Here is a 57671-nt window from a genome sequence, read left to right on the forward strand (position 1 = left end):
TTGCAAATCCAAAATTGCACGATATGCACACTAAAGATAAACATTAAAACTGCTCCTACAACCCACACCGCAAGGCTTAAGGATTCAGGAAGTCCAAGTATATGGAGTGCAAAGGGCAAAAGCAGTAAAGAGATAAAAAATGTGCCAAAAAATGGACGCGTCAGAGGCGAGACAAACTCAAGCTTGACACTCTCAAAGCTGCTTAGAATCTTCACAGCATAGGCACTTACTAGCCCTATAAACGCAATGAGGGCAAGGAGTGCAAAAGAGACAGAAAGAGCAAAGCTAAAATTAGCAAGGAGAGTTGAAGGCAAGAAGTTTGTGTTATGGGTTGGGGCAAGGACATTTTCTGTATTTATGGTGAGGTTTTGGATTAAGCGCATCATTTTATCCCACGCCACGCTGATTGCACTAAGCCCCATACACGCACCAAAAAAGCTTATGGGCAGATAGCTAAAATAACCTTTTGTTTTATATTCTTGTGTCATTTTGGATTCCTTATATGGCATATTATTTTGTATTATATTTTAATTGAGATTTATTTAACTTTTTCTTTATTTTATCGTGCGTATCAAAATCTTTTTCAAACTCATCTTTTGGTTTGCTTTATATTATTTATATTTTTAGAATCCTCACATATTGCTTTGCTTTTTTTGCATAAGGCAGAGTGTGCAAATCGTTAAAATGCACTTTTATAAGCTCCCGCGCATTTTTGGCAAAGAATTTCTCCATTATTTTAAGCGTTTTTCGCGCTTGTTTTAAATCCCCTAGTTTATAGCACTTATAGAGACTTTTGCACTCTTTAGGCTCTAAAAAATGGGGTAAAAACTTATATTCCTTGCCTAGAGAAAAAGCAAAATTATTTTGTCTTAATGCCACACGCCAAGAAAGCAAAATCAAAAGCCCCTCTCTCATCATCGCTAAATGTGCGTTTGCAAGGAGCAATTCGCCTCTTAAAATGTCCTTGTGTGTGCAAACATAGAGCCAATACAATTCATTGCAGCAGTCCAAAAAGCTCTGTTTGGTTAGAGGCTTGATAAAAAATGCACTATCACTTGGCTCATTGATAGGCATAAATTGATTATCCTTATCAAGCAAAACGCGCATTAGCCGCTCATTGTCCTTATACCATTCTATGTCTGCAAGGGGAATAAGGCTCAAATCTATGCGCACTCCATCATCAAAAAGCACTAAAAAGCTAAACCAACCCTCCCTTAAATCAGGCGGGTAAAGTTCCATAGATTCGGGCTTTTGGAGCATTAAAATATTGCCAAAGATTTTAAGCCATTCCTCATCGTTTTTAAAGGATTCTAAGTTTTTAGCGTTTAAGAAAAAAGAAATATCATAATCGCAAAATTTATCTTGCTTGATGTTGGGATTTGCCCTTGAACCCTCTAATGTAACCGCGCGGATAGAATCTGTGCGTTTGGCAAAATCTAAAATAAGGGCGAAAATTTCTTTTTGCGTGCGCATTGTGGATTCTCCTTTTTAAAGGCTTAAATTTTGCTTTGCATTTTACCCTAATAATTTGATGATTTAAAGGTGCAAGCTGCTTTGAAGTTTCTCGCCCTATTTCTCACTAGAAATGCTTATAATAAATCTGTTCAGTGTTTATTAAGATTTATATATTATAATATCAACATATATCAATATTATAATAAGGTAGTATTCTTTATGGAAAGTCAATTACTAGAATTTTTCAAATTTTTTGCCATTTATTTCGTTGAGTTATCACTCCTTTTTGTCATCGTATCTGTTTTGATTGCTTTTTTAAACAATAGATACAAAAGCACCTTTGAAAAGCATTTAGGCAAAGATTCTTATCTTAGTTATATAAAAGCTATTCTTTTGGGTTCTCTTACGCCCTTTTGTTCTTGTTCTACTATTCCCTTGCTTCGTGCATTGCTTAAAGCAAATGTAGTTTTTGGTGTATGTATCGCCTATTTGCTTACCTCTCCGCTTGTTAATCCTATAATTGTGGGAATGTTGTTTGTGGCTTTTGGACTGAAAATCACAATGATTTATGTAGCTTTTTTGTTTGTTGCTATTTTTGTTTTATCCACTATGATACAAAAACTTGATACTCAAAAATTTCTACAAGAAAATTTTAAAAGCACGAATAATAATGAGCACTTTAAAGCTAAGAAACCTATTAATTTTACATCTTTTTCTACTTCTGTCCTGCAAAAATCTAACTCTTGTTGTGATACTCAAATGGATAAGAATATGTCTTGTTGCACAAAATCTAAAAATAAAGATTCTATAAAAAATTTATTTTTTCAAAGTTTGAAGGACTATAAAAAACTTGTTCCATATATTGCCATAGGTATGGGTATAGGAGCTTTTATACATGGTTTTGTGCCACAGGATTTTTTACAAAATTATCTTGGTGGGTTTGGGATTTTAAATGTGATTTTTGCTGCATTTATTGGCATCTTGCTTTATGTTAGGGTGGAGGCAATTATACCTATTGGTGTCGCATTGCTTGGAGTTGGCGTCAATGAGGGTGTAATAATGAGTTTTTTAATCGCTGGCGCTGGTTGCTCTTTGCCTGAACTCATATTATTAAAGAGCATATTTAAGTTAAATTTTTTAGCATTGTTTGTTGGGTTGGTTTTATGTATTGCCATAGGATTTGGTATGATTATTTATTTTTTATAGTGAGGTATAAGATGAATAAGGTTGATAGTTTTTTAAACATTGTAGGGGCACTCAATGATGAGACGAGAATATTAATTTTGAATTTTTTATCTACAAATGGTGAGACTTGCGTATGTGATTTGCAAAATATGTTAGATATGAAGCAATCACGCTTATCAAGGCATTTGAAAATATTAAAAGATTCAGGCTTTTTATATGTAAATCGCAAGGGTGCTTGGGCGTATTATGGGATAAATAATCATTTAACCTCTTTTCATCAACAGGCTTTGCAAGCCATAGAAGAGCTTGATTTAAGAAGTTTGCCACCTTTTTAGTGTTGGGAAAATTTTAGTGCAGTGCGCTTTGAATTGCTCCTTTGAAGTGATAGGCATACCGCAGTTTTGGCAGATTGTGTTTTGCATTAAGAATCCCTCTTTTTTCTTTAGAATCTATTCTTTATACCATTTTGGCGGATTGTTTTGTAATGGAGAACTTCCAAATATATCACGCATATCCAAAACGTTCTTGACATTCCAACTATCCAAAGACTGATTGAATGATTTTGCCCCATAAAACATCTCTTTCATATATTTCACGCTACTTGTATTCCACTTATCCAAAGGCTGATTGAAAGATTCTGCATCGTAAAAAATATTATCCATATATTTTACCTTGCGTGTGTTCCATTTGTCTAATGGTTGATTAAAGCTCTTTGCTCCAAAAAACATATTATCCATATCCTCTACATTGCCTACATTCCATTTATTTAAGGACTGATTAAAAGATTCTGCCCCAAAAAACATACTGCTCATATCCCAAACATTTCCGACATTCCAAGAATCTAATGGTTGATTAAAGCTCTTTGCTCCCCAAAACATGCCACGCATATTTTTTACCTTAGAGACGTCCCAAGAATTTATATTATGATTAAAACTTTGTGCAGCAAAAAACATAAGTCTCATATTTTCAACACTGCTTGTATTCCACTTATTCAAAGGTTGATTGAAAGATTCTGCTACAGCAAACATGCCACGCATATTTTTTACCTTAGAGACGTCCCAAGCATTTATATTTTGATTAAAGCTCTTTGCCTTAGAGAACATATATTCCATATATTTTACCTTACTAGTATCCCATGATTCTATCCCGCTGAAATCTTGCCTTGTGCTTCCTTCAAAAAGTTTTGCCATATCAGTAATGGCAGAAGTATCAATTTCTCCTAGATTAATACTTTCATCTTGGACAAAAGCCTTTAATTCCTCTCTAGTCTTTGGAAAATATTTGTGTTGAGAATCTGCGTAACTACTAGATAAATTAAAGACCATTATTGCCAATAATGCAAAGCCTACTTTTTTCTTTGTCCCCATTTTATACATTTTTATTCTCCTTACTTCACACAAGATTACTCGCCACAAGTTCGGCTTGAGCTATGATTCTATCTGTTGCGAGTTTTTGCATATCCGGTGGATAGCCATATTTTTGTAACACCCTTTTAACTGCCACACGAAGCTTTGCTCGCACAGATTCTTTATGCTGCCAATCTAAGCTAACATTTTGTTTGAGAGTTTGAAAAATCGCTATGGCAAGTGCTTTTAGCTCATTTTTACTCATCACTTCTTTTGCACTTTCATTTTTGGCAATCGCTTCATAAAAGGCATATTCATAGTCTTTTAATCCCAAATCCTGCCTCTGCGTATCACTCGCAATAAGTTCTTTGCTTAGGGCAATCAGCTCCTCTATGGCTTCTGCTACACTAAGGAGGTTGTTTTGATATTTTTGCATTGTCTTTTGCAGTCGCTCTATCAAGCTTTTTGCAGAGAGTGCAGAGCTAAGACGAGCACTTAGTTCATCGTTTAAAAGCTTTTGCAAAGTCTGCAAGGCAAGGTTTTTGTGTTTATGGGAGGCAAGCTCGCTTAAAAATTCCTCTGAAAGGATAGAGAGATTTGGCTTTGCAATCCCTGTGCTATCTAAAAGTTTCACTACCCCCTCACTCACAATCGCGTCATTAATAATTTGCCTAATTGCGCATTGAATTGCTCTTTTGAAGTGATAGGCATACCGCAGCTTTGGCAGATTGTATTTTGCATTAAGAATCCTGTGTCATATACTCTGCAAGGAAGTTAAAAAACTCTTTGGAGACTTCAAAATGCCCAAAACGCAGTTTGCTTGCGTAAGCTTTCCATTCTAGGTGCGTCTTTGCCACGCTTAAAGGGCATTCTCGCTTAATTTCACTCCATAGCACATTGCGCCTAAAAGGGAAAAATCCCTTAAACATCTCCACTTGATACACATTTTCATCTGCGATTTCACCTAGTGCGGTGAATGCTTGATAAGGCTCTTTAGATTCCATAGTAAGCTTTGGGCTATAATAGATGATTTTATCATTTTGCTTCATTCTTTTAAGCGGTGCGGCTTTGCCGTGGCAGAGTTGGCAAAATCCCCCTGCTTGTCCTATTTGAATATGATTTTTTGATGCTATGCCGATGAAGTAGCGCATATTATTCCTTAATGTTAATTTATCTCTCATTTTATCCCCTTTGGCTTAAACTTCGTGGAGCTAAAAGTAACGCCCCAAACGAGAATTGTAAAAATGGCAAGCAAATGCCCTTTTGCAGGATTAGAAAGCACAGGATTACCTAACTATTTAAAATCTTTATAAGCTCTTGCACGAGCAATTTTGTTCTCTCATCATAAAATTCATCAAAATTTCTCAAAGACAAATCAATATCTGGTATAAAATGCTCTTTTAGAAATTTATTTCTATCGTTTTCACAATTTTTTTCAACCCATTTTTCCAATGGTATATCACTTTTAGACATATTTTCTCCACCCTCTAAAAGCTGAAGATTTGGCAGAGTGTCAGCCCAATATTCATATTCCTTGCGTTCCTCTTTGCTTTTATTTTTGTAAGCACTAATCGGGTGTAAGTGGTCTATATGTGTTTGAATATCCTCTTTAAAATTTTTGAACAAAAGAGATAAAAAGGCAAAAGCTTCGGGGTTATTTTTCCTAACTTTGACAATAATATTTTCTAAATATTCCTTGTCTATTTTTTGGCTGTATTTTGCTTCTTGCTCTATTGTCTTTAAGGGAAATAGCTCTAACTTTTCATCAAAGTATTTTTCATTATTTTGTTTAAAGTCTTTGATAAATGCTTTTCTCATATTTGTTAAAACTGTATCTCCACTCCCACCAAAAGGTTTCAAAATAATAGCTCTTAATAGCCAAGTTTTAATGAGTTCTCTATTTTGTTTTTGTGTTACAGAATCTACAACTTGTTCGGTTAAATTATTATGATAAATAAAGTATAAAATAGGCAATACAGCATTGTTTGAAGAAAGCGTTCTTGCTTCTAAGCCAAATTTTCTTAATAGTCTAAAAACCTCAATAAAACAATTTTTTATATCCTCCCATTTTTTCTCAATAAATTCTATAAAATCCTTATCAAAGCTATTAATTTGGAATTTGATATTATTATGATAAAGAAATAAAAAACCTTTAAGAATTAAATCTTTATCAATATCAAATCTCAATTCATTATTGATTCTATCTACTAAATCATTGATTTCTGTTCGTGCGTCTGTTTTCCAATTTGCAATAGCTATACTGAAAAGAATATCTGAATAATCCAAAGGCTCTCCTCCTGAATTAATGCGGATAAAAATATTTACTGCCTTATCTGGATTCTGCTCACTTTCAAGGTAAAAATTGATTATTGGCGTATCAAATATCTTTTGGTGAAATAAATCTAGCCTCTCTTCCTCCTCTTCACTCAAATCCCCCTCTTTTGCGAGTTTTCTTACCCTGCTTGTTTCGTATTTATAAATATCTCCGCATTTAAACCATTTTTGTTGGTGCTTGTCTGTATAAATACCTTGTTCTTTTGTTTCGTCTTTCCCTAGCCATAAAAATTCATATTTTACATTTGGATTTTCTGGTGTTTGGCTTTGAGTGAGATTAAAATATAAATGGCAAATGTCAAAAAACCTATCATCATCTTCCCATTTTCTATAAGATTTGTGAATATCATAATGACTAAACAAAGCAAGATACAGAGAAGTTAGTCTTTGTTGTCCATCTAAAATTGCTTTAAAATCTTTATGGTTTTGCGTATTGAAATATTCATTGTGTTCGTGGTAAGATTCTCTATAATAATCTAAAAATTTATAAAATTTCCAAGCACCTTTGCTTTCGTCCTTAACTTCCCAAAATAGCATAGAGCTGATAGGGTAACCTCTCATTAAAGAGTCAAATAGTTCCTCTACTTGTTCTGGATACCAAACATATTCTCTTTGAAATGCTGGAAGCAAATATTCATTATTCTTAATTCTTTGTATTGCCTCATTAATTGTAATAGGTGATTGAAATCCTGCCATTCCCTCTCCTTTTTTCTATTAATTTCCAAATCTAATATTATAACCAAAAGCCTAATTTACAGCAAGTTTCAGCCTTTCACCCCTTGCGCTTTCTCTTTGTGTTTTTTACCTCACCCCTCCCGCACAGGAATGCGTAAAATCGTTTTAAATTTATGCGTGGGAGTTTTGTGTGGATTGCTCAAATAGATTTCGTGGTGCGCCCTTGTGAGATTATCTTTGCTGATGTCGTTTTTCAAACCATTGTGTGCGATAAATTCCTCTATTTTTGCGAGACTTTGTGGCTCCTCATCATACGAGCCGATATGTAGTATCTGTACGCAAAGCCCCTCTTCAAAGCGCAATAATCGCGCTTTGGAGCAGTCTATGCCCTTTTTGCTCTGCACCTCTTCACACGCCCATTCAAAGAGTTCTTGCGTGATAAAATCAGGCTGGGCAATCATCGCTTGCCATTTGAAATTTGCCTTATTGCTCAAGTTCTCATTACCCCACCACAAGCTTTCTAGCGGAGGCACGACATATTCTACATAGTCTTTCAAAGCCTTTGTGGTTTTGCTCATTTTGAGCGTGTAGGAGAGGGTAAAGAGAGTTTTTAAAGCTGCTTGATATGCACCATTTGGCTCATTTGGATTCCCTGCTCCTTGCACACTTATAAAAGAAAGCGTTGGCACAAAAAGCTTTAAGGGTGTAGGTTTGGGCGCGTAGCAGTCTTTATAAACCTTTTTGAAGTCAAATTTTGCACTTGCAGGATTTTTGGTGGCATTATGGAATCCTTTTGTTTTCTATTTTTCATTTCTTAAACTTCACGCCATATCTACCTCCACCCATAAATATCAAGGCAATACAAGGGAGCATATAGAGCAAATGTAGCTCAATTACCCACGCGCCGTGATTATCAAGGGTAAAAATCTCAAATCCTGTTGCAACATAAATCGCCACAAGCATTGTAAAAGCCTCTAAGGCAGCAGCTATACGCACTTGATAGCCTACAATTATCATCAATGGCGCAAGCACCTCGCCGATATACGCGCCATAGGCAAAAAGTGTGGGTAATCCGTGAGATTCCATAAAACCCTCTATACCGCTTACGCCATTTGTGATTTTATTGACTCCGTGAAAGAGCATAAGCCCACCTACGCATAAGCGCACAATTAATTTGCCCAAATCATCATTATATAACATTACAAATCCTTTTTATTGATTGAAAACCCCGCATTCTATCAAAAAAAAAAAAAACAAATTGCAAGGCAATGGATAGAATATTGTAATGAAGAATAGGCACAAAATCTTTTTGCATAAAATCTGTGCCATTATATCATTTAGAACCTATAATTCAATGAGGCTTATTCTTTGGCACATTTTAATTTCTCCACTAGAAAGCAGTTTGATAAGTGCAGTCGCATAAGTGCTATAAGACACTCTACTTTCACCTTTTGTATTGACTTTAAATTCCTCGCCTATTAACTCATAATTTTGCGATTTACCTTCATAAAAAAGTGCTGCAGGGCTGATATAGAGCCAATTGAGATTGCTTTTACGCACAAACTCAAGCACCTCTGCAGTTGCTTCTGCCACTCCCATATATTCCTTAGGAAACTCTGGCGTATCCATTAGTCTAAGAGTATGCGTTGTATTCATATACAGACTTCCTGCACCTCCTACTACGATGAGCTTTGCCTCATTGCCTTGCAAAATGGAGTTTAAATACTCAATATGTTTTAAATGTAAAGACAAATCTTGCCACTCTCCAAAAGCATCAATAATCACATCAAATCCTTGCAAATCAGTGCTTGTAAGTGAAAACATATCTTTCACAACAAGATGAACCCTCTCATCAAAATGCGCTTTGCTCCTCACAAATGCACTCACTTCAAATCCTGCATTGATTGCCTCTTGCACGATTGCACTGCCCGCCCTACCTTTTGCTGCTAAAACTGCGATTTTCATTTTGTCTCCTTTGAATCTTAAATGTTGAAATATGAAATTTCAGCTTTGCAATTTTATAGAACTTAGTATATAAAATCAAGTAAGCACTTTTTTAATATATAATATCTATTTTGATACTATTGTATAAATTTGGGATTTATTTGTGCTATAATTTTTGAAAACTTTAGAATCTTGCGTATAAATTATAGAGAAAAGAGGTGCAAAATGAATGCGTATATTTCAGAATGTCCGATTGAGACGACTTTAAACCTCATTGGCAATAAATGGAAAATCATCATTATCCGCGATTTGCTAAGTGGCACAAAGCGATTTGGTGAGCTTAAAAAGTCTGTGGGTGCGACAAAAAATCAGAGCATTTCTCAAAAGGTTTTAACTCAAAACTTGCGCGAATTAGAGGAAGCAAAGTTGCTCAAAAGAAAAGTGTATGCAGAAGTGCCTCCACGAGTGGAATACAGCCTCACTCCACTTGGGCAGAGTTTGGAGTGTGTCTTAAGAGCTTTAGAATCTTGGGGGGAAGGCTATAAGAGGGAGCATTAGGGAAATGCGTCTGTATTCAAAACGCAGTTTGCTTACGCATTGTTGCCACTCATCGTGTGGTTTGCTACGCTTAATGGATACTCTCGCTCATACACTTGATGAGGATTTGCGGTTTAAGCATTCTTAAACCTTTTTCAAGCTCCTCACACGCTTTTTTATACATTTACTTGCCCAATCATAATGGCTTGAAGTCGCACTCACACAATAGCTCCCAAGACTTGTGTTGCCACACCATTTATAATGCTTTTTGACAAAAAGTTCCTTTTGTGGGAGAGTCTCTATCAGCTCCATACATTCTATGTGGCTTTTTCCTAACATTGCCTTTGCGTTCTCTAATGGCGTGCTTTGGTGCTTTTGCCAAATCTCCCTATTCATCGCGGGATAGGTTTTGAAACTATAAGGCGCAGGGAGAAAAGGCACAAAATCACTCGTCCTCTCAAGGTTTGTGCGCACAAAGCGAAGCAAAAGTATCTGCCATTCATACAAATGCACAAGCACATCGCGCAAAGCCTTATCTCGCTCGTTATATTCAAAGGGTGTGCTTTGTTGTTCAAGCGGGATTTGCTCTATCAACGCAAGCAGAGATTCATAATTTTTCTGACTTAAGGCAAGCAAATCGCTTTTGTTGGTAGGGCGTGGCATAGGTGTCCTTTGAACAAATCTCAAGGCATTATAAGATTCTAAGACTTAATTTTCAAACGTGCAATGCTCTATCACATCAAAGGTGGATTTTGGGGTATATTTGTAGTTTAATCAGTTCCTTTGACTTTGGCACTGCTAGATTTTTTATCGCTTTTGTTAAAAGGTTGTGTTTTCAAAGTGAAATCTAATCCTAACTTGTCATTGCAATTTGTGATTTTTGGATAAATCACAAAGGTTTTTTAAATCATTTAATCGTAATCTGTTGTGCTATAATTTTTGAATGATTTTAAGGATATGCAACTCATACAAAGGAGTATTTTAGAGTTTTTAAAAAAAGCTTTTAAGATAAAGTGAATGTTTTTAATTTTCTAATTACATAGATAGAAATAAATTTTTAAAAAAGGAGAATGTATGAGCAGTTACGCAACACAAGCAGATTTATTTGTAGAACTTGCCAAACCTGATAAAAATGGTGTTTCAAGGTGGGTATATGTAAGTGAGTTTGTTGGAAAATATGAGCCATTAAGCTCTAATAACGGATACGCATGGGCTAGAGATGGCTCAAGAGGTGGCACTACCAAAACAAAACTGAATGAAACATATATCATAGAGAAAAAACCCTCGACTGGAGAAGTAGTTGCAATCAGATTAAATGGCTTCAAGCCTAAGACTTAATGAACTACATTGGCTCCAAATTTAAACTCTCTCACTTTTTGCAAACGAGCATAGAATCTACACTGCAAAAAGCTAGTGCAAAGCCTTTAAAGGATTCTATCTTTTGTGATATATTTGCTGGAACTGCGGCAGTGGGGAGGCTTTTTAAAACACAAGTCAAGCAAATTATTAGCAATGATAGGGAGTATTATAGCTTTGTCTTGGCGCAAAATTATATCGGCAATCATCAGAAATTAACACGCGTTAATGAGCTGCTACACATTCTTAATGACACAACTCAAACGCCACCACAAAAGGGTAAAATCTACACTCATTATGCGCTTGGCTCTGGGAGTGGGAGGCAGTATTTTAGTGATGAAAATGCACAAAAAATTGATGCTGTGCGCTCTAAGATTGCGCAATGGAAAAAAGAAAAGTTAATTGAGGACAAAGAATATTATTTTCTCCTTGCCTCCCTTTTAGAATCCGCCGATAAGGTTGCAAACACTGCTTCAGTGTATGGAGCATTTTTAAAACATCTTAAAAAAAGTGCGCTCAAAAGCTTTATCCTAAATCCTGCAGAGTTTGAATGCAATGAAAATGAACATCTGGTATTTAATGAGGACGCAAATACACTTATTACTAAGATAAAGGGTGATATTCTTTATCTTGACCCACCTTATAATGCACGAGAGTATGGCGCGAATTATCATCTTTTAAACACGATTGCCTTATATGATGACTTTATCCCAAAGGGCAAAACAGGATTAAGAGAGTATGAAAAGTCGGCTTGGTGCAGAAAAGCAAAAGTCGCAGATGAGCTAGAAAACCTCATCAAAAATGCGCATTTTGAGTGGATTTTTCTAAGCTATAATGATGAGGGATTGCTCAGTTTAGAGCAAATTCAAGCTATTTTTGAAAAATATGGCAAATATTCTTTTGCCACACAAAAACACCAGCGCTTCAAAGCAGATTCTAAACGAATCCAAAAGCAAGATTGCACTTTAGAATATTTGCATATTTTGAGGAAGTAAAGAGTGCTTTAGATACTATTTCTTAGGAGGGTTAGGATCATCAGGGTCATAGATTTTATGTGTTTTGCTTGGAACAATCACATTTATTTCTCTAGGATCTACATCTTTGCCGTTATTGCTTAGCCTTAAAAGCAACTTTTTAAACTCATACGCACTGCTTGGCTCATAAAAACTTCCTTCTGTGGCAAGGGTAAGCTCTTTTAAAGAATCAAGGTTTTTATTTAAAGCTAAAGTGTGGATTGTAACCCAATTTTTCTTGGAGCCACCGCTATTTTTCACAATATTGCGATTAAGATTCTTCGTAAGATAGAGCATTTTTTCCGCACTTCCTCTATCATTTGGGTTGCCATCAGTGATGAGAAAAATTTCTTTCTTCAACCCATTATCTTTTGTAAAATGGCTCATCGCTTTAATGAGCGCATAATTGATGAGTTTTGTTTGCGAATTTACAACTTTTAGATTTTTTGCACTTTCCACAAATTCGCTAGAGCTAAACACATCATCAAAATCCTTAACATCATAATTACTAAAGCTCACAAGCGTGATTTTGGCATAGCTACCTCTGTTTTCTTCTTGAAGTATATGTTTGGCAATAAGGGGCGCAATTTCCTTAAACGCAAAGACATAATCTTTCATTGAATTTGCGACATTGATTACAATAGCAATTTCTTTGGCAGGTTTTGCGCGAAGTTTGAGATTATAATCCTCTTTTTCTTTGTCATAATTGTTTAAGATAAGCTGCTGTTTATCGCAAATACTCATAACCTCTAAATCAGCCCCATTTAGTGTGTAGAGAAATTCTTTATCCGCACTAGTATAAGTGCTATTTCCACTTGAGATACCACCCGATAGAATCCTTCCTGCAAAGCGGATATAGCGGATTTTCTTTGGGATTTTTTGCATATCAATTTTATCTTTATCTTTTACCCATAGCACACTTGGGTCAAAGTGCGAAATCATCGCCATTTCATCGCATTTTGCTCCATAAATAAGGCGAGAGAGCATAGTATCAATGAGCTTTTCATCTACTTCTGGAATCTTTGTTGAAGGATTTGCACCTAATACACTAGAGGTAAAAACGAAGCAGAGCAAAGCTTTAGCTAAGAGTGACTTCATCAAATATCGCATTTGAAATCCTTTTACACTTATTTGTAATTGTTTTCAAGGATTCTATCAAGCTTTTGCTTAAAGGGTCTCTATTTTATCAAAGGAATGTTATAATTGATTACCACAGCAAAAGGAAAGAATATGAAAACAAATGCTTCAAAAACCATTCGGCTTATCTATCCGCAATGGCAGGGTGGAGACATTGCGCATTGGTTTAAAGGGCTGCCTAAAGAGGAGATTTCCAAAGGCTATTTTTTAGGTGCAAAACTCCTTGAACTTCTTACACATAGCACCTCTCATCAAACCCTTGAAGTGCCTGTTTCACAAGAGTTTAAAAGAGAGGTAAAAGACGGGGTGCTAGATAAAAGCGATATTTTAAAGCAAACCAAAGCCGCAATGAAACTCATCACAGAATCTAAACCTGATAAGATTCTCACACTTGGGGGTGAATGCTCCGTGTCTGTCGCGCCCTTTAGCTATCTTGCAAGTAAGTATGGTGATGATGTCGCAATGCTATGGATTGACGCACACCCTGATATTGGGCTGCCAAATGATGAGTATAAGGCTTATCACGCAATGGCGGTTACGCATTTGCTAGGGCTTGGCGATAAAGAGATTCTTAAAGTCCTCCCCGCAAAAATACCAGCTCAAAATACCTTGCTTGTGGGATTGCATAGTGAGGAGGCAAAATTTTATGCCAAGCGTCAAAAGGAGCTAGGGCTAAAAGCCCTTAAAGCGAAGAAAGTAAGCAGCAAAAAGGTCTTGCAATGGTTACAAGGCACTAAAGCCTCTAAGGTTGTAATACACCTTGATTTAGATGTGCTAGATTTTAGCGAGATTTATGTCGCTGTGGGCAATAGTGGCAAACTCAAAATGAAAGAAGTCGCACACATCATTGAATCTGTGAGCGCACACTATGAAATCGTAGGCTTAAGTATCGCCGAGCTAATGCCAAAGGAACTCATTAAGCTACAAAATATGCTCCAAAAACTGCCTTTGATGTAATAATGTTTAACCCTACTTCATAACCCTAGAATCCGCTTTTGCTTAAAGGGAATAAAATTGTATTTTATTATTCGGTAAGGGTTTTAAGTAGTGAAGGCACTATTAAATTATCCACAAATGCACACCGCTTGTAGTGCTTTTTGACAAAAAGTTCTTTTTTTGGGGGTTCTATCAGTTCTATATATTCTATGTGGCTTTTTTCTAACATTGCTTTTGCGGCTGTAAATCTAATGATTCCTGTGCTTCTTGGCTTTGGCGTGGTGATTGTGGCTGAATTTTTAAGCTTTTTAGTTATTCTTTACTATCTAACAACACAGCGCGCCAAGTAGGGCTATGGTTAAAATTCATCATTGCTTTGTTGGTTGCTTATCCTCTTCTTTATCTCCCCTTTTACCCTTTGTAAGTCGCTGCAAGTCAGCAGCGGGATTAGATTCTGAATCTCTGCTATGCTTTTATTCCACCATTGAAACGCAAGCAAAAGCGCAATAAGCTCCTCATCAAATCGCTTCTTAATCATTCTTGCGGGATTCCCTACCACAATGCTATAAGGTGCGATATTGCTTCCGATAACAGCATTCGCGCCGATAATCGCGCCATCGCCGATATGCACACCGGGCAAAATCGTGGCATTTTGCCCAATCCACACATCATTGCCAATCATCGTATCGCCCTTAAGAGGCAGATTTTCGGGCGTTGGAGGTGGCGCATTCCAACCCTCAAAAATATTAAAGGGAAAAGTGCTGACTGCATTCATTTGATGATTTGCGCCGTTCATCACAAATTCCACACCCGCAGCAATTTGGCAAAATTTACCAATGATAAGTTTATCCCCATTAAATGCGTAATGGTGGCTGATATGCCGCTCAAAATCGCTATCGCTAATGTATGTAAAGTCGCCTACGATGACATTTGGATTCTTTATTATGGGCTTGACATAACAGACATAATCAACGCCCTTAATCGGAAAGGGATTGTTTGGATTGGGAAAGATTCTATGTTTCATATTTGTCTCCTTGTGTCAAATCTTATAAGGCAGATTTATTAGTAAAAGTCTGCTATATGAGGTGTTATTTCAATCTGTGATTTATGGATATAGCCAATTTTTGCATCTTTAATCTTTTGCACATTGGGTGGGAAATACAATACTTTTACCCATTCTTGTCCAAGCTTTTGGCTATCTTGAAAATCTAGTTTTTGTTTATAGCCAATTTGTCTTTGCCACTCGCTTATTTTATTTAGACTCCAAAGCATATTTGAGAGATTGATAAGTTTAATGTTTTCTTTATCTTTTGTAAAAATTTGCGCTAGAATTTTCCCATTTGGCTTATTGCGCAGATTCACATAGTTATCCGAAGTATTAAGGGTTACTTTATAATACTCGTTATCTTCATAATCTTTCTTTTGGCTTGGATTTTCTGAAATCTTTTTAAGAATCTTAATATTCTTAATCTGTATCGAATTTCCGGCAGCACAAGCTGGAAACTTCCACGGCATTACGCTTTCAAGTTCTAGCTCTACTTCAAAGTTCACACTCCCACCAAGTCCCTCTTTATACCACTCTGGCAAAAGTGGCGCAAAAAGATTATAATAAGTTTGGTTATATGTTAAATCAACTTCTCCAAATGCAAAAACAAGATTCTTATTATGTGGTTCAAAGGCAATATAAGGAGAAGAGCCATCATCACAAGACCCTAGTCTTGCAGGTTGCAAGTGGAAATCTTGTATAGCTTTTAGCACTCCTCGCAAGACAAGAGGCTTTTTAGGGACAAACCTACACTCTCCGCTTTCTGCAGTAACATAGTGACAAATTTTTTTTCTCTTACCATTATCATCTATTTCTGTTGCTATTTTAAAATGCTTTTTCATAAAAAGGAAGTTTTCATACGCCTCTTTTTGTGAAGGGCTATTTTTGTTTATTGGAAACCAAAATACAATCTCATCGTAAAGATAATATTCTTTTTTATATTCAAAATTTTCATATCCCATATTCGAGCCCATTCCATATTCTGCAAATAAATGTCCAAACTCTTTTGCCATAAATTTAGTGAAGAAATAAGCTGCATTAGTAACAAATCCCGGTGTTACGCAATCCTCAAAAGGTGACATTTCACACAGCATTAATGCTTCTAATTTTTGATAATCCTCAAAACTCAAATCGCGTTGCTTTGCACGAGATTCCAAGCCTTTTAATAAAGCTTTTGCTTGCGTATAATCCTTATTGTTTAATAATTCTACATTTAACCCTAGTTTGTCAAAATCAAGGCCAAAAGTAAAAGTTACCAAACAAATAAAACAAAGAATCTTTTTCATTTTTTCTCCTTTTTGCGTATGTCTAAAGCGGCATTGTATCAAAAGAATACTATTCTCTCTTTAAAAAGTTTGAAATAGCCTCTTTTGCCCAATCTTTATTCTTATTTTTGTTGATTTTATCTCTTCATATTGACATACAGAATGTATGTATGTTATAGTATTATAAAATTTAGGGGGAAAAGGTGAAACACAAAGACCATTATAATGATGCCTACATCGTGGAGTTATCCCAAAAGATTCTAAGTGTAATGCCACAATTTGAAGCGCAAAAGTTTTGTGCAATGTTGCGGGGTAATTTAGAGGATAAAGAACTCTTTGCAAGATTAGATTGTATCGTTGATGCAATGGTTAAGACAATGGGGAGCGATTATACTCAAAACATTCAAAGCTTTTTTCATCTACTTGGCGAGGAGCTAGAAAAAGCGGAGGGAATGTTTAGCTTTGGCTATTGGTTGTTTCCTATTTCACGCTATGTGGAACGCTATGGCAATACAAATTGGCAAGTTTCCCTAAGCTTTATTAAAGAGCTTACCAAGCGATTTACAGGTGAATACGCTATCCGCCCGATTCTAAGAGAGCACCCAAAGGAAGTAATGGACGAACTCATTTTATGGAGCAAGGATAGTAATGTGCATATTCGCAGGCTCGCAAGTGAGGGCGTGAGAATCCACCTGCCTTGGTCGCCAAAGCTCCTTGTTGCGCTTGATGAATTTGAAAAGTATGCGATGATTTTGACAAACTTAAAAGATGACTCGCAAAAGTTTGTGCAAAAAAGCGTGGGGAATAATCTCAATGATTTGTATAAAGAAGCACCGCTAAAAGCGCAAGCTCTCATCGCACAATGGCGACAAAGTGGGGTGAGTAAGGCGTGTGAGTGGATTATCAAACACGGAGAGAGAAATCAAAATAAAAATCAACAAAAAAGAAAGAGAGAAAAATAAATGGCACAGAGTATTTATCCCGTCCTAATGACAGACAGACTTCAAGAAAGTAGCCTATTTTACAAAACTTATTTGGGCTTTGCGCAAAACTTTTCAAGTGATTGGTATATTAACTTATCTCACCCTGATGGTGGCGAGTTAGCCTTGATTGATGTAACTCACGAAAGCATACCCGCACTCTATCGCGCAAATGCGAATGGAATCCTCGTTAATCTTGAGGTAGCAAATGCCACACAAGTGTATGATTTTATCAAAAGCAAAGATGAACGCATTATCGTAGCGCATTTGGCAGATGAGGTTTGGGGGTGGCGACATTTTATCATAAAAGACCCAAATAATGTGTTGATTGATATTATTGAAGTTTTGCCGCCAAGTGCGGAGTTTTTAAACAATGATTCTAGCGGTGTATTATGACAAATAAAGAAGCTACGCGCAAAACTACCTCCGTCTTATTAAGCGTTGCAAGAGCGCATTTTGCGGAATATGGTTACTTTGATGTCGCACTAGAAAAAATCGTAGAAGAAGCAAATGTAACGCGCGGGGCGGTATATCATCATTTCAAAAACAAGCAAGGGCTTTTTGTCGCTGTGCTAGAGAGTGTGCAAGAAGAGGTTGCCGCGCAGATAGAAAAACAGGCTTTGAAAAGTGATGAGGCGTGGGAGCAGCTGATATTAGGCTGTGTGGGGTTTATCAAAGCGGCAAATGCAAAGGAAAATAGGCAGATATTATTAGTTGATGCACCCGCTGTGCTTGGTTGGGAAGTGTGGAGAAGCGTTGATGCGAAGCATTCAATGAGTGTGTTGCAAGCGCATATTGAGGAGCTAAAGGCACAAGGCTATTTGCGTGAAGAAGTAGATACGCAGTTGATGACATTTGCGCTCTCTGGTGCGCTCAATGAGCTAGCATTGCAATTTTGTGCAAACTTCAAAAAGAAGCAAGAAAAGAAACTTCTAGCTACTCTTACACAATTTGTGAGCGGGTTTAGGAAAGCTTGATTTATGGGGTGGAAGTTGGTTGTCTTTTGCTCTTAAGCCTTATTTTTCTTTGGCTTTTTGGGCTTTGGCATAGGCAGAGTGGGAGCAAGGGTAAGCACAACTTCTCTTAAAGTCGTATAAGAATCCACATCAAGGATATAAGATTCCTTTGCCCCCGCGTAAGGAAATCCAAGCGGGGCGGATTCTAAAAGGGGCTTTAGAATTTCAAATTGCTTGACGAAAAGCATCTCATCACAAAGCAAGAAAATAGGCTTAGGCACACTCTCACCCCTATCAATCACATAAATGCAGTATTCGCCAAACATCTTTTTAGCGCTAAAGTGATAAGGTGTATCCTCTAATGCGCTTTTAAGATTCTCTAACACAAAATCCTTAAAGCTCTCACTTGTGGGCATACAAACTCCTAACTTTAATGTAACACTCTAAGATTAGAATGCAGATTATAGCTTAATTTCTTGCACTAAGAGTGGATTTTATCAACTTTAAGTTGATTTTGTATTTCCTCTTCTGTAAGGTATATGCCGATGATTCTTTGTAAGCTGCTACCATCGCCAAGTTTGATAAGCATATCTCCATTGCCTGTGAGTTTTTCTGCTCCTATTTCATCTAAAATAATTTTAGATTCTGTGCTTTTTTGCACCTTGAGGGCTATGCGACTTGGGACATTGCTACGTAAATCTCCGCTAAAGTTTTGAGCATCTGGTCTTTGAGTGCCAAGCACAAAGTGCATTTTACAGCCCCTCATTTTCTCGGCAAGTGTTCCAAGCTTATCAATTAAGCATTTATTGCCTCTTGTTAAGTTACGCAATTCATCTATAACAAGCACTTTATAAGGCATACTCTCAAAGCTCTCGCCCTTAGATTTTCTTTCATAGCGTGATTCCATTTCTTTTATAAATTGCTCCACGCACTCTTCCGCTTCATTTTGGGTGAAAAGTGTTACATTATTTGCATTGTTAAACTCCACAAATTCCGACCCAAATTTTGGGTCAATAATTGTAATTTCTACACTTGGCGTTTGCAACAAACAAAGAACAATGACCTTTAAAAGTTTTGACTTACCGCTTCCTGAAGTCCCGCCCACTAGCAAATGTGGTGCAGTCTTTAAATCAAAACAAACAGGCTTTTTATCCACACTCATTCCAGCAAAAACGCCAAGTTCAAAATTTTGCTTACGCAAGACTTCTAAGCCTTGCTTCAATTCGGACAAACCAAGTGTTTGCCACTGTTGCTTTGGAATCTGAATGCTATATGTTCTACTTATGCCTTTAACTTGTTCAATGTAAATGCTCTGCCCTAACTCATCATCAAGATATTGACTTTTTGTTTTAAAGGCTTGAATCTTAGCAGAATCCAAAAGCTCAATTTTGCAAATATGATGCCGATAGGAATCCTCTTCATTCACTAGCCTAATGCCAATTCCTTGTTTTTTGAAATAATCTTGCAGTTTAGGAAAGTAACCCACATCATTATTTTTGGGATTTTCTTTTGTCTGCTCCTCTTGCTTTGATGATAAATGCAAATTATCCAAACACCATTGATAAAAGCAATCACTTGATTTATAGGTATTATTAAGCTCATAAAGTCCCCTTTGGATATAGCGGCTTAAAATCTTTAAATATTCTTTTTCATTGCTGAAAATATCTTTTTTGTCCCTATCCAACTCCTCTTTGTGCTTGATATACAGCATTGAGCGAATAAGCAAATCAAAATCCTCTTTTTTGTCCTTGCCCTTGCCTGTAATTTGCTCCAAATGATATTCTTTATCTTTTTCACCATTTAATCTTTTTTGTGCCCAAAATGAGGAATCTAATGAAAATTTTGGAGAATTTAAAGCGAGTGCAAGTGCGATTCTAAGCACATTGTATTTAGCAAATTCATTTTCTTCAAATCCCAAGCCTTTCTTAACCTTTTCTATCACAAGGCTCTTCTCTTTTATTTGTATTAAAATCTGCCATTGTATCCCCTTATAAAATCTCTTTAATGTCCGCTTTTTTAATAAAAGCGTGGTGTCTGTCTGCTGGATTTTCTATCTTGTAAAGCCCAGCTAGATGAGGTTTTGCATATTCATATTCTTTTAAGCCTATTTCAGAATCAAGAGGTAAAAGAATCACCTGCACATTGTTTGCATAATAATTTTGTATAATGTTTTTTCTATTCTCACTATCAATTCGCCCTAAAGGCGTGTCAATGATAATGGGTAGATTAGAGTTTGATAATTTGCTTAAAGCCCAAAAAATTGCAATCGCTAGAATCTGCTTTTGTCCGCTGCTTTGGTTTTCTACAATGATTTGCTCATCATTTTCGTCTTTTAGCTCTATCTCAAAATCCTCATCAATCTTAAGTTCTCGCACATTATCATTTGATAATAAGCTCTGATAATTTTTCAAAATAAGCAAGTGAAGCTCTCCTCTTAATTTATGGGTAAGCTTTTCTTTATATTTTTCTATACTTTTTTGCAAAGATTCTAAAATTTTTAGTTTGTTATCAATGCGCTCTGTATTAATATTTTGTTCTAAAAAATAAATCTCTCTATCAATCTGCTCCTTTTTGGATTCCAAATTTCTTAGCTCATCTTTTAGGCTTTCTTTTTCTTTCTCTTTTTGTTGTTTTTCACTCTGTAAGGTTTGCCTTTCTTTTTCTAGCAACTCTTGCCTTCCTCTTATGTCCTCATCACTAATAAGCTCATCTTGTAAGGTTTTATTTTTATAAAGCTTATTTTTGATATGTTTAATTGCGTCAATATCTTTTGCCAAATCAATATGTTCAATTCTTGCAAGATTCTCTTTTAAGGGTGAAAGCATAGCAGAAGTAATAAAGGAATGTGAGAAGCTTTTTTGCTCTAACTTTTGTGGCAAATTTTCTAAAATTTCATCAAACACATCAAAATATTCAGGCATTTCCAAGTGCTTTAACTCCTCTTTGGTTAGTTCTTTTAATTCTGGCAAAAGCTTCTTATAACTTTCTATATCTTGTTTGGATTTGCTCGTTTCCAATCGTGCAATTTCCTCATTTAAATCTTTAATCAGCTTTTCATTAGCAGCAAAAATAACACCTTTAACGCTTTCTTTGAAATTTTCTTTATGATTAATAAGCTCACTATCAAGCATATCCTTTTCACTTACTAGTTCAGCTTTTTCTCTGCTGAAATCACTGCCAAGCTTATCAATTTGTCTTATTTTTTGCGAAAGCAAATCAGACTTTTCCTCTATCTCTTTTTCACAATCTTTAATTTTATCTTTTAAATGTGAGATACCTATTTCCTTACTTTCTTTGTCCTTTCTCTTTTGTGCAAGCAAAGAGGCATTGTCTTTGTTTTTATTTTCATTATCTCTTAATTCAGTTTTATATTTTTGAATTTGGTTTATTGCTATATCAAGTGGTTTGATTTGCAAAATATCCTCTATTTTTTCTCTAAATCCCTTGCGTAGATTTTCACTTATTTTTTCTAATTCCTCGCCATCAAAAAAGAAAAATTCAATCAGATTTGGAGGCATTATCTTGTTGATTCTCTCTTGAGCTTCCTCGCTCGTAAAGCTTTCATTATCAAGACTAAAGCTTAAATGTTCCTCAATGCTTTCATAAATATTTTCAAAACTACGCTTAATATGGAATCTCTTACCCTCAAAAGTGCCTTCAAAAATGATATAAAATTCTTCTTGTAAAGACTGCAATGCAGGTTTATTCAGAATGCCAAGCCATTTCTCCCCTATTCCCCTAATAAATTGTGAGGAGCTTAAGCCTTTTGGAGCAAATCTTGAAATAACAGGAGAGATTTCATTATTCATTACTCCAGCCCCTAAAAACAAAAGCTTTGCACAGCGGATAAAGCTCGTCTTACCAAAGCCATTATTGCCATAAATGCAATAAAGGTTTTTTTCCTCACACTTTTTAAATTCCACCTCTACTTTTCCATAGTAGGCAAAAAGATTGCAAATTGTGATTTTTGATATAAACATTTATGCCTCCTGCTTTTGTTTGCTCGTTTTATCCTCTACAAGCTTTTTTATCTCTTCTTTTATCTTGCTTGAAGCATTATTTTTGCCCCTTAAACCTGTGGTATTATAAATGTCTATGCAAGTGCTAATGAGATTCTCTAGCTCTTTAGAATCCACCCTGTCCGCTACTTCTGCCAAAAGCTCCTTATGTAAAACTCTGCTTTGTTTTAATTTTTCATCTTTCATTCGTCCTACCTCCTGTGCTAGTTGTATTGCTTTGTTTTCAAAATCAAATTCTTTGCTCCACTGCTCTTGTATCGCATCAATCTGCGAATCTGTGATTAGCTCACTGCCACCATTTCGCATAAATTCTTGCTCTGTTTGTAAAAGCCTTTTTAGAATCTCCACACGAATATGGCTTAAAAAGGGTCCAAGTCCTCCAACCTTATACACTGCTCTGCCATCGCGTTTGTAATCTGCCCTTGCATTGCAATCCTCCCTTAAATCTTTAATGTAATTTCTAAATTCATTGAGGGGTTTTAGATTCTCTTGCCCCGATTCTATAAAACCCTGCATTGATTTATCCTCATTTACCACCGTGCATACCCAGCAACCAAATCTTGAGCCACCACAACTGCTTTGACTTAAATCTGTGATAAACTGACACTCCTCACCACTTGCTTTGGCATAGAGTGAAAATAATTCGCTATGGTCTTTATCCCACAAAGGCTTATGTGTGCTAAGATAAGCCCATACTTCATCGGTGCTCCACTCTACAATGGGCGAAAAAGTAAGTGTATCAGGGAAGTCGTGATGTTGGGAATAACCCTCTTCATTTAAGATGCGTTTTTCTATGGATTTTTTGCGATTGCTTGATTCTGCCTTTCTTGAACCTAGTATCAAAAGAGCCGAGCCATATTTTTGTGTGATTTTGGCAATTTCTGCTTTAGCCGGAGTGATTTTAAGTCTATCAGTGCACCACCTAAAAGTTCTTGTCGGGCTAGGGTAGCCTTTGCCAATGAGATTGACCCAAAAATCATCTTTCAAGCTTGGGCTAACTTGCAAGATTTCAAAGGGGATATTGTTTTTCTTTGCGTGGGAATTGATAGAATGGATTACTTCTTTTAAAAATCTATCAATATGTGGGGCTTCTACAAGAGTATTTGAAGCAATGGCATAAGTCTGCCTCCTTTGATGTGGCTGCAAAGAGACGAGCATTTCATAGACAAGCTGCAGCGCACAAGTAGAATCCTTACCACCGCTAAAGGCAACGACCCAAGTGCGCTTTGAGGAGAGAAATTTAGTTTTTAGCTCCTCTAGGGTAGATTGAATGAGTGAAAATTTATTTTTAGGACTTTGTGGGCTTGAGATAGGCTCAAAGCCATTTTCAAAGGCTTCCATTATCCCACAATCTAAATAGTAAATTGTATTTAAGGGATAAAGTGAGATAAAATTTGGATTTTGAATGATATTTTGGGCTAGGGTTTTAGATTTTTTAGAGCTAAAGCAGGCGATGAGGAGAGGCTTTGTAAGAGTGTGTTTTGCCTTATTAAATTGTCCGCTTAAGAAGCTCATAATTTCTTCCTCATCTTTTGCGTGGAATGAACCTTGCAAATGAGCGCTCAAAAAGGCTTGAGTTGTGCGAATATCAAAGAGATTAAAATAAGATAATCCCCTTTCTTGCAACGAAGAAAGTGATAAACTTTTCACGATGATATTTCTCATTTTTTTATCCCTTCAAAAAGTGTATTATAGCATTAATTACCTAAATTGCGCGTTACTTGATAGCCTTTAGGGATCCCCTCTCAAGCCCTAATAGCCACTCTTTGCGTTTCAAACCTCCCGCATAACCTGTGAGGCTTTTATCACTCCCAATCACTCGGTGGCAAGGGATAAGTAGCGCGATAGGATTTGCTCCTACTGCACCGCCCACAGCTTGAGCGGACATTTTGGCTATGCCTCTTTGGCAAGCAAGAGTTTGCGCAATCTCCTTGTAAGTTATCGTGCGTCCATAGGGGATTGTGCGTAAGATTGTCCATACAGATTCTCTAAAGGGTGTGCTTTGCGTGTGAAGTGGAGCTAGAGGCGGAGTGAAATGTGGAATCTCTCCGCTGAAGTAAATCTCTAGCCATTGTTGCGTTTGGGCTAAAATCGGCGTTTGCTCCCGCACACAATCTTTTGGCAATGTAAAATACTTTTGCCCCTCAAACCACAAGCCAAGTAGTGCGCTTTCATCACTTGCAAGTGCGATTGTGCCAAGCGGTGAGTGGAATTGCTGCGTATAAATCATTAAAACTCCACATATAATCAAAGGTAATGATGAAACGATTTTGCTCCTAAGCTCCGTTATCCCCGTCTTCTATAATTTCTACTTTTTGTCCATTTTGTTGATATGTCTTCTTAAAATCTGATTCATCAGAGCAGTCATTATACCTTATTTCCAAAGTGTTTTGATTTGGACGCTTTATATCCATAAAACAAGTTTGACCATACTTGTTTTTTATTTCTACTCTTTTTGTAGTTTGGATATTTGGTAAATCTTGCAACAAAGCTTTTTGATAAAGTTGTGTTTGTGGTTCATTAGCCCTTTCTCTTCTTTGTGCGCTTTCTATCCAAAACCTTAAATCATTTCTAAACGCAGTGAGAATATCTGTGTCGTTTATCCAACACTTTGAAGCTTCGCAAGAATAATCATCACCACATATTTTCTCTCTATATCCTACTTCACATTGTATATCAAGCCTCTGTGCAGCATCTATCAAGCCGAAGCTAACAAAACATAATATCATTAATCTCTTCATTGCGCCTCTCCTTAAACTTAAGAAAATTTTACCAAAATATATTTAAATAGCTTGTGTTTTAAGGCTAGGATTGCACTTTGTATAAAATTAGGGAATCCACTCTACAATAGCATTTTGCGGACTAGATTTGCACTATTGCTAGTAAAATGCAGCATTTATAGACTTTTTTTTGCTATAATGCGAGGTTACTTTTGACTCGGAGATTAAGAGATGATGCCATTAGAAGAGATAAAAAGTCTTAGCCATAAAGATAAAGATGATTTGCAAAATGAGCTATGGGAGATTATCAAAGCAAATGATTTGAGCAAATTGAAACAATTTTTACAATATTATGACGCGCAGCGGTTTTTTTATGACCCAAATTTTGATGATGAGGAAGAACCGATATTCAACGCTGCTATCACACTTAGAAATGCTTGTTTGGTGTGTGATAGGACAAAAGATTTTCAAATCTTAGAGTTTTTGCTCCAATATGGGCTAAAGGCAAATGATAATGACGGCTGGGGCAATGCTCTGCAATATTATGTTGATGTGGGTGGGCAAGATTCACAAATCATCTCCTTTTTACTTGAGAGAGAAGCGGAGTTTGAAGACTATGGCAGGGACGGCTGGAATTTCTTACATCGTTGTGCTGCCAATCAAGAGATAGAAAAGATTCAAATTGCTTGCAAATATGGCGCAAACATTGATACAAGGACACAGGTTCAAATAGGTAAGCATAAAATTTCCCAAACGCCCTTAATGATTCTACTTCTCTCTAGCTCCTCCCCTAAAATACAGGCAATAAAAGCCCTCATTGCGCTTGGTGCAGATGTAAATGCGGTAGATAACCAAAAAAGCGTTTTAGATATGGCATTAAACCAAAAAGAGAAAGAGAGCTTAAAACAAGCGGGAGCAAAAAGTTATAAAGAACTTTGTGCTTTGTAAATCTGAAGCTTAAAAATATCTATTAGCATATTTATTGCAATATTCAACCATTGAGAGTAAAGCGAGAACAGAATAAATGACAGCCCAAGCACATTTAGATAGAATCCAAACAATTAATCAAGGGAGTTTTTACACGCCGGATTCTATCACGCGCCTTGTGTATCAAATGCTTTTAAATGCTAAAATTGATATAAAAGATTATGTTTTGCTTGATAGCTCTTGTGGTTATGGGAGTTTTTTAAATTTAGAGGGTTTTAAGCAAAATATTGGCGTAGATATTGATAAACAAGCCTTGCAAAAGGCTCAAAAAATTTTTAAAGATTATGCCATTGCACCTTTATTCCTTCATACAAACTCCTTGCAAAATGTCTCAAGAGAAAAGTTTAATATTTTAGAATCTTCTAAACTCATCATCGTAGGCAATCCGCCCTATAACGATAAAACCTCTATCGTGCAAAATCGCCTAAAAAGTACAGATTCTAACCCTGTGGATTCTCATCTTAAAGCACGAATATAGGTATTAGCTTTTTACGTTCATTTGATATATTAAAAGCTGATTATATCTGTGTGCTTCACCCGCTTTCTTATTTGATTAAGGAATCAAACTTTAAATCCTTAAAAAGTTTTATCAAGCATTATCGCTTGATAGATTCTACAATCATTAGCTCACAAATCTTTTGCCCTAAATCTTTGGGATTTTTTCCTATTGTTATTACCTTGTATGAAAGAGACAATCAAGGAATGGATTTTGATTTATAGCAAAATATATTGATAAATATCCAAATAAAAATCGTGTGGATTCAAGGCACAAAGTGGGGATGTTTTATACTCTGCGTGATATTAATGCCCTCCGCCGTTCTAAAACATTTATAGGCAAAAATACTGCAAATGCGGTGTATGTTACACAAGATAAATATAGCCTTTATTGTTATGTTGATGTGTTTAAGCAAATCATCAAGCATATTCCTTATTATCTAGGAAATTGTGATGTTTTGATAGATTTTAAAAAATTTCAAGCCTTAGAATCTGCATTTATCAAAGCAAGTGAAAATAATATTCTAAGTGAGGATATAATGCAATATTTTAAAGATTTGCTAGGGGAGCATTATGAGGATTGGGAAACTAGAAAAATGGCAAAATTTGTCCAAATTAAAATTAATAATGTTAGAATAATGAACGAAATTCAACTAAGAAGTGAGAATGCCACAAACGCAAATTAAAGCTTTTTTTGTAAAAATTGTAAAAGCATATTGCATTAAGGAGCATAAATGACCATAAGTACCCACAATATGCTCAATAATGTAGATAATACTATATTTCATTATAAAGACATTGCATTATTTCAAGATTCTATCTTAAATAAAAAACTCTTACAAAAAGAAACTCTTGATTTAATCATTACTTCTCCTCCCTATAATGTAGGGATAGAATACAATTCCAATGCAGATTCTAATGACTATAAAGAATATTTAGAATTTTGTAAGATTTGGTTAAAAAACTGCTATTTTTGGGCAAAAAATGGAGCAAGATTCTGTCTTAATATCCCTTTGGATAAAAATAAGGGCGGACAACAAAGTGTGGGAGCGGATTTAACACAAATTGCCAAAAAAGTGGGTTGGAAATATCACAGCACGATAATATGGAATGAGGGCAACATTTCAAGGCGCACTGCGTGGGGGAGTTGGCTCTCTGCTTCTGCTCCTTATGTGATTGCCCCTGTGGAGCTAATCCTTGTGCTATATAAGGGCGAGTGGAAAAAACGATACAAAGGACAAAGTGATATACAAAGGCAGGAATTTATGGATTGGACTAATGGGCTATGGACTTTCAATGGAGAATCTAAAAAGCGCATTGGACACCCTGCACCCTTCCCTAGAGAGTTACCACGCCGCTGTATCAAGCTCTTTTCCTTTGTGGGCGATGTTGTATGCGACCCTTTTAGTGGGAGTGGCACAACGATGATAGAATCTTATCTTAATCAACGTCAGTTTGTAGGCATTGAACTAGATTCCACTTATTGCGAACTCTCAAAAAATCGTTTTTTGGAAACAATTAAAAAAGAGGAAGGATTGTTTGAATGAATTTCCAAGCACACTTTAGATATTTAATCAGTCTCAAAACAGATGTTAAAGACATAAGATGAATCCTATTGATAATTTTACACAAACAAAAGAATGTGTTTATAAAGAGCATACTTATTCTGTGAGGGATAATGGTGCAGTGTTTCGCCACGCAAAAGGTAAGATATATAAAAACGATAATTGCTGGAGTTTTGGCACACCAAACCATAAAAATGGCTATCTTTATCTTGGCTCGGCGAGAGTGCATAGAATTGTGGCTATGGCTTTTCTGGGAAAACCACCAACAAAAGAACATATTATAGACCATATTGATACCAATCGCCAAAATAATCGCCCAGAAAATCTTCGCTATCTTACACGACTAGAAAACGCTTTGCTTAATCCGCTCACGCGTCAAAAGATTATTTATCATTGTGGGAGCATTGAGGCATTTTTAAAAAATCCTAAGATTCTAAGAGAGAAAGTTTCGGCAAATGAATCTCAAAATTTCCAATGGATGCGACAGGTTAGCGTAGAAGAGGCACAAAATTGTCTTAAAAATTTAGAGTATTTATTTTTGCAAAGAGAACAAATAAAAAAGGAATCTTTTTATCAAAATAATGGTATAGGCGAGTGGATTTATAAGCCACTTTATTTTACAGATAAAAAGCCTACCGAATCTATACAAGATGATTTTTATGATACGCAAGCCATTTTTCCAGCAAATGCGAAGCAAAGAAATTGGAGAACACCGAGTGAGTTTCCGCTTTGTCCAAAAACCAAAGAGCAGAATCCGCTTGAAGCCTATGCGAAAAATATGCAACAGGACAAAGTATTTTCAAGTAATCAATATGGCACATCTGTGATTATAAAATATGTGCTTTTACAAGACAATGCAACACAGAAAAAACTACCACAAAATGGGCAAAATGCTAAAGATTTGCACATACAAGATTTTAGAATAAATGAAAATGCTCTGCTTGTGCTTTGTAGATTTGAACCACCAAATATAAAAAGATATTCTTTAGCAAAAGTTACATATGAAAATGATTGTTTTATTCATACAGCTTTAGAGACATACTTTGACGAAAATGCCGGATATAAATATTTTACTCTTGCTCAAGGGCTAGAATGGAAAGGTGGTGAAGTCTTTGATGATTATTGTTAGAGAATTAGCAGGAAAACAAATGATGCGCGCTTGTAGCAGAAAATCGCTTTTAGAGATGATTAAAAAAGAGGTAGATAGAAAAGATAGGAGTTTGTTTGAATGAGCGGAAAACAGGGTAGCCAACTTGATTTAATAATGGAATTTTTTAAAGCAAATCCAAAAAGGGATATTCCTCACCCAGAAGTTGTAGATTGGGTTGTAAAAGAGTGGCAAAAACGCACGGGTAAAGTTTTTAGAGACCCAGATAGAGGGATTAGGAGTTTGCACCAAAGGGGCTATTTGCAAAAAATTGCAAAAGGAGTCTATCGTTATGACCCTGATTTTGTTGCTTTACGAGAGGATTTGGAGGATTTTGCCCCTGCACTTAAAAAGCAAATTTTAGAGCGAGATAATTATCAATGCGTTATCTGCGGAATAGGCAAAAAAGAGGGCGCGGAATTACATATTGACCATATTAAGCCAAAAGATTTGGGCGGTAAAGCCACATTAGAGAATGGACAAACGCTTTGTAGTAAGCATAACTTCTTAAAGAAAAATCTAAAACAAACCGAGACAGGCAAAAAGATGTTTTTAAGGATGTTGGAAACTGCCAAAAATGCCAATGAGAAAGAATTAATAGATTTCTTAGAAGATGTGCTAGAGGTTTATGAGAAACATAATATTAATGGGCATATTGTTTGGAAGAAGTGATAGATTTTATGATGGTTCCACTTGAGTCAAAGTTACAAATACTAAAGAATGTGGGATTTTGTCATTAGATGCTAGACATAAGACATTTGTGCTTGAGTGTTTTAAGATTTTTGGTATCTTAAGCAAGAATCATCATTACGATGTGTTGCAGATTCTTCATTTGATAAAAAAGACATTTTTTAAATAGGTTTTTGTGCAAAAGATAGATAATATCTCAAGGATTCTAAATATTAAGTAGGGATAATCCTTACCTGCACAATCTACCAAAACTAAGGAATCCACTCTACAATAGCATTTTGCGGGCGAGATTTGTGCCATTGCATAAACTCTGTAAAGTCCGTAATGCCTTCTTGTAGCACGGCTTGATAGTATTCTATCCCTGCGATTTTAAGGTTATCTGGCGTTTCAAACTTAAGCTTTAGAATCTGCTCTTTTTGTGCTTCGCTCATTATTTGTAAAATACGCTCCGCCACTCTCTCAAAATACCCCGCATACTTGCTGCCTTGCACAATGTGAATCATATCTATTTGCCAAAGTTGCTCGTCTTGATAGAATGCGTGCCACTCCAAACACTTATCCTCTTCCTCCAAAAGATTGCGATACTCTATGTGGATAATTTTAGGATTGTTTGCGAGTTTTGCCATTGCGTCAAAGCTTCGGGTAACTTCAAGTGTGGGCGTGTAGATATGGAAATCAATATCAAGATGTTTGCAAAGTAAGCCCATTTTGAGTGAGCCAATGAGGTTAATCTCCGCACCTATGCTTTGCCAACACTCCAAAACTTTGGTTTGCTCTATCACTTCAAAGGCTTTTTGTTGATTTTCTTTGGCAAGTTCTAAAAAATCCAAATCTCACTCCTATTATGCAATGAAATCACGCAAGATTCTATAATGCTTTTTTACACATTTTAGCAGATTAGGTAAATCACATTATAATATATTTTGCAATTTCCCCTTGACAAATACCAGGTATCAGGCTTTATAATTTCAAAGTTGGTTTTATTTTACCTCTAAGGAGTAACGATGCAAGAGCACAAAGAGCTATTAGAGCGCAGAGCATTCTTAAAAACCTCTGCAAAGTTTGGCGCAGTAGCAAGTCTAGCAAGTTTAAGTGGATTTGCCTTAAGTGCGTGTGATTCTAAAGAGGATAAAACAGATTCCGCACAGAATCTACAAAGCACAGAAAAAGCGGGAAAATCCCAAATACAAAATCATTTACAAGGAGACACAATGGAATTTATCACTTTAAACAATGGCGTAAAAATGCCAATTTTGGGCTATGGAGTGTATCAAATTGACCCCAAAGAAACGCAAAGATGCGTAGAGGACGCAATCAGCGTGGGATATAGAAGCATTGATACCGCACAGGCGTATTTCAACGAAGCGGAAGTAGGTGCAGCGATAAAGACAGCCCTACAAGGTGGGCTAAAGCGCGAGGAACTTTTCATCACGACAAAGCTTTGGATTGACAATTACCCTGAAGAAAAGGCACTCAAAGCGTGTGAGGAATCTTTACGCAAATTAGGTTTAGAATATGTGGATTTAATGCTACTTCATCAGCCTTATAATGACACTTATGGAGCGTGGAGAGCATTAAGCAGATTCTATAAAGAGGGGAGATTTAAAGCCATTGGTGTGAGTAACTTTTATCCTGATAGGATTATGGATTTTTACCTTAATAACGAGATTAAGCCGATGATTAATCAAATTGAGCTGCACCCTTTCTACCAAAAACAAGCCGAACAAAAAGTAAATACAGAGCTTGACATAGTTACACAATCGTGGGCGAGTTTCGCAGAGGGCAAGAATGGACTTTTTACCAATGAGATTCTTAGAAACATCGGGGAAAAATATAATAAAAGTGCCGCACAAGTGGTGTTGCGTTGGCTTATCCAAAGGCAAATCGTGGTGATTCCAAAAACAACGCGCAAAGAGCGAATGATTGAGAATTTTAATGTGTTTGACTTTAGTTTAAGTGATGAGGATATGCAAAGGATTGCCACACTTGATACGGGTAAAACGCTTTTTTTAGACCATCGCGACCCACAGAGCGCGAAATTCCTCTTTGATTATACCAAGATGCATAAAGCATAAATTTTAGGAGAACAAAATGACACACACAACATTCACACAAACTTTCACACGCATTTTTATAATGCTAATATTTTTTATAGGAGGTGGAGCAATGGCTCAAGAGAAATGGGATAAGGTGTTTGCAAAAAGCAATGAAGTCAAAGTCCAAAAGGTAAAATTCACCAATCGTTATGGAATCACACTCGCAGGGGATTTGTATCTACCTAAGAATCTAGGCAAGGCACAAAGGCTGCCAGCAATCGCAATCAGTGGTCCTTTTGGCGCAGTCAAAGAGCAAGCGAGTGGATTCTATGCGCAAACTTTAGCGCAAAAGGGCTTTATCACTCTTGCCTTTGACCCTTCCTATACAGGAGAGAGCGGAGGCAAACCTAGAAATGTCGCCTCACCCGATATTAATACAGAGGATTTTAGTGCAGCGGTGGATTTTCTAAGCAATTATGCAAATGTGGATTCTAACAAAATCGGCATTTTGGGCATTTGCGGATTTGGCGGATTTGCACTTAATGCTGCCGCAATGGATACGCGCATTAAGGCAGTCGTGGCTTCTACAATGTATGATATGAGCCGCGTCAATGCCAATGGCTATAATGATTCAATGGACGCAAAGGCGCGCTATAAGCTTAAAGAAAGTCTCAATGCACAGCGCACAAAGGATTTCAAAAGCGGCACTTACGCCAAAGCCGATGGATTGCCCCAAAAGCTTAGAGGCGATGAGCCACAATTTATCAAAGATTATTTTGATTATTACAAAACGCCTCGTGGATTCCACGCACGCTCAATTAACTCCAATGGGTATTGGAATCTCACTTCGTCTTTAGGCTTTATCAATGCGCCTATTTTGGCATATAGCGATGAGATACAAAGTGCGGTTTTAATCATTCACGGGGATAAGGCACATAGCAAATACTTTAGTCAAGATGCCTACAAAAAGCTTAAGGGTAAAAATAAAGAATTATTGCTTATCAAAGACGCCAATCACACGGATTTGTATGACAATGCGCAAAAGATTCCCTTTGATAAAATCGCTACATTTTTTAATGCGAACTTGAAGTAGGACGCAAAGGAACAATATGCGCAAATATACATTTCTTTGTTTATTGTTTGCGCTGCTAACGCAATGCGCTTTAGGCAAAGACTTAAGGGGGGAATTGGAGGGGCAAATGCAAATACAAATGCAATTTAGCGGGAAAAGCTTTGTTTTGACTTTAGAAAATAATGCGGCTGCAAGGGATTTCTACGCACTCTTGCCTTTACGCCTAAGCTTTAGTGATTATGTAGGCAAGGAAAAGATTGCTAAGCTTGATAAAAGCCTAAGCACTCAAGAGAGCGGAGAATATGACCCACAAAGCGGCGATTTTTTCTATTTCGCCCCTTGGGGTAATGTCGGAATCTTTTATGCCAAGCAGCCCCCATACAAGGGCTTGGTTAAGCTAGGCGCACCAAAGGCAGAAAAAGAATCTTTTATCACGCACCTCAAAGCCCAAAAGCAAGATTTTATCCTCACGATAGAAAAATATCCTAGCAGGGAGTAAAGATAGCTTAGTGGCTTTTTTAGGCTTAAGAATAGAATTTTGTGAGAGCTAAAATTACAAAAGGGAAAAAATGAAAAAGAATATCGTTGTTGTAGGCGCAGGGAAAGGCTTAGGCAATGCTGTTGCAAAACATTTTGGCAAGAGTGGTTTTAGGGTCATTCTCATTGCAAGGAATGTTGGGAATCTAAACGCATATAAAGAAGAGTTTGAAAAAGAGGGCATTGAGACTTTTATCTATTCTGCAGATTGTGAAAAACCGCAAATTTTGGAATCCGCTTTTAAAGAGATTCAAGACGCCTTTGGTGTTGTAGATGTCCTTGTGTATAATGCGAGAGTGCGTAAGGACGGGTTTGCAACGGCATTTAGCAATGATGACTTCATCAAGCATTATCAAACCGATGTCGCAAGTGCCTTATGTTGTGTTAAGCTTGTAATACAAAAACAAGCGCAGCAAAGAAGCGGCGCGATTTTATTATCCGGCGGTATTTTTGGGGATAATCCTAGCAAAGAGCACGCGGGAATCTCAATAGGTAAAGCCGCACTCAAGGCACTTGGCAAGACATTGCACGATGAATTAAAGGAAAAAGGCATTTTTGTGGGGCTTATCACCATAGCGGGACACATTCAGCCAAACACACAACACGCCCCTGAATTGATTGCAGAGAAATATTGGGAAGCTTACCAAAAGCAAGATAAATACGAAGTCGTGTATTAAACTGCAAATTTTAAGGGGGGATAATACAGGAAATAAACAGCAGAAAAATATCCTAGCAGAGAGTAAAAATAAATTGCGCGATTTTAAAGCCGCGCAAGTGGCACGAAAATATCCCAAATATTGTATAATGCATTAAAATTTAGTTCAAGGTTTTTTATGTTCTCTCTTGCAAACCGCCGCTATACAGGAGCAAAAACAAAGCTTTTAGATTCTATTGATACAAGTATTTTAAAGGCTTTTGATTATAGGGATAAGCACAATCTTAGCTTTTTTGATGTGTTTAGTGGCACAGGCGTGGTGAGTGAATATTTTGTTAAAAACCGCTGTGTAATCAATGACTTTTTGTGTGTTCAAATTTATCAAGAGTTTGTAAAGGCTAGAATAGTAGAATTTCAATAAAATTCAGGGGAAAATATGACAATTACGCAAAGTTTTTTTGCTACACCAACCATAGAATATATTAAGAAGCTAGGGTTAGATAAATCAGACTCTAATTTTGCTATTCTTTTGGATATGTTTATGCAAGAAAATTTAAGTGTTGATATAAGGAGAGAGATAGTATCTTCTATTGGCAGACAAAAAGATAATGATAAAATCTATAAGTTTTTATCTAAAGAAGCCTTTAATAATCATTATATGGAAGTAATTTATCAAATGTTTCGCACTTGCCTTTATAAAGCAAAACAAGATGTAAAATTTGCTATTTTAAGAGATAAAATGTTAGCACATTATCAAAATGAGGTAATGCAGAAAATGTTTGAATATTACGAATTTAGACAAAATAAAAAGCAAGTTAAAACTAGGCAGAGACAGATTCTAAAACCCTCTTTGCTTATAGGCGATAATAGTATCTCGCTCAACAAAATACAAGAACAGCAAATCCAGCTCGTTTTTACTTCTCCTCCATATTATAACGCAAGGCTTTATAACGATTATAAAAGTTATCAAAACTACCTAGATTCTATGAATAATACCCTAAAACAATGTTATAGAATCTTAGAAAATGGCAGATTTATCCTTATTAATGTTTCGCCTGTAATTACTAAAAGAGCGGGGAGAGAATTTGAATCTATTCGCTATCCAATTCATTTTGATTTTCATAAAATCTTATGCGAAAGTGGATTCTATTTTGTAGATGAGATTATTTGGATAAAGCCAGAATATTCTGTGCCAAATCGTATAGCAGGATATTTGCAGACAAAAAAACCTTTAAGTTATAAACCAAACTGCATTACTGAAAGCATTATGGTTTATCGTAAAAATTCCCCCTTTTTGCTTGATAAAAATATTAAAGCTTATGATAAAAATTTAAAAAATAATGAAGAGGTGGATTCTACAAATTGTTGGTATATCGCACCAAAATCTGATAGAAATCACCCTGCAGTTTTCCCAGAAGAGCTTTGCGCAAAAGTTTTAAAATATTATTCTTTTGAAGGTGATGTTGTATGCGACCCTTTTGCGGGAAGTGGGACTTTTGGTAAGGTGGCAAAAGAAATGGGTAGAATCCCACTTTTGTGTGAGCAGAATTTAGAATATGCACAAAAATTAAAACAAAGAGGATTTGATGAGATTTGATAGCATAATCATCAGTAAAACCATAGAAAAACTTTTGAAAGGGGAGGATTATAGAGAGGAAATTGTTAATGCTATCAATTTAGAATTTTTAGATTTTGCTTTAGAGTTTTTTAAACAAATTTTAGAAGCAAAGATGAGTGATACAAGTATCAATTTAGAATGGTATAAGCAATATTTCATCAATAATGCAAATATTGAACCAAGTGAAGCAGCAATATTTGCGGGTATGAATAAAAAAACTATCAGCAATATTTATGGTAGTGCTACTAAGGAAATTGTATTAAATGTAGCAAACGCTAATATTGATTATTTAGAAGATTTATTAAGCTCATTAGGTGATAGCAGTGAAAATATAGGTATTAATCTTAAAATTTCTTACAAAGGGATTTCAGTAGAATTAAATTTAAATGAAAGTTTGTTGGTTATTAATGCTTTAGCCACCAAGAAAATTGCTTTGCGTGGTGGAGCTTGGAGTAGCATAGGTAAGAGAGTAGAAAAACCTTTAGTGTTGGCTTTGTGTGAAAAATGCAGAGTTAGAAAGGATTGTATCAATAGTGAAATTTTTAAGAAAAATGGCGAACTTGATTTTGATAGGGAAGTGGATTTTAAACTTTATAATTTTAACAAGAGCAAAGAATACAGAGTTGAAGTAAAATTGATGGGTAAAGGCAATCCAGAATCTGCAGATGCTGTAATTGCAAGAGATACTAATATATTCATAGCAGATACTCTAAGTTTGCAGAATAAAAATCAATTGAAGTCTTTGGGAATTGAATATTTAGAGCTTAAGAATAATAAAAACTGCTTAAATGATTTTAGAAAAATTTTATATAAGCTAGAGATACCTTATTGCTCTAGATAATTTATTTTTATTGTGGGCTGAAATGGAAAATGTTTCAAGGCATTTGGGGAATCTTTTACTTAGTTTAGATTCTAACCTGCAAACGCAAAGTTATGGAATCTTTGTCGCGCCTTATTTGGATAAAAATGTGTTAAATGATTTTAGAAGTCGCCTCAACTGCTATTTTGAAAACGAAACCACACACATTAAAGGAATGAAAATCTTGCCCTTAAGCACGCAAGATTTAGTTAAGATTTTAGAATCCAATGCAAACTACAACGAGCTTTTGCCCAAATTCCAACAGCTCCTTGATAATGGCGAAACTTGGGGTAGCAAATGGTATCAAACCCATATCCAAGCTTTGATAAAAAAACACGAAATCAATATGAATTTATTTGTCAAGAGTTTTGTAAGGGCTGGAATGGTAGAATTTGGCATTATCAAAAAATGAGGCACGATGACGATACAAATAAATCTTTCAAAGTTTCAAAATACAGAATCTAAGCCTTTTATCAAATGGGCTGGAGGTAAAAGAGCATTAGTAGATTCTATCATTGCTTCTATGCCAAGAAATTTTAATGCGTATTTTGAGCCTTTTGTAGGCGGTGGTGTATTATTTTTTGCTCTTAAATCAAGGGTTTTAGAATTTAAAACCATTTATTTAAGCGATAAAAATACTGAGTTAATTAACACTTATCAAGTCATTCAAAAGAATCCCAAAGCCCTTTTAAAAGAACTAGAATCTTTGCAAAAAATCACAATAAAGAGCTTTTTTATAGTATTCGTAACCTTGATAGAAATAAGGATTTTATGCATTTAGATTCTATTTTCAAAGCTGCAAGATTTATTTACCTGAATAAAACTTGTTTCAATGGACTATGTCGCTACAATGCAAAGGGTGAGTTTAACACTCCAATGGGAAGCTACAAGAATCCCAAAATTTATGATAAAAATTTGATTTTCAATGCTTCAAATGCTTTGCAAAGAGCGCAGATTCTATGCTTGGATTTTGCAGATATGATAAAACTAGCAAAAAGCGGAGATTTTGTTTATTTTGACCCACCCTATTATCCGCTTAGTAAAACTTCAAGCTTTGTGAGCTATACAGATGTATTTTTAGAAAAAGAACAAGAGCGTTTGAGAGAGATTTTTAAGGAACTAGATTCTAAAAATGTAAAAGTTTTACAAAGCAATTCAAACACTACCTTTATTAAAGAGCAATACAAGGGCTTTAAAATACTAGAGATTCAAGCAAAACGAGCGATAAATTGTAAGGGCAAGAAAAGAGGTGAGATTACAGAATTACTAATTAGGGGAAATTATGAGTAAAAATAGTGCAAGTTGGGAAAAGATTTTTACAGATTTAGATATTTTAAAGCACGATTTTAACAATGCTCCTTTTGTTATTAGTGCCGAGCAGATTAAACAATGTGTAAAAGATTTCAGCAAGACTTCGCAAAAAGAAGTTCGCATTCTATGCAAACAAGATTCTAAGGAAGAAAGACCACAGATTTTTATTGATAATGAGCTTTTTATTTTACCTATAAAAAATGGTGGATATATCCTTTGTAAGGGCGATGGATACATTGACATTCCAAACATAAATACAGAATCCATTATCTATAAAAGTAAGCTTAATTTTGAATTAAAGAGTGCTAATGTGGGAGATTCTGAAATGCAACATTTGGATTTTGCTTATGCCTCATCACTCATTCGCACATTCTTAAATGATGAAAGCCTTGTTTTAAGCATACGAGGTAGAAAATACACGCCAGAGTTTTGCTTTGATACCAATCTTTATAAAAACATCGCACAAAAGGAAGTTATCGCGCTCGTTTTTGAAATAGGATTTTAGAATCCTAGAAAAACTCCCTAACAAGTAATTGAGTGGAGAGGGCAAAGCAAACGCATATTACAATCGGGCGGATAATCCTTGCTCCGTGCTTTATTGCAAGGCGTGCCCCAAAGCTTGCACCGATGATTTGTCCCACACACATAATAATGCCTAGAATCCAAAGCACATTACCTCCGAGTATGAAAAACAAAGTAGAGGCGATGTTGATACTAAAAACAATCCAACGCGAATGCGCTAAGGCTTTGCTAAGTCCATAACCACCAATGCTTACAAGCAAAGCTAAGATAAAAGAGCCAATCCCAATGCCTAAGAATCCTCCATATAATCCTGCTATTGCGATGCTTATAAACAAAAAGATTTTATGAGGATTTTTGGCTCTGTCCTCCTCGCTAATGTTTGGAGAGAGTAAGAAATATGCACCCACTGCTATCATCACAAAAGGCAAGATTTTTGAGAGTAAAGCAATCTCTATAAACTGCACTAAAATCGCGCCCACTGCTCCGAAGAGCAGTGCAATTATCATCACCGCACGACTTTCTTTCATATCCACCAAACCTTGATGATAATAATGTGCTGCGCTGACGAATGAGCCTACACAGGCTTGAAGCTTATTTGTCGCTAAGGCTTGGAGAGGATTTAGTCCGCTTACAAGCAATAAAGGCATTGTTATCATTCCTGCTCCGCCAGAGAGTGAGCCTACAACCCCGCCTACAATAGAAGCAATAAAGAAGAGAGGATAAAAATACAGAGCTATGCCTTCAAATGTAGGGGTTGTAAATGTAGCCATTGTGAATAAATCCAAGCTCATATTTCTCCTTATTAAAGATCGCTTTCTTATGTTGGCAAAAATCAAAATCTTTGCATTATATACTAAATTTTATTTGAAAAAAGGCATTTGCAAATCTTGAATATTTTCTTTCACCCCTTGACAAATACTTAATATCAGGCTGTATAATTACACAATCTATTTTACAAACAAGGAGGATTCTATGAAATCGTATAATGCAAATCGTAGAGACTTTTTAAAGAATCTAGCACAATTCACAGGAGTAGCGACACTCGGGGCTTATATACCTTATCCACTTTTCGCACAAGATTTGAAGCAAATTTCCAAAAAAGGAGCAAAAATGCAAACTCTCACCCTCAATAATGGCGTTAAAATGCCCATTCTTGGGCTTGGCACTTATTCGCTTACGGGTAAAGCAGGGCAAAAGGCGATGAGCGAAGCCATAGAGGTGGGTTATCGGCTCTTTGATAGCGCACAGATGTATAATAATGAAGCCGAGCTTGGAGCAGCGATAAATGCGGCAGTAAAAGGCGGAATCAAACGTGAGGAGTTTTTTATCCAAACTAAGCTTTTAGAATCAAGTAGCGAGGATTTAGCAAAAAAATCCATTGAAAAATCCTTAAAAACTTTAGGGCTTGATTATATTGATTCTTTGCTTATCCATATGCCATACTCTCAATCTAAGGCGATGTATAGAGCAATGGAGAGCTTTTATAAGCAAGGTATTTTAAAGAGCATAGGTATTTCAAACTTTGGTGCGAAGGCGTATAGTGAGTTTGTGAAATCTTGTGAGGTGATTCCTGCGATTAATCAGTGCGAGACACATTTACTCCTCCAACAAAAGCCCTTAAGAGGGGCGATGAAGAGCAAAAAAACTTTGTTGCAAAGCTGGAGTCCTTTTATCGCGGGGAAAGGTTCAATTTTAGAAAATCCCACACTGAAAAACATAGCACAAAAATACAACAAAACACCCGCGCAGGTGGTTTTACGATTTTTGATTGAACAAGGAATCTCTGTCATACCAAAAACTTCTAAAAGAGCAAGAATGCAAGAAAATCTTAATGTCTTTGATTTTTCTTTAAGTGCGCAGGATATGCGGATTCTTAAAGAGCTTGATACGAATAAAAGTGCATTTTCTTGGACGAATTATTAGGGGAAACTGCCAATTAATCGCGCCAAAATATTTGGGTAGGTAGCGCACGGCTTTATCCTTGTAGCTTATCCAAATACGCTTTTACTCGCACAATTTCATCACTTTCTATCGTGTTAAGCCTTAGCAGTGTAATGCCGCACTTTTGTAAAATCGCATTTTTCAACTTATCTCTTTTACTTTGCCTAGAATCTTCCTTGTGATAAGCAAAGCCATCTATTTCTATGGCAAGCACAGGGAGTTTATCCATCGTGTTAAAAATCAGCAAATCAATATGGCTTGAACTTTGGATAAACTTTATTTCTTGTGCATTTAAGCCTTGAGTAGAGCTTAAGATTCTATATAGTGGAATATGTGTAGCAATATCCAAGTTCCCATAAGAGCTAATGCAATTTTTAAGCGCGTGATAGGCAAGGTTTTCAGAATCATAAGCGGAGATTTTTTTCTTGCCTTTAAGATATTTGCGCCTTGCTTCCGCATTTGCCTTATACAGCAGGTCAAAGATAGATTTCACTTTGCTTTGTGTGATTTCAAAATTATGGTATTGCATATAGGCAATTAAATCTTTTAAATGGCTTTTGCTTTGGTAGATTTGCGCAGAGATGACAACTCGCAAAAACCGCTTAGCACGGCTTATAGCGACATTAAGCAAATTTGGATTATCAATAAAATCACTGATTTCATTCTCTACTGTGCTTAGGATAATCGCCTCTTTTTCTCGTCCTTGATATTTGTGAATCGTGTCTATTTCTATCCCACTCACATTATGTTGCAAATGCGCTTTTTGCTTCCTAAAGGGCGAGATAATGCCAATTTGCTCCTTTGTGAGATTTGCTTGCAAGGGTGGCAAAACTTCTTTTACTATTACATCAATTTCTCTTTGGTTATAATGCCCCCTTGCGTGATTGCCTTTTTGTGTAACAAATGTCTGTATCACATCATTTTCACCCTTATCTTCGCTTAAAATAATCAATTCATTGTTATAGAATCTTTTATTGCAAAATCCAATGATTTTAGGGTGGCAGCGATAATGTTCTTTAAGCATTACTTTTGGCACATTGGGCAAGGTTGCTATCACAGAGCTTAGCAAACTTTGCTCTAAAAAATCATAATGCAAAGGAATGCAATATTTTCGTGTGAGCGTTTCAATGAGAGGTTTTTTATCTTGGGCAATCACATTAGGAAGTTGCTTCGTATCTCCCACGATAATAGCGTTTTTCGCGCTACTTAATGCCAGAAAACCTGTAACTAAATCCACTTGTGAAGCTTCATCAATAATCACATAATCAAACAATGTGTCTTTAAGATTGAGCGAGGATTTAATAGAATGTGTAGTGCTTAGAATCACGGGATATTCTTGCAAGAGGGCGGGTGCGTTTTGGTTTAAATCAAAAAGTTCAAATCGCACTCTTTGTTGTTTGTTTTGGTATTTTGCCCTAAGGTAAGACTTGAATAAAAGCAAGGAACAAACTTTGAGCTTTTGCACAGGATTTTCTTGCTGTAAAGATGGGAGAGCGGATTGGAGTTTTTCAATAGATTTTGAAAGTTCCACCTCTTTAAGGATATAATAATAAGAATCTAATGTATGCAAAATCTCTTTTTTAGGAGATTTATAGAATCTAAAATCCCCCACTTTGTCTAAAAAAACAAGTTTGAGTTTTAACCAAAAAGAGAGTTTTTGGCCCTGTTCTATCTGCACTTTGGCTTTAAGAATCTTATCACTTGTTAATTTTGTAAAGTTTTTGATTGCTAAAGGCGAGATGTTCTCTTGCGTTTTGAAATATTCATATTCTAATCTTAGCGCGTTTAAAAATGTCTTTTGCTTGGCTAATTCGTTAGTAAGATGAAAACTCTCTAATGCCTTTTGATTAAGGCAGACAAGCTCGGCTTTAAGCTTTGTCGCATCTGTTGCAGGAATATCAAAAGAGGGATAAGTGCCACTTTGGTTAGCGATAAAGCTTTCTTTATTGTCCTTTTTGCCCAAAGTCGCACAAACAAATCCAAACCCATAGCCCTCAAGCTTTTCAAAAACATTTTGCGTAGCGGAGTTGTTATTAGAGAGCACTGCGATAGTTTTGTTTTGGCAGATAAGATTTGCGATGATATTTAAAATCGTCTGTGTTTTGCCTGTGCCCGGTGGTCCCTCAATAACGCTTATTTGGCTACCCATTGCATTTTGCACCGCTTCGTATTGGGATTTGTTTGCGCCAAAGGGAAAAATAAGCGGAGATTCATTGATAGAATCTTGCTTGAACGATGAGGGATTGAGGTAGATAGACAAGGCAGATTGTTTGGGGATAGTTTGGATTCTCTCATATTCTTTGAGCAACACATTTAAATTGCCCTCTGGTGTTTGCATTTCTGAAAGAGCACAAAGCTCTTTGAGGTAGTTAAAGAACTTATAGTTTGTCGCTCTTTTTACAAGCGCAAAATTTTCTTTTTGGTAAGTGTAAGTTTGCGGATTGTTTTTAAATACCACTTTGAGATTCTCATTTTCAAGGCAGCAATACTCAATCTCCGCGCTCTTATCCTTGCCTTTAAGAATGATAAAATACTCTTTTGTCATCGTGCTTCTTTATTTTGGGTAAATATGTATTATAACAAATTCTAAATGAGCTTGATGTGAATGTGTTTTTTTGGACTGGTTATTAAAGGAAACTTGCTATAATCACACTTAAAAGCTTGAAGCGCAAGAAAAAAACAGATTGGATAGGGGAAAAGGAGCAAATATGGGAATGCCGATAAGTTTTAATCAACCAATACCACAAATTATACCAACAACACCCGTTGTGCCTCAAAGTAACCCAAGAAAAGATGAGGAAACTTATAAGTTGGATAGTTTAAAAATGCACGAAACACGAATGCCAGAGGTTACATATAGTTTAGAAAGTTTAGTAGTAAGCAAAGGGCTATTGTTAAATACTAAAGCATAAAAGAAGGGGTTAAGTTAAGGTTTCAAACTAGATTCTACGTAGAATCTAGTTTGATGAGGGTAGGAAAAATGAAGAATTAAGATTGCGCATCTTCCACAATGTTGATAATTGTGTTTGCTACTCTACGCGCAGTTTTATCTAAAAACTCTGCAGGAGAAGTAAAGCCTACACAAGAGCAGTTAATCTCACCCAAAACATATTTATCTTTACCATTTGCATCTGTATCAAGGATAAAGTCCGCTGTCCAAATGAGCGGCAAATCATAGTTGCCAAGTTTAGTTTTAATCTCTGGGAGATTTGAAAGGAAGTAATCTACTAGAGTGCTCCATTGCTCTGGCTTATCATAGCGATATTTTGCGCCACTAAAGAGTGTTGCAGAGAATGCATCCGCACCTTCAGCTGGTTTTTTATGCACAACATAAATCGGATCTTTATAAAGCATAAGGATTCTAATTTCACCCTCTTTGATACGAGGTAAGAATGTCATATCCACGAGCATACCATTATCACCCTTGAGGTATTTTTCACAAAAATCCATAAACTCACCGAGTTTGCGCTCTTCAACGTGATTATCTACTGCTTCTGTGCAGCGAATCTCTGTATCAAGTGGTAATTCGCTCACACCTTTGTATTTGCTTGGGTCTTTGATTTGCACCCGCCAAATACCCTCACCTGTTGAACCACGATTTTGTTTGAGTACCCTTTCACCTTTTGCAAGAGTTTTGGGAAAGTTCTTTTTGAAGTCGTGTTCGCCTCCTGCTTCCCATTTTACACCAATTCTAGCTGCCTCGCTTGGGTCATAATAAGCTAGAGTGTCTGTTGGCACAAGTTCTGTATTGCGAAGCTTAGTTAAAGCATCTTTTGCACCATAGCCAATCATTGCATCAGGGTGTGGCATACCAATGACGCCATCAGCGCAAAGTTTGCGTAATACATCAAAATAGAGTTTTTCTTCTTTGAGGTTACCCGGATTTACGCGTGAAACATATGCATCAGCAGACTTTTTAACATACTCATAGATTTCATTCTTTTTTGCCTCATCGCGCAAAATCTCGTCTGTAAAAAAAACAACCTCTGCGTTCCAACCAAGCTTCTTGAGATAATCCATCATTGGCACAGTGTCTTTTCTGTGCCCGTCTTTACCTTTATCACTGCCTCCCACTGCTTCAAAAAAAACAATATGTTTTTTCATGAATTCCTCCTTAAAATAAAATGAAACATCTTTATATTACGCTAAATTTTCACAAGAACAACTAAAATAATTTATATTCTTATGAGATTTTGTTTGTCTTCTTTAGAATCTACCCATTTTTATTTTCATTTTGTGTTTCACCTTTAAAATATTTTAATCGCATAGAATTAAATACTACAATAAGAGAGCTTAGACTCATAGAAAGTGCAGCGAAAAGCGGTATTACAAGTCCAGCAGTAGCTATTGGCACGCTTAAAGCATTATAGCCGATGCTCAAAGCTATATTTTGCTTGATACTAACATAAGTTCTATGGGCAATTTCAAAGGCATTATGTAGCGTGGAGAGTTTATCATCAAGAATGACTACATCGCTACTTAAAATAGCAATATCACTCCCTGCACCCATAGAAATAGCAATATCGCTCTTACTAAGCGCAGGTGCATCATTGATCCCATCGCCCACCATCACAAGCACATTGCGAGGGTGTTTATGTTTATAAGATTCTATCCATTCTGCCTTTTGTAAGGGCGAGAGACTATGATGAGATTCTTGAATGTTTATAAGTGAGCTGATTTGCTCTACGCTCTCCGCTCTATCACCGCTAAGAAGTGCTGTGGCAATCCCACGTTTATGAAGAGATTCTATTAAAGTTTTAGCATAGGGCTTTGGTTCATCATAGAGCTCAAAAATTTCAAGCAAAATATTTTCTTCATTTTTTTGCATACCATAGGCAAAGACCATACCTTTATTAATTGTAAGTTTCGGGAGAATGAAGCCCTTATTTTGCAAAAATTCTAAATTTCCTCCCACAAGTGTAATACTTTGATTTTCACTCTCTACCAAAGCAGAAATACCTTGTGCATCAAATTGCTGAAAGTCCTTAAGATTCCATATAGTTTCTTGTGTGCTTGAATCTGTATGAGTATCCAAAAAATCAAAAATTCCTAATGCCACAGGATGTTTGCTTAATCGCACAAACTCACGTAAAAGTTGCTTATCATAAGCGGATTGTATGTAACATTGTTGCACCTTTGGTTTGCCAATAGTAAGTGTTCCTGTTTTATCAAAGACAACTATATTTGCTTTTGCAAGACTTTCAAGGAATTTTGCTTGTTTGAAAAGCACATTGTGGCGATAAGATTCGCCAATACCAACCACAGAAGCAATAGGCGTAGCCAAAGCCAACGCACAAGGACAAGCGATAATAATCACAGATATAGCTACCATAAGCGATTTTTCAACCCCTACATTTCCTATGAAATACCAGCCTAAAAAACAAAGTAAAGCTATACTTAAAATCACACGTGAAAAATACTGCGAGAGGCTATTAGCAAGATTCTGTATATGTGGTTTATAATTGAGAGAAGCGCTTACAAGTTCGATAATATGGCTCATAAGGCTTTGTGAGAATATTTTGGTCGCTTGATAAAAAATTTGATGATTAAGATTAACATAGCCGGAGAGAATCTCATCGCCTTCTTTAGATTCTATAGGCAAGGATTCGCCACTGATTGCTTTTGTATCAAAAATTGCTCTTTGACTAAGCAAAATGCCATCAATGGCAATTTTTTCACCTGCTTTTACAAGAATCATATCACCAATTTGCACCTCTTCTGGAGTAACTTGACGTGTGAGATGAGGATTTTGTTTATCACAGAGTTCCACACTTGTGGGTAGTAGATGATTGAGTTTATCAAGGCTATCCCCTGCATTTTTGCGTGCTCGAACTTCTAAAAACTTGCCAATTAATACAAAGGTGATAATCATACTCACAGATTCAAAATAAGTCTCTCCACTGCGCGTAATAGCAGCATATATAGAATAAAAATAAGTCAATGTAGAGCCAACAGCAACGAGTAAATCCATACCCACAAAACCATTTTTTAATCCATAATAACTTGAGCGAAAAAACACCCACCCAGAGTAAAAAAGTGCAGGAGTGCAGAGGATAAATGAGGCAAGATTCAAAATATCTTTTGCTTCCTTAGTGATACCAAGAAAATATCCACTATATTGTGCAATGGCTACCCACATAATATTCATTGTGCAAAAAAGCGCAACAATAACGCGTATATAGTATTCTTTCATTTGCTTTTTATCTGCACTTTCTTGAATTCGGCTATCATATACATACGCATCATATCCTATAGATTGAATAAGAGTAATAATAGTGCTTAAAGGAAGCTTGTTTCTATCCCATACAATTGTTGCTTTGTTGTTTGTGTAATTAATTGTAGCGCTTATAATTCCTTCCTGCGCTAAAAGGAGCTTTTCATTGAGCCAAATACACGCTGCACAATGAATTCCGCTAATGATTAAATGCACTTCGCAGAGTTTCATATCATCTTTTGTAATGGTATGGACGTATTTTTGCATAAACGCGTCTGTATCAAATCGTGCTAAATCATTGTGTGTATCAAGTGTTGGTGGAGTGAGAGGGCTTGTGAGCTTGTCATAAAAGCTTGTGAGTGAGGACTCTTGGAGTAAAAAATACACACTCTCACAGCCATTACAGCAAAAATGCAACTCCTCGCCTTGCTCATTGTAGCGTGTGCTTAGTTGTGAAATATCATATTCAAGCTGACAATGGGAACATCGCACTTTTTAGCACTCTGCAAGTTCATTATAAAGAGAATCTCGCTCTATTGCACGAAATCCGGCATCTTTAATTTGGGAGATAAGTTCTTCTTTGCTTAATCCACCTTTGCTTTTTGCTCCCGCAGCAGATTGAATACTTTCTAATTGGATTGTTCCGTCCATATCATCAGCGCCAAATTCTTGTGCAACAATAGCAAGATTAAGCCCTAAAGTCGCCCAATATGCTTTGATATGTGGGATATTATAAAGTAAGATTCTCGCAATAGAAATTGTTTTTAGAATCTCTTGTCCGCTTGGAAATGTTTTGACATTAAGGAAATTATTTTCACGTTGATAAAGAAGAGGAATAAAGGCATTAAAGCCACCTTGCTTATTTGTTACCTTGCTATTTTCGCTTTGTGCAGAGCGTAATCGCAGCATATGGTCAATTCTATGTTCTCTTTGTTCTATATGTCCAAAAAGCATTGTTGCATTACTCATTTTTCCTAGAGTGTGCCAATATGTGTGAATCTCAAGCCATCTTTGCGAGCTCACTTTACCTTTGCATATAAAAGCGCGCACTTCTTCATCAAAGATTTCAGCACCACCTCCAGGCATAGAATCCACTCCTGCTTGTGCCATATCTTCGAGCACTTTTTTATAGCCTTTGTTTGAGATTCTGTCCAAATAATCCACTTCTGCAGCAGTAAGAGCTTTTAAATGGACTTGTGGTAGAGCTTTTTTTACTTCTTTGAAAAGCTCAAAATACCATTCATAAGTATAGTTTGGATTATGGCTAGAGACGATATGAAGTTCTTTTGCACCATTTTCATAAGCATTGTGTGCTTGAGCGAGAATTTCATCAATGCTCATAGAATAAGGATTAGGATTTTTGCGTGAGGCGGAAAATGCACAAAATTTACATACATCTGCACAGATATTGCTTGGGTTGATATGACGATTGTTATTAAAAAATACTTTTTTGCCATAAAGTTCTGTGCGGAGATTGTGCGCTGCTTCGCCAAGTGTGAAAATATCATATTCATAAAGTCCGCTTAGCTCTTTTGGGCTTAAATCTGTGTCTTGTGCTAGAGCCCTTTGCAATAAATCCATTTTTCCTCCTGTATAAATTTCATATACAATAAAAGTGATTGTATAGTATAAAATCTTAGAATCTTATTTACACACTTTGTTTGCACAGTAAAGAATTATCCGCCTGTATAATAAAACGCACGTGTAGAATGGTTTTGTTGCTCCATTTCCTGCTCCCATTGATTTTTTTCAGGTTTATTACGCACAGAGAGTTCTAAGAGTTTTTGCATACTTTCCTTATCACCTTGCATAATGGCATCTTTAAGATTCACACTCTCTTGGTAATACAAGCAAGGACAAATCACACCATCACTTGTGAGGCGGATACGATTGCAACTCGCACAAAAATCATCTTCGTGCGGAGAGATAATGCCAAAGGTGAGCTGTTTTGGCAAAGAGTGTGAATCATTATTTTTTAAGGTAATTGAATAAAGCTTTGCAGGACCAAAGCATTCTTTTTTTTCTAAAGTAGTAGGATATTTGGCATTGATAATATTGAGAATCTCTGTACTTCGCAAACCTTTTAAGCCATCTCTTGCGTGGATATTTTCCATAAATTCAATAAAACGAATACCAAAGCTATAAGTGGCAGCAAAATGAAGCATATCAACAATCTCGTCGTCATTTACGCCTTGAATTGGCACCATATTGAGTTTAATGCCTAACCCAAGAGCGGCAGCTTTGTGAATGCCTTTTAGAATTTGTGGCAAGGCATCGCGTTTAGAAATAAGCTTTATACGTTCATTTTTAAGAGAATCTAAGGAAATATTAATACGCGAAAGTCCTGCTTCTTTAAGGTCTTTGGCATATTTTTCAAGCAAGAAAGCATTGCTTGTAAGTGTGAGTTCAATATGTGGAGCGTATTCATAAATTTGGGCAATAAATGCGCTTAAATCTGCTCTTAAGAGCGGTTCACCGCCTGTAATGCGAATCTTTTTTATACCATTATCAATGGCAAGTTTAATAAATTCAAGCATTTTGGGTAGGGGGAGTGCACTCTCATCTACAAAAGATTCTGGTGTATCAGGCATACAATATTGACAGCGAAAATTGCACGTTTTGGTAACAGAGACGCGCATATAATCAATGGTGCGAGAAAAAGAATCTACTAACATTAAACCATTCCAAAATAATAAATTTGCTTTATAACCAAGTATTTAGGATTATACAAAATAAGATATAATGCCCACCAAAAATGAAAGGTTTTTATGCAAAAAATAATGATTCCGTGCGTGATTTTAGCTGGGGGTAAAAGTTCGCGTTTAGGAGAGGATAAAACGCAAGTCGCTTTTGGGAAGGAAAATCTAAGCCAGTGGGTATTTACGCACTTAAGCAAAATATGTGAAAAAGTATATATTAGCACCAAAGATAAAAAGAAATTCACCTTTGATGCACCATTTTTGATTGAAAGAAGTCGCATTTATGCACCCATCATCGGAATGATAAATGCCTTTGAGAAGCTTAAAACCCAAGAAATACTCTTTGTTAGTGTGGATACGCCTTTTGTGCGTGGAGAGACTTTGCGACAACTCGCAGATTCAAATGCACCTATTACTTACGCACAAAGTGCTGATAAGGCACATTATCTTATTTCTAAATGGCACAAATCTATGCTTGATGCACTTATATGGGCATATAAGTCTAAAAGTTATGCTCTGCACCGCATTATAGAATCTCACCCACATCAAAGCGTCCTTGCAACAGAAAAGGAATGCTTTAATATCAATACAATGGACGATTATTATAATGCCTTAAAACTTTATGAGAATATGGAATAAATTATGGCTGATGAAGAAAAAACCCAAGCCCCATCGGCGCATAAGATTCAAAAGGCTCGTGAAGAGGGCAATGTCAGTAAAAGCCCTGAACTTGCTGGTTTTTTTATTTTGCTTGTAGGGTTAGGTTTGATGTTTTTGCTCATACCTTTTTGGATTGAATGCGCTCAAAGAATCTTTCACCATATTAATAAGCTTATTATACTTGATGTAGATAGGCGTTTATTGGGTAATCTAATGCTAAGTATTGGACTTGAAGTTTTTTTTATGCTCGCACCACTTTTTCTTGTGTTGATGATTACGGGGGTTATTGCAAATATTGCACAATTTGGGTTACTTCTGTCGCCTAAGGCTATTAAACCTAAAATATCTAAAATTAACCCTATAACGGGCATTAAAAATGTTATTTCTCTTAAAAAGATTCTTGATGGCTTTATGATTACATTAAAGGTATTTGTAGCTTTTATTGTCGGGTTTGCTGTGTTTGTAAGTTTTTTTAATGAGCTTCCTAGTGTGTCTATGAGTGGATTGTATGGACAAATTATGTGGTTTAGACAAAAGGCACTTATTCTTATTGGAGTGTTATTAATTTTGTTTTTTATTATGGCAGTAAGTGATTATCTCATTAAACGTTATCAATACATTAAAAGTCTCAAAATGAGCATTAAAGAAGTCAAAGATGAATACAAGCAATATGAGCAAAGCCCGGAGGTGAAGGCTAAGATTCGTCAAATGCAACAAAAAATTGCAAGTAATCGTATGATGCAAGAAATTCCCTCTGCTTCAGTTGTTATTACTAACCCTACACATTATGCTGTGGCATTGCGTTATAGTGAAAAAGAGATTGCTCAAGGTATGCCTCCGATATTAGTGGCAAAAGGCATTGATGAGCTTGCTATACGAATTAAAAGTATAGCAAGGGAATATGATATTAAAATCATTGAGAATCCACCGCTTGCACGCGAACTTTATCGGCAGTTGGATTTAAATCAAGTTATACCTCACGACCTTTTTGCTGCGGTAGGACAGGTGTTAAGTGAGGTAGCATATCTTGAAGAGCGTGAAGGCAAGAAAAAAATGAGTAAGATTCTTGAAATTGCAGGGGAGAAAGTAGCTAAAGAGCGTCAAATATAAGACTTTATGATATAATAAAACCTTATATTCTTTAATTAATCCAAAAAAGGCACGAGTATGGGTAATAAGCGGTTAATATTGGCAAGTCTAGGTATTATGACACTTGTTATTGTGGGGATTATCGCCTTTACTTCTATCATCTTTGAAACACAAGAGCCACGTTTGAATATGCAAGGACAAGATCTTCCAACGCATTGGAATCTTCAAGATGAGATGGTGGTGAAATTTGATGATGAAAGTGGCATTAGGCATTATCGGGTGCAAGTGATATTTGATGGGGAGATTTTGAGTGATGAGAAAGAAATTATTTTAAACAAACCAAAATCTATCAAAATTTCTTTGCCAAAGCCTTCCACTTTGCTTAAAAATGGGGCAACGCTTCAATATAAAATTGCTGTAACAGATTGGAGCAATTCACATTTTTTTAGTGGCAATACTGCCAAAGTTGAGCTCAATCTCGTGGTAGATACGACTCCTCCCAGTGTCATACCTATTGCATCATCGTATCAAATTGCCCGTGGAGGGAGTGCGATTGTAGCATTTGAAATCAAGGATATGGCATTACAAGATGTGCATATTAATAATGGCACTGATGATTTTAAGCTTTTTAAATATCTTGATAATGATATTTATGTAGGGATTATTGCGTGGCCTCTAAAAAATAAATTTTTTAATGCTCAAATTATTGCCACAGACAAAGCAGGCAATATTACAAAACAAAACATTACTCTTATGCGTAATATTAATGTTGCTTATTATCATTCTAATATTAGAATAGAAGAAAGCTTCCTTCAGGGTAAGTTAAACGAACTTCTTGGACGCATTGATAAAAAACTCCATAGGGATTTTAATGATGATGTTGAGCGGTTTGTGTTTTTTAATGAGGATATACGCAAGGAAGATGAAAATAGAATCTTAAAAGCTTGTAATGATTTGATTTCAGATGATGGCTACATTGATGAATCTTTTCGAGCCTTTGTGCCACTTAAGGGCTCAAAACTCGTAGGGAGTTTTGGGGATTATCGCACTTATTATCTCAATAAAAACAAAATTAGTGAAGCTATTCATTTGGGTATTGATGTAGCAAGTGTCAAAAATGCTCCCATTATTGCAAGCAATAAAGGTGTTGTGTTGCTTAAAAGTCGTCTTGGGCTTTATGGCGATACACTTTTAATTTATCACGGATTTGGTGTTTCATCACTTTATTCACATATGTCAGATAGCCACGTTGATGTGAGTGATGAGGTAAATGTAGGGCAACAGATTGGCAACACAGGTATGACAGGTTGGGCATTTGGAGACCATTTGCATTTTAGTATTTTAGTGCAAGGGCATTTTGTTCGTTTAAGTGAGTGGTTAGACCAAAAGTGGGTTGATGATAATATTATTAGTGTTTTAGCTAAAACACGAGCATATTATCAGGCAAAACATTCAGCGCATTAAGAAGTTAGGCAGTATGATTAAAACTCGGCAACATACCTTACGATTGTTTGAATTTGAAGCAGGAGGGAGCGTACAGGAGTATATTGATTTTATTACAAAACACCTCCCTCTTTTGCAACGTCATACACTTGGCTTTAGAGATGAGATTGACCCACAGCTCCAAGCATTCTTACAAGAGCATAATTTAAGTTTTGCTCATTTAAGTGATATGGCGCACATTTATCTCACGCGTAAAGATTCTGACATACCCGCTCAACCTAGTTTTTCTGATGTGCAAACTGCGCATACTTCTTCCCGCACACTTTTTGTTCAGAAGGTTGTCCGCAGTGGCGAGGAAATTTATCATAATGGCGATATTGTAGTGCAATCTCAAGTCAATAGCGGCGCTCGGATTATTGCGGAAGGAAATTTGCTTTTGCTAAGTGAGTGTAGTGGCAGTATAGAATCTCAAGGCGATTATATTATCTGCACCAAGATTCTTGCTCCTGCAATTTTATTTCAAGATGCACTTCTTGATGAACATTTTTTACATAAGATTAACCAAAGCAGTGCATTATTCAAAATAATTTTTAAAAAAGACGATGATATATGCGTAAAGGATTTAGTATGAAGCAAAAGACCATTAAAAATAAAGTTGAGCTTGTAGGGATTGGCTTACATAAAGGTGTGCCTGTAAAAATGGAGCTTGAACCTTTGGAGGTGGATAGCGGTATAGTATTTTATCGTTCTGATTTGGGTGTGAGTATTGAGCTTAAGGCTGAAAATGTCATTGATACTACTATGGCAACCGTCATTGCTAAGGGTGAAGCAAAGATTTCTACCATTGAACATTTGCTTTCCGCTATTCACGCCTATGGCATTGATAATATTAGAATCTCGCTTGATAATGAGGAAGTGCCTATTATGGATGGAAGTGCAATAGGATATTGTATGTTGCTTGAGGAAGCTGGTATTGTTGCACAAAATGCGCCTAAAAAAGCCATCGTAATAAAAAAATCTATTGAGATTGTAGATGAGAAAAAATTTGTGCGTGTTGAGCCAAGTGAGAGGACAATTTTTGATTTTAAAATTGATTTTAATCACCCTGTCATTCGTCAGCAACACTATAAATTCACTTTTAGCACTCAGGCTTATAAAGAAGAAATTGCTCGCGCAAGGACATTTGGCTTTTTACACGAGGTAAATTATTTGCGTTCTAAAGGCTTAGCAAAGGGCGGGGATTTAAGTAATTGTATTGTGCTTGATGAGAGCAGTATTCTCAATAAAGAAGGTTTGCGATACAAAGAAGAATTTGTGCGACATAAAATCCTTGATGCTATTGGTGATATGGCATTGCTTGGTATGCCTTTACTTGGCAGTTATATATCTTTTGCGGGAAGTCATAAGCTTAATCATCTCCTTACAAAACAGATTTTGAGTGATGAAAAGGCTTATGAGGTTGTAAGCCTTGAAGATAAGGTTGAGGAAGCAGCTCTTGATTACGCTTTTTTGCACGAGCAGCATTAACCTTAGCCGTGCGATATTATAAGGCACAATTATATGCGACATATCAGCATTGCCCTTGTGAGTATAGGTTTGCCTATAAAATGTGGGCTTTATGAAAATAATATATTAATTAAAGAAATGGTAAGTGATGATTTGCCCCTTATCGCACTTCCTCGTATCTTTGAATCTTTGCTCCCAACGCCCAAACAAAATGCAATGTATCGTGATACGAAAATAGAATCTATTTATTATGCTAACGGACCCGGAAGTTTTACTGCGCTCAAACTCACGCATATTTTTCTTCATACCCTCGCAATGATATATGATATAAAGCTTTTTGCCACTTCAAGTTTTTATTTTACAAGTGATTCTTATATCAAAGCTTTTGGCACCACTTATTTTTATTGTGATTGTAATGGGAACATTTCTCTTGCCCATAATATAGCTCCCAAAAATGCTTCTCTCTTCCTCCCAAAAACACTTGATATAGCACGATTTCACGCACATACTCAACCCCTTTATATTCTCCCTCCCATTTAGCTCTAATGGATAGAATCAGTGCAGCCCTTGCTTCCGTGAAGATTCTTTAAAAACTAAAGAAAAATCAATTAAAAACACATTATAATTAACTTTTGACTTTATGCTATGGAGTAATCGTGGTTATTTCTGTTCCTGCTACAAGCGCTAATCTTGGACCCGGTTTTGATACTTTGGGTTTAGCACTTAAATTACATAATACTTTTAGTATTACACCCTCAAAGCTAAGCAGTATTCATATTTCTGGAGAAGGCGAAGACCGCCCTAAACTTCGCATAGATAATGTTTTTATTAAAATTTTTAATGAGATTTTGGCTCTTCATAATTATCCTATGCAGCCTTTTAAGTTTAGCTTTCATAATGCTATACCTATATCACGTGGGCTTGGCTCAAGTTCCGCGGTGATTGTAGGTGCGATTGTAGGTGCGTATCACATTATGCAAAAGCCAATCAATAAGTCCGAGATTCTCCAGCTTGCACTTTCTTATGAGAATCACCCAGATAATATTACACCTGCACTCTATGGAGGATTTAATGTAAGTATGCTTGATTCCTCGCTTAAAACAAAAGAGCAAGTTATCAATGTTCAAGCACTCTTGCCTACAGACATTAAAGCCGTAGTAGTAATTCCCAATGTAGCTATTTCAACGAAATTTTCACGCCGCTCACTTCCTAAGAAGTATAGCACAAAAGATGCAGTATTTAATCTTTCGCACGCTTGTATGTTGAGCGCAGCATTTATCACGCATAAATGGGAACTATTACGTGTTGCTAGTCAGGATAGATTCCATCAAGAATTGCGTATGAAAAATATTCCTGCACTTTTTAATGTGCAAAAGATTGCCCTTGAAAATGGAGCACTTTTATCGACACTCTCTGGAAGTGGTTCGTCATTCTTGAATATTTGTTATTGTGATGATAGTGGGAATTTAGCACATATTTTGCAAAAGCATTTTCCAAAATTTCGTGTGATTGAGCTTGAATTTGACAATATCGGGGCAACCCTGATAGAATCATAGAAACTTTAGGTATAATGCTATGAAACAACCCAAACAAATGCGTATGTGTGTTAAATGTCGCAAGAGATTTTATCAAAAGGAGCTTTTAAGATTGCAAAGTAATGGCTACTCTGTGTGTCAGTTTAGTGGAAGAGGAAGAAGTTTTTATGTATGTGAGGAATGCCTAGGGCAACCTAAAACACTTCAAGTTATCATTAAAATGAATAAATTAAAGCCAAGCGAGCATCACGCTTCAACCTTAAAGGAGATATGGAATCTATGGAAAAAATAAGATTATCAGATTTTGCAAAAGAATTTGGCAAAGAGGCAAAATTTGCTTATGAGAAAGCTAAAGAAATGGGATTAAGCGTAAAAACGCCTTCAAGCTCTTTGACACAGGAGGAGGCTGCTGCACTTTTTGAATATATAAATACGGGTGTGAATTCTTATATCCCTGCAAATAAAACAAAAGATAAAAAAGAGACAAAAAAACCCAAAAAAGCAACCACAAAAACTTCACAAAGTGCTGCAAAAGAAAAAGAGATAAAGAAGACTACCACTACCAAAGCTCCAAAAACTGCTAAAAAAACAACATCAGAAAAACAAAAAGATAAGGGTGAGCAAAATGAGATAGAACAAGATGACGCTCAGTTCCCCGCTCAAGCATCTCAAAGTAAACGTGCTTCAAAAAAAGTAGAATCAAATGATATGACTGCACCTCTTGAAACAAAAGCAAAAGTTGGGCTACGTATTGTGCGCAAAAATGATACTCCACAAGAGCAGCCAAGTATGGTGTCTAAAAAAGATGAAAGCAAAAAGCACGCTCCAAGCTACAAAGAACTTCTTGCTGATACTGCTGATGAGGAATATAAAAGACACAAAAAAGATAAATCAAAACCTAAAGTTGCCACCAAACATACGGACCAAAAAATACATATTTTAGATGATAGGGATATTTCTTTTCATTCAGATTATGATGATGAACAAGATGAAATTATGCTTTTTGATTTAAATGAGCGTGAGGTGCGAGATGAAGAGGAAGAGAATCAGATTCGTCAAGCTATTACTGAACGAGTACATATTCATCGTAAAAATCCGTGGATGAACGAAGGAAGTATCAAACGCGGAGGAAAACGACGCAAACCTATAAAAGCTACAAAAAATGTTGATAAGATAAAAGGTCCTATTTCTATTCCTGAAGAAATTCGTGTATATGAATTTGCAGAACTCATTAAAGCCGAATTAAAAGATGTTATTAAAGTGCTTTTTAATCTTGGTGTAATGGCGACAAAAAATGATTTTTTAGACCGCGATGCGATTGAAATTTTGAGCGATGAATTTGAGCTTGAAATTTCAATCCAAGATGCTCCTGAGCAAAATATTATAGAATCTACTCCCGATACAGATTCTCCATTGCTTGAGCGTCCGCCTGTGGTTACAATTATGGGACACGTTGATCACGGAAAAACTTCACTGCTTGATTATATCCGCAACTCGCGTATAGCAAGTGGTGAGGCTGGAGGGATTACGCAGCATATAGGTGCATATATGGTGGAAAAAAATGGCAAGAAAATTAGCTTTATTGACACGCCCGGACACGAAGCTTTCACACAAATGCGAAGTAGAGGTGCGCAGGTAACTGATATTGCTATTATTGTAATTGCTGCAGATGATGGTGTCAAGCAGCAAACTATTGAAGCTCTTAATCACGCTAAGGCTGCGAATGTCCAAATTATTATCGCAATGAATAAAATGGATAAAGAAAATGCAAATCCAGACAAACTTAAGGCTGAATGCGCTGAAATTGGCTTTACACCTAATGAATGGGGAGGAGAATATGAATTTATTCCTATTTCTGCCAAAAATGGTGATGGTGTAGAGAATTTGCTTGAGACGATTCTTATTCAAGCTGAAGTATTAGAACTTAAAGCATCTCATCAGGGCAGAGCAAAGGCGATTGTGCTTGAGGCAAGTTTGGAAAAGGGACGAGGACCAGTGGCAACTATTATTATGCAACAAGGGATTTTAAATGTTGGGGATTCTGTTGTGGCTGATACGGCTTTTGGGCGAGTACGAGCATTGCTTGATGATAGGGGACAAAATATCTCACAGCTCTCACCCTCTGGGGTGGCAGTAGTTACAGGACTTTCTGAAGTGCCTAGTGCAGGAGCTATCTTTCAGAGTGTT

60 protein-coding genes and 4 pseudogenes (1 of these 64 running past the window's edge) are annotated in these 57671 nt (G+C 36.3%); 38 read left to right on the forward strand and 26 right to left on the reverse strand.

Annotated elements, in window-relative coordinates:
* Positions 1-488 (reverse strand): annotated as a pseudogene (locus LS66_RS06630) (hypothetical protein); the annotation flags it as partial.
* A 127-nt stretch (positions 489-615) separates the two neighbouring features.
* The gene (locus tag LS66_RS06635) at positions 616-1473 is read right to left on the reverse strand and encodes an aminoglycoside 6-adenylyltransferase (RefSeq protein WP_052057241.1); all 858 of its coding nucleotides are present in this window, start codon (positions 1471-1473) and stop codon (positions 616-618) included.
* Between the two features lie 201 nt (positions 1474-1674).
* Here LS66_RS06635 and LS66_RS06640 point away from each other — a divergent pair, with 201 nt between their 5' ends.
* Complete coding sequence (locus LS66_RS06640; RefSeq protein ID WP_034364728.1) at positions 1675-2661, forward strand: permease; 987 nt, start codon at positions 1675-1677, stop codon at positions 2659-2661.
* Between the two features lie 11 nt (positions 2662-2672).
* Positions 2673-2975, forward strand: a complete 303-nt coding sequence (locus LS66_RS06645) for a metalloregulator ArsR/SmtB family transcription factor (RefSeq protein WP_034364724.1) — start codon at positions 2673-2675, stop codon at positions 2973-2975.
* 114 nt (positions 2976-3089) lie between these two features.
* Here LS66_RS06645 and LS66_RS06650 read toward each other — a convergent pair whose 3' ends face one another.
* From LS66_RS06650 to LS66_RS06680, 7 genes are all read right to left on the reverse strand, one after another.
* Positions 3090-4016 carry a BspA family leucine-rich repeat surface protein gene (locus LS66_RS06650; RefSeq protein WP_236096989.1) on the reverse strand — a complete coding sequence of 309 codons (927 nt, stop codon included), beginning with the start codon at positions 4014-4016 and terminating at the stop codon, positions 3090-3092.
* Positions 4017-4032: 16 nt separating this feature from the next.
* On the reverse strand, positions 4033-4620 hold the full coding sequence (locus tag LS66_RS06655) for a DUF3387 domain-containing protein (RefSeq protein WP_236096990.1): 588 nt from the start codon (positions 4618-4620) through the stop codon (positions 4033-4035).
* 106 nt (positions 4621-4726) lie between these two features.
* Entirely contained in the window at positions 4727-5167 is a 441-nt protein-coding gene (locus LS66_RS06660) for an EVE domain-containing protein (RefSeq protein ID WP_236096991.1), read from the reverse strand.
* A gap of 109 nt (positions 5168-5276) precedes the next feature.
* A complete protein-coding gene (locus tag LS66_RS06665; protein WP_034364718.1) occupies positions 5277-7016 on the reverse strand; it encodes a DUF262 domain-containing protein in 1740 nt (579 codons plus the stop codon).
* Positions 7017-7126: 110 nt separating this feature from the next.
* Complete coding sequence (locus tag LS66_RS06670) at positions 7127-7684, reverse strand: GyrI-like domain-containing protein (RefSeq protein WP_034342849.1); 558 nt, start codon at positions 7682-7684, stop codon at positions 7127-7129.
* 118 nt (positions 7685-7802) lie between these two features.
* The gene (locus LS66_RS06675; RefSeq protein ID WP_011115899.1) at positions 7803-8195 is read right to left on the reverse strand and encodes a DoxX family protein; all 393 of its coding nucleotides are present in this window, start codon (positions 8193-8195) and stop codon (positions 7803-7805) included.
* 144 nt (positions 8196-8339) lie between these two features.
* A complete protein-coding gene (locus tag LS66_RS06680; protein WP_011115897.1) occupies positions 8340-8960 on the reverse strand; it encodes an SDR family oxidoreductase in 621 nt (206 codons plus the stop codon).
* Positions 8961-9164: 204 nt separating this feature from the next.
* On the opposite strand from LS66_RS06680, the gene rrpB reads away from it, so the two are divergent.
* Together rrpB and LS66_RS10395 are read left to right on the forward strand one after the other, a co-directional pair.
* Positions 9165-9497: a MarR family transcription factor RrpB gene (rrpB, locus tag LS66_RS06685; protein WP_034342469.1), complete on the forward strand. Its 333-nt coding sequence runs from the start codon at positions 9165-9167 to the stop codon at positions 9495-9497.
* A gap of 4 nt (positions 9498-9501) precedes the next feature.
* Positions 9502-9624 (forward strand): hypothetical protein, encoded by a 123-nt coding sequence (locus LS66_RS10395; protein ID WP_011115895.1) that lies wholly within the window; start codon positions 9502-9504, stop codon positions 9622-9624.
* On the opposite strand, the gene LS66_RS06690 is transcribed toward LS66_RS10395, so the two are convergent.
* Positions 9621-10139: a ClbS/DfsB family four-helix bundle protein gene (locus LS66_RS06690; RefSeq protein WP_011115894.1), complete on the reverse strand. Its 519-nt coding sequence runs from the start codon at positions 10137-10139 to the stop codon at positions 9621-9623. The genes LS66_RS10395 and LS66_RS06690 overlap by 4 nt on opposite strands.
* A gap of 411 nt (positions 10140-10550) precedes the next feature.
* On the opposite strand from LS66_RS06690, the gene LS66_RS06695 reads away from it, so the two are divergent.
* Entirely contained in the window at positions 10551-10814 is a 264-nt protein-coding gene (locus LS66_RS06695; protein WP_034342472.1) for a hypothetical protein, read from the forward strand.
* Positions 10814-11827: a DNA adenine methylase gene (locus LS66_RS06700; protein WP_034364713.1), complete on the forward strand. Its 1014-nt coding sequence runs from the start codon at positions 10814-10816 to the stop codon at positions 11825-11827. The genes LS66_RS06695 and LS66_RS06700 overlap by 1 nt, the downstream gene beginning before the upstream one ends.
* A 15-nt stretch (positions 11828-11842) precedes the next feature.
* Here LS66_RS06700 and LS66_RS06705 read toward each other — a convergent pair whose 3' ends face one another.
* Positions 11843-12955: a vWA domain-containing protein gene (locus LS66_RS06705; RefSeq protein ID WP_034342478.1), complete on the reverse strand. Its 1113-nt coding sequence runs from the start codon at positions 12953-12955 to the stop codon at positions 11843-11845.
* A gap of 120 nt (positions 12956-13075) precedes the next feature.
* On the opposite strand from LS66_RS06705, the gene LS66_RS06710 reads away from it, so the two are divergent.
* The gene (locus LS66_RS06710) at positions 13076-13939 is read left to right on the forward strand and encodes an arginase family protein (protein ID WP_034342481.1); all 864 of its coding nucleotides are present in this window, start codon (positions 13076-13078) and stop codon (positions 13937-13939) included.
* A 140-nt stretch (positions 13940-14079) separates the two neighbouring features.
* Positions 14080-14268 (forward strand): hypothetical protein, encoded by a 189-nt coding sequence (locus LS66_RS06715; RefSeq protein WP_034364710.1) that lies wholly within the window; start codon positions 14080-14082, stop codon positions 14266-14268.
* A gap of 8 nt (positions 14269-14276) precedes the next feature.
* Here the strand turns inward: LS66_RS06715 and LS66_RS06720 are convergent, their stop codons facing one another.
* A complete protein-coding gene (locus LS66_RS06720) occupies positions 14277-14942 on the reverse strand; it encodes a CatB-related O-acetyltransferase (RefSeq protein ID WP_034364706.1) in 666 nt (221 codons plus the stop codon).
* A 38-nt stretch (positions 14943-14980) separates the two neighbouring features.
* Positions 14981-16249: a hypothetical protein gene (locus tag LS66_RS06725; RefSeq protein WP_034364703.1), complete on the reverse strand. Its 1269-nt coding sequence runs from the start codon at positions 16247-16249 to the stop codon at positions 14981-14983.
* A 182-nt stretch (positions 16250-16431) separates the two neighbouring features.
* Between LS66_RS06725 and LS66_RS06730 the strand changes: the two genes are divergently transcribed.
* Genes LS66_RS06730 through LS66_RS06740 form a run of 3 tightly spaced genes read left to right on the forward strand, consistent with a single transcriptional unit; the run spans position 16432 to position 18185 of the window.
* On the forward strand, positions 16432-17190 hold the full coding sequence (locus tag LS66_RS06730; RefSeq protein WP_034364700.1) for a DNA alkylation repair protein: 759 nt from the start codon (positions 16432-16434) through the stop codon (positions 17188-17190).
* Positions 17191-17604 (forward strand): hypothetical protein, encoded by a 414-nt coding sequence (locus tag LS66_RS06735; protein ID WP_034342486.1) that lies wholly within the window; start codon positions 17191-17193, stop codon positions 17602-17604.
* Positions 17601-18185 carry a TetR/AcrR family transcriptional regulator gene (locus LS66_RS06740; protein WP_034342491.1) on the forward strand — a complete coding sequence of 195 codons (585 nt, stop codon included), beginning with the start codon at positions 17601-17603 and terminating at the stop codon, positions 18183-18185. Before LS66_RS06735 ends, LS66_RS06740 begins: the two co-directional genes overlap by 4 nt.
* A gap of 32 nt (positions 18186-18217) precedes the next feature.
* Here LS66_RS06740 and LS66_RS06745 read toward each other — a convergent pair whose 3' ends face one another.
* From LS66_RS06745 to LS66_RS06770, 6 genes are all read right to left on the reverse strand, one after another.
* The gene (locus LS66_RS06745; RefSeq protein ID WP_034342494.1) at positions 18218-18580 is read right to left on the reverse strand and encodes a transcriptional regulator; all 363 of its coding nucleotides are present in this window, start codon (positions 18578-18580) and stop codon (positions 18218-18220) included.
* 65 nt (positions 18581-18645) lie between these two features.
* A complete protein-coding gene (locus LS66_RS06750) occupies positions 18646-20106 on the reverse strand; it encodes an FtsK/SpoIIIE domain-containing protein (protein ID WP_052057240.1) in 1461 nt (486 codons plus the stop codon).
* A 46-nt stretch (positions 20107-20152) separates the two neighbouring features.
* Entirely contained in the window at positions 20153-22144 is a 1992-nt protein-coding gene (locus tag LS66_RS06755; RefSeq protein ID WP_034342497.1) for an AAA family ATPase, read from the reverse strand.
* Positions 22145-23848 carry a DNA phosphorothioation system sulfurtransferase DndC gene (dndC, locus tag LS66_RS06760; RefSeq protein WP_231944796.1) on the reverse strand — a complete coding sequence of 568 codons (1704 nt, stop codon included), beginning with the start codon at positions 23846-23848 and terminating at the stop codon, positions 22145-22147. It lies immediately after the preceding gene.
* Positions 23849-23900: 52 nt separating this feature from the next.
* On the reverse strand, positions 23901-24413 hold the full coding sequence (locus LS66_RS06765) for a methylated-DNA--[protein]-cysteine S-methyltransferase (RefSeq protein WP_034342501.1): 513 nt from the start codon (positions 24411-24413) through the stop codon (positions 23901-23903).
* A 46-nt stretch (positions 24414-24459) separates the two neighbouring features.
* Complete coding sequence (locus tag LS66_RS06770) at positions 24460-24924, reverse strand: hypothetical protein (protein WP_034342503.1); 465 nt, start codon at positions 24922-24924, stop codon at positions 24460-24462.
* A gap of 210 nt (positions 24925-25134) precedes the next feature.
* Between LS66_RS06770 and LS66_RS06775 the strand changes: the two genes are divergently transcribed.
* The 6 genes and pseudogenes from LS66_RS06775 to LS66_RS06800 form a co-directional block, all read left to right on the forward strand.
* On the forward strand, positions 25135-25851 hold the full coding sequence (locus tag LS66_RS06775) for an ankyrin repeat domain-containing protein (protein ID WP_138091959.1): 717 nt from the start codon (positions 25135-25137) through the stop codon (positions 25849-25851).
* A gap of 76 nt (positions 25852-25927) precedes the next feature.
* Positions 25928-26957, forward strand: a pseudogene (locus LS66_RS06780) (N-6 DNA methylase); the annotation flags it as partial.
* A 162-nt stretch (positions 26958-27119) separates the two neighbouring features.
* The gene (locus tag LS66_RS06785) at positions 27120-27932 is read left to right on the forward strand and encodes a site-specific DNA-methyltransferase (RefSeq protein WP_081947907.1); all 813 of its coding nucleotides are present in this window, start codon (positions 27120-27122) and stop codon (positions 27930-27932) included.
* Between the two features lie 58 nt (positions 27933-27990).
* Complete coding sequence (locus tag LS66_RS06790) at positions 27991-29079, forward strand: HNH endonuclease signature motif containing protein (protein WP_034364697.1); 1089 nt, start codon at positions 27991-27993, stop codon at positions 29077-29079.
* Between the two features lie 99 nt (positions 29080-29178).
* On the forward strand, positions 29179-29769 hold the full coding sequence (locus tag LS66_RS06795; protein ID WP_034364694.1) for an HNH endonuclease: 591 nt from the start codon (positions 29179-29181) through the stop codon (positions 29767-29769).
* Positions 29770-29809: 40 nt separating this feature from the next.
* Positions 29810-29956, forward strand: a pseudogene (locus LS66_RS06800) (R.Pab1 family restriction endonuclease); the annotation flags it as partial.
* 82 nt (positions 29957-30038) lie between these two features.
* Here the strand turns inward: LS66_RS06800 and LS66_RS06805 are convergent.
* Positions 30039-30617, reverse strand: coding sequence for a hypothetical protein (locus tag LS66_RS06805; RefSeq protein WP_034364692.1), 579 nt, complete (start codon positions 30615-30617; stop codon positions 30039-30041).
* 381 nt (positions 30618-30998) lie between these two features.
* Here LS66_RS06805 and LS66_RS06810 point away from each other — a divergent pair, with 381 nt between their 5' ends.
* The 10 genes and pseudogenes from LS66_RS06810 to LS66_RS10200 all read left to right on the forward strand — a co-directional run bounded on the left by LS66_RS06810 (position 30999) and on the right by LS66_RS10200 (position 38380).
* Positions 30999-31862, forward strand: coding sequence for an aldo/keto reductase (locus LS66_RS06810; protein WP_034364750.1), 864 nt, complete (start codon positions 30999-31001; stop codon positions 31860-31862).
* A 61-nt stretch (positions 31863-31923) separates the two neighbouring features.
* Positions 31924-32916, forward strand: a complete 993-nt coding sequence (locus LS66_RS06815; protein ID WP_052057245.1) for an alpha/beta hydrolase — start codon at positions 31924-31926, stop codon at positions 32914-32916.
* A gap of 16 nt (positions 32917-32932) precedes the next feature.
* Positions 32933-33394, forward strand: coding sequence for a cyclophilin-like fold protein (locus LS66_RS06820; RefSeq protein WP_161594735.1), 462 nt, complete (start codon positions 32933-32935; stop codon positions 33392-33394).
* A 70-nt stretch (positions 33395-33464) separates the two neighbouring features.
* Positions 33465-34109: an SDR family oxidoreductase gene (locus LS66_RS06825; RefSeq protein WP_034364685.1), complete on the forward strand. Its 645-nt coding sequence runs from the start codon at positions 33465-33467 to the stop codon at positions 34107-34109.
* Positions 34110-34265: 156 nt separating this feature from the next.
* Positions 34266-34508: a DNA adenine methylase gene (locus LS66_RS06830; RefSeq protein ID WP_034364682.1), complete on the forward strand. Its 243-nt coding sequence runs from the start codon at positions 34266-34268 to the stop codon at positions 34506-34508.
* Positions 34509-34523: 15 nt separating this feature from the next.
* The gene (locus LS66_RS06835; protein ID WP_034364678.1) at positions 34524-35684 is read left to right on the forward strand and encodes a site-specific DNA-methyltransferase; all 1161 of its coding nucleotides are present in this window, start codon (positions 34524-34526) and stop codon (positions 35682-35684) included.
* Entirely contained in the window at positions 35674-36546 is an 873-nt protein-coding gene (locus LS66_RS06840; protein WP_034364674.1) for a CfrBI family restriction endonuclease, read from the forward strand. The genes LS66_RS06835 and LS66_RS06840 overlap by 11 nt, the downstream gene beginning before the upstream one ends.
* A gap of 22 nt (positions 36547-36568) precedes the next feature.
* Positions 36569-36976: an AlwI family type II restriction endonuclease gene (locus tag LS66_RS06845; RefSeq protein ID WP_034364671.1), complete on the forward strand. Its 408-nt coding sequence runs from the start codon at positions 36569-36571 to the stop codon at positions 36974-36976.
* A gap of 111 nt (positions 36977-37087) precedes the next feature.
* Positions 37088-37854: pseudogene (locus tag LS66_RS06850) on the forward strand (DNA adenine methylase).
* Positions 37847-38380: a hypothetical protein gene (locus tag LS66_RS10200; protein WP_052057238.1), complete on the forward strand. Its 534-nt coding sequence runs from the start codon at positions 37847-37849 to the stop codon at positions 38378-38380. The pseudogene LS66_RS06850 and the gene LS66_RS10200 overlap by 8 nt, the downstream one beginning before the upstream one ends.
* Before the next feature lie 4 nt (positions 38381-38384).
* On the opposite strand, the gene LS66_RS06860 is transcribed toward LS66_RS10200, so the two are convergent.
* Positions 38385-39188, reverse strand: a complete 804-nt coding sequence (locus LS66_RS06860; protein WP_226989473.1) for a TSUP family transporter — start codon at positions 39186-39188, stop codon at positions 38385-38387.
* 181 nt (positions 39189-39369) lie between these two features.
* Between LS66_RS06860 and LS66_RS06865 the strand changes: the two genes are divergently transcribed.
* Complete coding sequence (locus tag LS66_RS06865; RefSeq protein WP_052057236.1) at positions 39370-40320, forward strand: aldo/keto reductase; 951 nt, start codon at positions 39370-39372, stop codon at positions 40318-40320.
* A gap of 52 nt (positions 40321-40372) precedes the next feature.
* Here the strand turns inward: LS66_RS06865 and LS66_RS06870 are convergent, their stop codons facing one another.
* Positions 40373-42883, reverse strand: a complete 2511-nt coding sequence (locus tag LS66_RS06870) for a DUF2726 domain-containing protein (RefSeq protein ID WP_034364668.1) — start codon at positions 42881-42883, stop codon at positions 40373-40375.
* 163 nt (positions 42884-43046) lie between these two features.
* Between LS66_RS06870 and LS66_RS06875 the strand changes: the two genes are divergently transcribed.
* Positions 43047-43250 (forward strand): hypothetical protein, encoded by a 204-nt coding sequence (locus tag LS66_RS06875; RefSeq protein ID WP_011115864.1) that lies wholly within the window; start codon positions 43047-43049, stop codon positions 43248-43250.
* A 76-nt stretch (positions 43251-43326) separates the two neighbouring features.
* Here the strand turns inward: LS66_RS06875 and LS66_RS06880 are convergent, their stop codons facing one another.
* From LS66_RS06880 to moaA, 4 genes are all read right to left on the reverse strand, one after another.
* Positions 43327-44442, reverse strand: a complete 1116-nt coding sequence (locus LS66_RS06880) for a Cj0069 family protein (RefSeq protein ID WP_011115863.1) — start codon at positions 44440-44442, stop codon at positions 43327-43329.
* 109 nt (positions 44443-44551) lie between these two features.
* Positions 44552-47044: a heavy metal translocating P-type ATPase gene (locus LS66_RS06885; RefSeq protein WP_034364665.1), complete on the reverse strand. Its 2493-nt coding sequence runs from the start codon at positions 47042-47044 to the stop codon at positions 44552-44554.
* A gap of 3 nt (positions 47045-47047) precedes the next feature.
* Positions 47048-48133, reverse strand: a complete 1086-nt coding sequence (mqnE, locus tag LS66_RS06890; protein ID WP_034364662.1) for an aminofutalosine synthase MqnE — start codon at positions 48131-48133, stop codon at positions 47048-47050.
* 95 nt (positions 48134-48228) lie between these two features.
* Positions 48229-49227 carry a GTP 3',8-cyclase MoaA gene (moaA, locus tag LS66_RS06895; protein ID WP_034364659.1) on the reverse strand — a complete coding sequence of 333 codons (999 nt, stop codon included), beginning with the start codon at positions 49225-49227 and terminating at the stop codon, positions 48229-48231.
* Positions 49228-49320: 93 nt separating this feature from the next.
* Here moaA and mobA point away from each other — a divergent pair, with 93 nt between their 5' ends.
* From mobA to infB, 9 genes are all read left to right on the forward strand, one after another.
* Positions 49321-49890 (forward strand): molybdenum cofactor guanylyltransferase MobA, encoded by a 570-nt coding sequence (mobA, locus tag LS66_RS06900; protein WP_011115859.1) that lies wholly within the window; start codon positions 49321-49323, stop codon positions 49888-49890.
* Between the two features lie 3 nt (positions 49891-49893).
* A complete protein-coding gene (gene flhB / locus LS66_RS06905) occupies positions 49894-51021 on the forward strand; it encodes a flagellar biosynthesis protein FlhB (protein WP_011115858.1) in 1128 nt (375 codons plus the stop codon).
* A 57-nt stretch (positions 51022-51078) separates the two neighbouring features.
* Complete coding sequence (locus tag LS66_RS06910; RefSeq protein ID WP_011115857.1) at positions 51079-52464, forward strand: M23 family metallopeptidase; 1386 nt, start codon at positions 51079-51081, stop codon at positions 52462-52464.
* A 13-nt stretch (positions 52465-52477) separates the two neighbouring features.
* The gene (gene minC, locus LS66_RS06915; protein ID WP_034364655.1) at positions 52478-53074 is read left to right on the forward strand and encodes a septum site-determining protein MinC; all 597 of its coding nucleotides are present in this window, start codon (positions 52478-52480) and stop codon (positions 53072-53074) included.
* A complete protein-coding gene (lpxC, locus tag LS66_RS06920) occupies positions 53071-53970 on the forward strand; it encodes a UDP-3-O-acyl-N-acetylglucosamine deacetylase (RefSeq protein WP_034364652.1) in 900 nt (299 codons plus the stop codon). The genes minC and lpxC overlap by 4 nt, the downstream gene beginning before the upstream one ends.
* Positions 53971-54003: 33 nt before the next feature.
* The gene (locus tag LS66_RS06925) at positions 54004-54489 is read left to right on the forward strand and encodes a hypothetical protein (protein ID WP_011115854.1); all 486 of its coding nucleotides are present in this window, start codon (positions 54004-54006) and stop codon (positions 54487-54489) included.
* A gap of 116 nt (positions 54490-54605) precedes the next feature.
* On the forward strand, positions 54606-55505 hold the full coding sequence (gene thrB / locus LS66_RS06930) for a homoserine kinase (RefSeq protein ID WP_011115853.1): 900 nt from the start codon (positions 54606-54608) through the stop codon (positions 55503-55505).
* A 19-nt stretch (positions 55506-55524) separates the two neighbouring features.
* The gene (locus tag LS66_RS06935; RefSeq protein ID WP_011115852.1) at positions 55525-55776 is read left to right on the forward strand and encodes a DUF448 domain-containing protein; all 252 of its coding nucleotides are present in this window, start codon (positions 55525-55527) and stop codon (positions 55774-55776) included.
* Positions 55764-57671 carry the 5' portion of a translation initiation factor IF-2 gene (infB, locus tag LS66_RS06940; RefSeq protein WP_034364649.1) on the forward strand. Its footprint extends 741 nt past the window's final position, so only the first 1908 of its 2649 coding nucleotides appear in the window; it begins with the start codon at positions 55764-55766; its stop codon lies beyond the right edge, outside the window. Before LS66_RS06935 ends, infB begins: the two co-directional genes overlap by 13 nt.

Origin of the sequence: Helicobacter sp. MIT 03-1614 (genome assembly GCF_000762925.2) — a bacterium.
In the GTDB taxonomy this organism is placed as follows: Bacteria; Campylobacterota; Campylobacteria; order Campylobacterales; family Helicobacteraceae; genus Helicobacter_C; species Helicobacter_C hepaticus.

Coding starts and splice junctions, on each gene's coding strand:
- LS66_RS06835 (WP_034364678.1), top strand. CDS start 34,524: ATGACAATTACGCAAAGTTTTTTTGCTACACCAACCATAGAATATATT.
- LS66_RS06865 (WP_052057236.1), top strand. CDS start 39,370: ATGAAATCGTATAATGCAAATCGTAGAGACTTTTTAAAGAATCTAGCA.
- rrpB (WP_034342469.1), top strand. CDS start 9,165: ATGAATGCGTATATTTCAGAATGTCCGATTGAGACGACTTTAAACCTC.
- LS66_RS06695 (WP_034342472.1), top strand. CDS start 10,551: ATGAGCAGTTACGCAACACAAGCAGATTTATTTGTAGAACTTGCCAAA.
- LS66_RS06830 (WP_034364682.1), top strand. CDS start 34,266: ATGTTCTCTCTTGCAAACCGCCGCTATACAGGAGCAAAAACAAAGCTT.
- LS66_RS06660 (WP_236096991.1), bottom strand. CDS start 5,167: ATGAGAGATAAATTAACATTAAGGAATAATATGCGCTACTTCATCGGC.
- dndC (WP_231944796.1), bottom strand. CDS start 23,848: ATGAGAAATATCATCGTGAAAAGTTTATCACTTTCTTCGTTGCAAGAA.
- LS66_RS06690 (WP_011115894.1), bottom strand. CDS start 10,139: ATGCCACGCCCTACCAACAAAAGCGATTTGCTTGCCTTAAGTCAGAAA.
- LS66_RS10200 (WP_052057238.1), top strand. CDS start 37,847: ATGAGTAAAAATAGTGCAAGTTGGGAAAAGATTTTTACAGATTTAGAT.
- LS66_RS06795 (WP_034364694.1), top strand. CDS start 29,179: ATGAGCGGAAAACAGGGTAGCCAACTTGATTTAATAATGGAATTTTTT.
- lpxC (WP_034364652.1), top strand. CDS start 53,071: ATGAAGCAAAAGACCATTAAAAATAAAGTTGAGCTTGTAGGGATTGGC.
- LS66_RS06925 (WP_011115854.1), top strand. CDS start 54,004: ATGCGACATATCAGCATTGCCCTTGTGAGTATAGGTTTGCCTATAAAA.
- LS66_RS06665 (WP_034364718.1), bottom strand. CDS start 7,016: ATGGCAGGATTTCAATCACCTATTACAATTAATGAGGCAATACAAAGA.
- LS66_RS06880 (WP_011115863.1), bottom strand. CDS start 44,442: ATGAAAAAACATATTGTTTTTTTTGAAGCAGTGGGAGGCAGTGATAAA.
- LS66_RS06735 (WP_034342486.1), top strand. CDS start 17,191: ATGGCACAGAGTATTTATCCCGTCCTAATGACAGACAGACTTCAAGAA.
- mqnE (WP_034364662.1), bottom strand. CDS start 48,133: ATGGATTTATTGCAAAGGGCTCTAGCACAAGACACAGATTTAAGCCCA.
- LS66_RS06875 (WP_011115864.1), top strand. CDS start 43,047: ATGGGAATGCCGATAAGTTTTAATCAACCAATACCACAAATTATACCA.
- LS66_RS06725 (WP_034364703.1), bottom strand. CDS start 16,249: ATGAAAAAGATTCTTTGTTTTATTTGTTTGGTAACTTTTACTTTTGGC.
- LS66_RS06840 (WP_034364674.1), top strand. CDS start 35,674: ATGAGATTTGATAGCATAATCATCAGTAAAACCATAGAAAAACTTTTG.
- LS66_RS06810 (WP_034364750.1), top strand. CDS start 30,999: ATGGAATTTATCACTTTAAACAATGGCGTAAAAATGCCAATTTTGGGC.
- LS66_RS06675 (WP_011115899.1), bottom strand. CDS start 8,195: ATGTTATATAATGATGATTTGGGCAAATTAATTGTGCGCTTATGCGTA.
- LS66_RS06785 (WP_081947907.1), top strand. CDS start 27,120: ATGACCATAAGTACCCACAATATGCTCAATAATGTAGATAATACTATA.
- LS66_RS06860 (WP_226989473.1), bottom strand. CDS start 39,188: ATGAGCTTGGATTTATTCACAATGGCTACATTTACAACCCCTACATTT.
- LS66_RS06825 (WP_034364685.1), top strand. CDS start 33,465: ATGAAAAAGAATATCGTTGTTGTAGGCGCAGGGAAAGGCTTAGGCAAT.
- LS66_RS06870 (WP_034364668.1), bottom strand. CDS start 42,883: ATGACAAAAGAGTATTTTATCATTCTTAAAGGCAAGGATAAGAGCGCG.
- LS66_RS06740 (WP_034342491.1), top strand. CDS start 17,601: ATGACAAATAAAGAAGCTACGCGCAAAACTACCTCCGTCTTATTAAGC.
- LS66_RS06635 (WP_052057241.1), bottom strand. CDS start 1,473: ATGCGCACGCAAAAAGAAATTTTCGCCCTTATTTTAGATTTTGCCAAA.
- minC (WP_034364655.1), top strand. CDS start 52,478: ATGATTAAAACTCGGCAACATACCTTACGATTGTTTGAATTTGAAGCA.
- LS66_RS06935 (WP_011115852.1), top strand. CDS start 55,525: ATGAAACAACCCAAACAAATGCGTATGTGTGTTAAATGTCGCAAGAGA.
- LS66_RS06745 (WP_034342494.1), bottom strand. CDS start 18,580: ATGCCCACAAGTGAGAGCTTTAAGGATTTTGTGTTAGAGAATCTTAAA.
- LS66_RS06910 (WP_011115857.1), top strand. CDS start 51,079: ATGGGTAATAAGCGGTTAATATTGGCAAGTCTAGGTATTATGACACTT.
- LS66_RS06650 (WP_236096989.1), bottom strand. CDS start 4,016: ATGTATAAAATGGGGACAAAGAAAAAAGTAGGCTTTGCATTATTGGCA.
- LS66_RS06680 (WP_011115897.1), bottom strand. CDS start 8,960: ATGAAAATCGCAGTTTTAGCAGCAAAAGGTAGGGCGGGCAGTGCAATC.
- mobA (WP_011115859.1), top strand. CDS start 49,321: ATGCAAAAAATAATGATTCCGTGCGTGATTTTAGCTGGGGGTAAAAGT.
- LS66_RS06755 (WP_034342497.1), bottom strand. CDS start 22,144: ATGTTTATATCAAAAATCACAATTTGCAATCTTTTTGCCTACTATGGA.
- LS66_RS06710 (WP_034342481.1), top strand. CDS start 13,076: ATGAAAACAAATGCTTCAAAAACCATTCGGCTTATCTATCCGCAATGG.
- LS66_RS06845 (WP_034364671.1), top strand. CDS start 36,569: ATGGAAAATGTTTCAAGGCATTTGGGGAATCTTTTACTTAGTTTAGAT.
- LS66_RS06775 (WP_138091959.1), top strand. CDS start 25,135: ATGATGCCATTAGAAGAGATAAAAAGTCTTAGCCATAAAGATAAAGAT.
- LS66_RS10395 (WP_011115895.1), top strand. CDS start 9,502: ATGCGTCTGTATTCAAAACGCAGTTTGCTTACGCATTGTTGCCACTCA.
- LS66_RS06815 (WP_052057245.1), top strand. CDS start 31,924: ATGCTAATATTTTTTATAGGAGGTGGAGCAATGGCTCAAGAGAAATGG.
- LS66_RS06790 (WP_034364697.1), top strand. CDS start 27,991: ATGAATCCTATTGATAATTTTACACAAACAAAAGAATGTGTTTATAAA.
- LS66_RS06820 (WP_161594735.1), top strand. CDS start 32,933: ATGCGCAAATATACATTTCTTTGTTTATTGTTTGCGCTGCTAACGCAA.
- LS66_RS06765 (WP_034342501.1), bottom strand. CDS start 24,413: ATGATTTATACGCAGCAATTCCACTCACCGCTTGGCACAATCGCACTT.
- flhB (WP_011115858.1), top strand. CDS start 49,894: ATGGCTGATGAAGAAAAAACCCAAGCCCCATCGGCGCATAAGATTCAA.
- LS66_RS06700 (WP_034364713.1), top strand. CDS start 10,814: ATGAACTACATTGGCTCCAAATTTAAACTCTCTCACTTTTTGCAAACG.
- LS66_RS06720 (WP_034364706.1), bottom strand. CDS start 14,942: ATGAAACATAGAATCTTTCCCAATCCAAACAATCCCTTTCCGATTAAG.
- LS66_RS06770 (WP_034342503.1), bottom strand. CDS start 24,924: ATGAAGAGATTAATGATATTATGTTTTGTTAGCTTCGGCTTGATAGAT.
- LS66_RS06645 (WP_034364724.1), top strand. CDS start 2,673: ATGAATAAGGTTGATAGTTTTTTAAACATTGTAGGGGCACTCAATGAT.
- LS66_RS06640 (WP_034364728.1), top strand. CDS start 1,675: ATGGAAAGTCAATTACTAGAATTTTTCAAATTTTTTGCCATTTATTTC.
- LS66_RS06705 (WP_034342478.1), bottom strand. CDS start 12,955: ATGCGATATTTGATGAAGTCACTCTTAGCTAAAGCTTTGCTCTGCTTC.
- moaA (WP_034364659.1), bottom strand. CDS start 49,227: ATGTTAGTAGATTCTTTTTCTCGCACCATTGATTATATGCGCGTCTCT.